The organism is Streptomyces sp. NPDC096013, from assembly GCF_044763565.1.
In the GTDB taxonomy this organism is placed as follows: domain Bacteria; phylum Actinomycetota; class Actinomycetes; order Streptomycetales; family Streptomycetaceae; genus Streptomyces.
Genome location: NZ_JBIWGK010000020.1, coordinates 54,789 through 110,513 on the forward strand (window position 1 = coordinate 54,789; position 55,725 = coordinate 110,513).

The 55,725-nt window shown below is 68.4% G+C and carries 53 protein-coding genes and 4 pseudogenes (2 of these 57 running past the window's edge); 33 read left to right on the forward strand and 24 right to left on the reverse strand.

Annotation, left to right across the window (positions count from 1 at the left end; all coding sequences use genetic code 11):
• Positions 1 to 289 carry the 5' portion of an STAS domain-containing protein gene (locus ACIRB1_RS40885; RefSeq protein WP_403469095.1) on the reverse strand. Its footprint begins 74 nt before the window's first position, so 289 of the gene's 363 nt are visible here — the first part of the coding sequence; its start codon is at positions 287 to 289; the stop codon falls past the left edge of the window.
• A 191-nt stretch (positions 290 to 480) separates the two neighbouring features.
• On the opposite strand from ACIRB1_RS40885, the gene ACIRB1_RS40890 reads away from it, so the two are divergent.
• Positions 481 to 996: an ATP-binding protein gene (locus ACIRB1_RS40890; RefSeq protein ID WP_403469096.1), complete on the forward strand. Its 516-nt coding sequence runs from the start codon at positions 481 to 483 to the stop codon at positions 994 to 996.
• A gap of 40 nt (positions 997 to 1,036) precedes the next feature.
• Here ACIRB1_RS40890 and ACIRB1_RS40895 read toward each other — a convergent pair whose 3' ends face one another.
• Entirely contained in the window at positions 1,037 to 1,366 is a 330-nt protein-coding gene (locus tag ACIRB1_RS40895; protein WP_403469097.1) for an ANTAR domain-containing protein, read from the reverse strand.
• A gap of 39 nt (positions 1,367 to 1,405) precedes the next feature.
• On the opposite strand from ACIRB1_RS40895, the gene ACIRB1_RS40900 reads away from it, so the two are divergent.
• Both ACIRB1_RS40900 and ACIRB1_RS40905 read left to right on the forward strand, forming a co-directional pair.
• Positions 1,406 to 1,822, forward strand: coding sequence for a hypothetical protein (locus ACIRB1_RS40900; RefSeq protein ID WP_403469098.1), 417 nt, complete (start codon positions 1,406 to 1,408; stop codon positions 1,820 to 1,822).
• 13 nt (positions 1,823 to 1,835) lie between these two features.
• A complete protein-coding gene (locus tag ACIRB1_RS40905) occupies positions 1,836 to 3,566 on the forward strand; it encodes a SpoIIE family protein phosphatase (RefSeq protein WP_403469099.1) in 1,731 nt (576 codons plus the stop codon).
• 41 nt (positions 3,567 to 3,607) lie between these two features.
• Here the strand turns inward: ACIRB1_RS40905 and tnpB are convergent, their stop codons facing one another.
• Positions 3,608 to 5,089, reverse strand: coding sequence for an IS607 family element RNA-guided endonuclease TnpB (tnpB, locus tag ACIRB1_RS40910; RefSeq protein ID WP_403469100.1), 1,482 nt, complete (start codon positions 5,087 to 5,089; stop codon positions 3,608 to 3,610).
• Positions 5,086 to 5,670 carry an IS607 family transposase gene (locus ACIRB1_RS40915; RefSeq protein ID WP_403469101.1) on the reverse strand — a complete coding sequence of 195 codons (585 nt, stop codon included), beginning with the start codon at positions 5,668 to 5,670 and terminating at the stop codon, positions 5,086 to 5,088. The genes tnpB and ACIRB1_RS40915 overlap by 4 nt, the downstream gene beginning before the upstream one ends.
• Before the next feature lie 39 nt (positions 5,671 to 5,709).
• Between ACIRB1_RS40915 and ACIRB1_RS40920 the strand changes: the two genes are divergently transcribed.
• Positions 5,710 to 6,045 carry an alpha/beta fold hydrolase gene (locus ACIRB1_RS40920; RefSeq protein WP_403469102.1) on the forward strand — a complete coding sequence of 112 codons (336 nt, stop codon included), beginning with the start codon at positions 5,710 to 5,712 and terminating at the stop codon, positions 6,043 to 6,045.
• Positions 6,046 to 6,193: 148 nt separating this feature from the next.
• Here the strand turns inward: ACIRB1_RS40920 and ACIRB1_RS40925 are convergent, their stop codons facing one another.
• From ACIRB1_RS40925 to ACIRB1_RS40940, 4 genes and pseudogenes are all read right to left on the reverse strand, one after another.
• The gene (locus ACIRB1_RS40925) at positions 6,194 to 6,790 is read right to left on the reverse strand and encodes a substrate-binding domain-containing protein (protein WP_403469103.1); all 597 of its coding nucleotides are present in this window, start codon (positions 6,788 to 6,790) and stop codon (positions 6,194 to 6,196) included.
• A 50-nt stretch (positions 6,791 to 6,840) separates the two neighbouring features.
• Positions 6,841 to 8,263 (reverse strand): annotated as a pseudogene (locus ACIRB1_RS40930) (RICIN domain-containing protein).
• Between the two features lie 113 nt (positions 8,264 to 8,376).
• Positions 8,377 to 9,363: an IS481 family transposase gene (locus ACIRB1_RS40935; protein ID WP_403469104.1), complete on the reverse strand. Its 987-nt coding sequence runs from the start codon at positions 9,361 to 9,363 to the stop codon at positions 8,377 to 8,379.
• Positions 9,360 to 10,838, reverse strand: a complete 1,479-nt coding sequence (locus ACIRB1_RS40940; RefSeq protein WP_403469105.1) for an MFS transporter — start codon at positions 10,836 to 10,838, stop codon at positions 9,360 to 9,362. The genes ACIRB1_RS40935 and ACIRB1_RS40940 overlap by 4 nt, the downstream gene beginning before the upstream one ends.
• 129 nt (positions 10,839 to 10,967) lie before the next feature.
• On the opposite strand from ACIRB1_RS40940, the gene ACIRB1_RS40945 reads away from it, so the two are divergent.
• Both ACIRB1_RS40945 and ACIRB1_RS40950 read left to right on the forward strand, forming a co-directional pair.
• Positions 10,968 to 11,858, forward strand: a complete 891-nt coding sequence (locus tag ACIRB1_RS40945; protein WP_403469106.1) for a sigma-70 family RNA polymerase sigma factor — start codon at positions 10,968 to 10,970, stop codon at positions 11,856 to 11,858.
• Between the two features lie 997 nt (positions 11,859 to 12,855).
• Positions 12,856 to 13,614: a DUF4142 domain-containing protein gene (locus ACIRB1_RS40950; RefSeq protein WP_403469107.1), complete on the forward strand. Its 759-nt coding sequence runs from the start codon at positions 12,856 to 12,858 to the stop codon at positions 13,612 to 13,614.
• Between the two features lie 311 nt (positions 13,615 to 13,925).
• Here ACIRB1_RS40950 and ACIRB1_RS40955 read toward each other — a convergent pair.
• A pseudogene (locus ACIRB1_RS40955) lies at positions 13,926 to 14,036 on the reverse strand (IS5/IS1182 family transposase); the annotation flags it as partial.
• Positions 14,037 to 14,122: 86 nt separating this feature from the next.
• On the reverse strand, positions 14,123 to 14,293 hold the full coding sequence (locus tag ACIRB1_RS40960; protein ID WP_403469108.1) for a hypothetical protein: 171 nt from the start codon (positions 14,291 to 14,293) through the stop codon (positions 14,123 to 14,125).
• 147 nt (positions 14,294 to 14,440) lie between these two features.
• On the opposite strand from ACIRB1_RS40960, the gene ACIRB1_RS40965 reads away from it, so the two are divergent.
• From ACIRB1_RS40965 to ACIRB1_RS40975, 3 genes are all read left to right on the forward strand, one after another.
• Complete coding sequence (locus tag ACIRB1_RS40965; RefSeq protein WP_403469109.1) at positions 14,441 to 14,710, forward strand: hypothetical protein; 270 nt, start codon at positions 14,441 to 14,443, stop codon at positions 14,708 to 14,710.
• Positions 14,711 to 14,915: 205 nt separating this feature from the next.
• Positions 14,916 to 16,814, forward strand: coding sequence for a hypothetical protein (locus ACIRB1_RS40970; RefSeq protein WP_403469110.1), 1,899 nt, complete (start codon positions 14,916 to 14,918; stop codon positions 16,812 to 16,814).
• 853 nt (positions 16,815 to 17,667) lie between these two features.
• Positions 17,668 to 19,311 (forward strand): beta-1,3-glucanase family protein, encoded by a 1,644-nt coding sequence (locus ACIRB1_RS40975; RefSeq protein WP_403469111.1) that lies wholly within the window; start codon positions 17,668 to 17,670, stop codon positions 19,309 to 19,311.
• Here the strand turns inward: ACIRB1_RS40975 and ACIRB1_RS40980 are convergent.
• From ACIRB1_RS40980 to ACIRB1_RS40990, 3 genes are all read right to left on the reverse strand, one after another.
• Positions 19,301 to 19,573, reverse strand: a complete 273-nt coding sequence (locus ACIRB1_RS40980; RefSeq protein ID WP_403469112.1) for a hypothetical protein — start codon at positions 19,571 to 19,573, stop codon at positions 19,301 to 19,303. The genes ACIRB1_RS40975 and ACIRB1_RS40980 overlap by 11 nt on opposite strands.
• Positions 19,574 to 19,642: 69 nt before the next feature.
• Complete coding sequence (locus tag ACIRB1_RS40985; protein WP_403469113.1) at positions 19,643 to 20,182, reverse strand: hypothetical protein; 540 nt, start codon at positions 20,180 to 20,182, stop codon at positions 19,643 to 19,645.
• 112 nt (positions 20,183 to 20,294) lie between these two features.
• A complete protein-coding gene (locus ACIRB1_RS40990) occupies positions 20,295 to 21,248 on the reverse strand; it encodes a Ppx/GppA phosphatase family protein (protein WP_403469114.1) in 954 nt (317 codons plus the stop codon).
• Between the two features lie 444 nt (positions 21,249 to 21,692).
• Here ACIRB1_RS40990 and ACIRB1_RS40995 point away from each other — a divergent pair, with 444 nt between their 5' ends.
• Both ACIRB1_RS40995 and ACIRB1_RS41000 read left to right on the forward strand, forming a co-directional pair.
• The gene (locus ACIRB1_RS40995) at positions 21,693 to 22,067 is read left to right on the forward strand and encodes a hypothetical protein (RefSeq protein ID WP_352178909.1); all 375 of its coding nucleotides are present in this window, start codon (positions 21,693 to 21,695) and stop codon (positions 22,065 to 22,067) included.
• A 207-nt stretch (positions 22,068 to 22,274) separates the two neighbouring features.
• Positions 22,275 to 22,634: a metalloregulator ArsR/SmtB family transcription factor gene (locus ACIRB1_RS41000; RefSeq protein ID WP_352178910.1), complete on the forward strand. Its 360-nt coding sequence runs from the start codon at positions 22,275 to 22,277 to the stop codon at positions 22,632 to 22,634.
• Positions 22,635 to 22,721: 87 nt separating this feature from the next.
• On the opposite strand, the gene ACIRB1_RS41005 is transcribed toward ACIRB1_RS41000, so the two are convergent.
• Positions 22,722 to 23,759, reverse strand: a complete 1,038-nt coding sequence (locus tag ACIRB1_RS41005) for a LacI family DNA-binding transcriptional regulator (RefSeq protein WP_352178911.1) — start codon at positions 23,757 to 23,759, stop codon at positions 22,722 to 22,724.
• An 814-nt stretch (positions 23,760 to 24,573) separates the two neighbouring features.
• Between ACIRB1_RS41005 and ACIRB1_RS41010 the strand changes: the two genes are divergently transcribed.
• From ACIRB1_RS41010 to ACIRB1_RS41025, 4 genes are all read left to right on the forward strand, one after another.
• A complete protein-coding gene (locus ACIRB1_RS41010) occupies positions 24,574 to 25,881 on the forward strand; it encodes an extracellular solute-binding protein (protein WP_403469115.1) in 1,308 nt (435 codons plus the stop codon).
• Positions 25,878 to 26,780: a sugar ABC transporter permease gene (locus ACIRB1_RS41015; protein WP_352178914.1), complete on the forward strand. Its 903-nt coding sequence runs from the start codon at positions 25,878 to 25,880 to the stop codon at positions 26,778 to 26,780. Before ACIRB1_RS41010 ends, ACIRB1_RS41015 begins: the two co-directional genes overlap by 4 nt.
• Position 26,781: 1 nt before the next feature.
• The gene (locus ACIRB1_RS41020) at positions 26,782 to 27,678 is read left to right on the forward strand and encodes a carbohydrate ABC transporter permease (RefSeq protein ID WP_403469116.1); all 897 of its coding nucleotides are present in this window, start codon (positions 26,782 to 26,784) and stop codon (positions 27,676 to 27,678) included.
• Between the two features lie 327 nt (positions 27,679 to 28,005).
• Complete coding sequence (locus tag ACIRB1_RS41025) at positions 28,006 to 30,387, forward strand: glycoside hydrolase family 3 N-terminal domain-containing protein (RefSeq protein WP_403469117.1); 2,382 nt, start codon at positions 28,006 to 28,008, stop codon at positions 30,385 to 30,387.
• Positions 30,388 to 30,475: 88 nt separating this feature from the next.
• Here the strand turns inward: ACIRB1_RS41025 and ACIRB1_RS41030 are convergent, their stop codons facing one another.
• Together ACIRB1_RS41030 and ACIRB1_RS41035 are read right to left on the reverse strand one after the other, a co-directional pair.
• Positions 30,476 to 31,663 (reverse strand): fumarylacetoacetate hydrolase family protein, encoded by a 1,188-nt coding sequence (locus ACIRB1_RS41030; RefSeq protein WP_403469118.1) that lies wholly within the window; start codon positions 31,661 to 31,663, stop codon positions 30,476 to 30,478.
• A 46-nt stretch (positions 31,664 to 31,709) separates the two neighbouring features.
• Positions 31,710 to 33,446 carry an IlvD/Edd family dehydratase gene (locus tag ACIRB1_RS41035; RefSeq protein ID WP_403469119.1) on the reverse strand — a complete coding sequence of 579 codons (1,737 nt, stop codon included), beginning with the start codon at positions 33,444 to 33,446 and terminating at the stop codon, positions 31,710 to 31,712.
• A gap of 128 nt (positions 33,447 to 33,574) precedes the next feature.
• Here ACIRB1_RS41035 and ACIRB1_RS41040 point away from each other — a divergent pair, with 128 nt between their 5' ends.
• Positions 33,575 to 34,318, forward strand: coding sequence for a FadR/GntR family transcriptional regulator (locus ACIRB1_RS41040; RefSeq protein WP_403469120.1), 744 nt, complete (start codon positions 33,575 to 33,577; stop codon positions 34,316 to 34,318).
• 4 nt (positions 34,319 to 34,322) lie between these two features.
• Here the strand turns inward: ACIRB1_RS41040 and ACIRB1_RS41045 are convergent.
• From ACIRB1_RS41045 to ACIRB1_RS41055, 3 genes and pseudogenes are all read right to left on the reverse strand, one after another.
• Positions 34,323 to 34,791: pseudogene (locus ACIRB1_RS41045) on the reverse strand (amino acid permease); the annotation flags it as partial.
• A 429-nt stretch (positions 34,792 to 35,220) separates the two neighbouring features.
• Positions 35,221 to 35,379 (reverse strand): hypothetical protein, encoded by a 159-nt coding sequence (locus tag ACIRB1_RS41050; protein WP_403469121.1) that lies wholly within the window; start codon positions 35,377 to 35,379, stop codon positions 35,221 to 35,223.
• A 70-nt stretch (positions 35,380 to 35,449) separates the two neighbouring features.
• Positions 35,450 to 35,842 (reverse strand): STAS domain-containing protein, encoded by a 393-nt coding sequence (locus ACIRB1_RS41055; RefSeq protein WP_403469122.1) that lies wholly within the window; start codon positions 35,840 to 35,842, stop codon positions 35,450 to 35,452.
• 213 nt (positions 35,843 to 36,055) lie between these two features.
• Here ACIRB1_RS41055 and ACIRB1_RS41060 point away from each other — a divergent pair, with 213 nt between their 5' ends.
• The 11 genes and pseudogenes from ACIRB1_RS41060 to ACIRB1_RS41110 all read left to right on the forward strand — a co-directional run bounded on the left by ACIRB1_RS41060 (position 36,056) and on the right by ACIRB1_RS41110 (position 46,424).
• On the forward strand, positions 36,056 to 36,949 hold the full coding sequence (locus tag ACIRB1_RS41060) for an alcohol dehydrogenase catalytic domain-containing protein (RefSeq protein WP_403469123.1): 894 nt from the start codon (positions 36,056 to 36,058) through the stop codon (positions 36,947 to 36,949).
• Positions 36,942 to 37,691 carry a helix-turn-helix domain-containing protein gene (locus ACIRB1_RS41065; protein ID WP_403469124.1) on the forward strand — a complete coding sequence of 250 codons (750 nt, stop codon included), beginning with the start codon at positions 36,942 to 36,944 and terminating at the stop codon, positions 37,689 to 37,691. The genes ACIRB1_RS41060 and ACIRB1_RS41065 overlap by 8 nt, the downstream gene beginning before the upstream one ends.
• Positions 37,692 to 37,728: 37 nt before the next feature.
• Positions 37,729 to 38,175 (forward strand): pyridoxamine 5'-phosphate oxidase family protein, encoded by a 447-nt coding sequence (locus ACIRB1_RS41070; RefSeq protein ID WP_403469125.1) that lies wholly within the window; start codon positions 37,729 to 37,731, stop codon positions 38,173 to 38,175.
• Between the two features lie 447 nt (positions 38,176 to 38,622).
• Positions 38,623 to 39,456 carry a universal stress protein gene (locus ACIRB1_RS41075; RefSeq protein ID WP_403469126.1) on the forward strand — a complete coding sequence of 278 codons (834 nt, stop codon included), beginning with the start codon at positions 38,623 to 38,625 and terminating at the stop codon, positions 39,454 to 39,456.
• A gap of 137 nt (positions 39,457 to 39,593) precedes the next feature.
• Positions 39,594 to 40,205 carry a hypothetical protein gene (locus ACIRB1_RS41080; protein ID WP_403469180.1) on the forward strand — a complete coding sequence of 204 codons (612 nt, stop codon included), beginning with the start codon at positions 39,594 to 39,596 and terminating at the stop codon, positions 40,203 to 40,205.
• Between the two features lie 146 nt (positions 40,206 to 40,351).
• A complete protein-coding gene (locus ACIRB1_RS41085; protein WP_403469127.1) occupies positions 40,352 to 41,245 on the forward strand; it encodes a universal stress protein in 894 nt (297 codons plus the stop codon).
• 31 nt (positions 41,246 to 41,276) lie between these two features.
• Positions 41,277 to 42,302: a zinc-dependent alcohol dehydrogenase gene (locus ACIRB1_RS41090; RefSeq protein ID WP_403469129.1), complete on the forward strand. Its 1,026-nt coding sequence runs from the start codon at positions 41,277 to 41,279 to the stop codon at positions 42,300 to 42,302.
• A 5-nt stretch (positions 42,303 to 42,307) separates the two neighbouring features.
• Positions 42,308 to 43,180 carry a universal stress protein gene (locus tag ACIRB1_RS41095; protein ID WP_403469130.1) on the forward strand — a complete coding sequence of 291 codons (873 nt, stop codon included), beginning with the start codon at positions 42,308 to 42,310 and terminating at the stop codon, positions 43,178 to 43,180.
• Positions 43,181 to 43,265: 85 nt separating this feature from the next.
• The gene (locus ACIRB1_RS41100; RefSeq protein ID WP_403469131.1) at positions 43,266 to 45,656 is read left to right on the forward strand and encodes a phosphoketolase; all 2,391 of its coding nucleotides are present in this window, start codon (positions 43,266 to 43,268) and stop codon (positions 45,654 to 45,656) included.
• 43 nt (positions 45,657 to 45,699) lie between these two features.
• Positions 45,700 to 46,065, forward strand: a pseudogene (locus ACIRB1_RS41105) (glyceraldehyde 3-phosphate dehydrogenase NAD-binding domain-containing protein); the annotation flags it as partial.
• 5 nt (positions 46,066 to 46,070) lie between these two features.
• Positions 46,071 to 46,424 (forward strand): hypothetical protein, encoded by a 354-nt coding sequence (locus ACIRB1_RS41110; RefSeq protein ID WP_403469132.1) that lies wholly within the window; start codon positions 46,071 to 46,073, stop codon positions 46,422 to 46,424.
• Positions 46,425 to 46,610: 186 nt separating this feature from the next.
• Here the strand turns inward: ACIRB1_RS41110 and ACIRB1_RS41115 are convergent, their stop codons facing one another.
• From ACIRB1_RS41115 to ACIRB1_RS41125, 3 genes are read right to left on the reverse strand one after another with little or no spacing between them, the layout of a single operon-like run.
• Entirely contained in the window at positions 46,611 to 47,390 is a 780-nt protein-coding gene (locus ACIRB1_RS41115; RefSeq protein ID WP_403469133.1) for an ATP-binding cassette domain-containing protein, read from the reverse strand.
• Positions 47,387 to 48,436, reverse strand: coding sequence for an ABC transporter permease (locus ACIRB1_RS41120; RefSeq protein WP_403469134.1), 1,050 nt, complete (start codon positions 48,434 to 48,436; stop codon positions 47,387 to 47,389). The genes ACIRB1_RS41115 and ACIRB1_RS41120 overlap by 4 nt, the downstream gene beginning before the upstream one ends.
• On the reverse strand, positions 48,433 to 49,344 hold the full coding sequence (locus ACIRB1_RS41125) for a sugar ABC transporter substrate-binding protein (protein WP_403469135.1): 912 nt from the start codon (positions 49,342 to 49,344) through the stop codon (positions 48,433 to 48,435). Before ACIRB1_RS41125 ends, ACIRB1_RS41120 begins: the two co-directional genes overlap by 4 nt.
• Between ACIRB1_RS41125 and ACIRB1_RS41130 the strand changes: the two genes are divergently transcribed.
• On the forward strand, positions 49,322 to 49,663 hold the full coding sequence (locus tag ACIRB1_RS41130; protein WP_403469136.1) for a hypothetical protein: 342 nt from the start codon (positions 49,322 to 49,324) through the stop codon (positions 49,661 to 49,663). The two genes, ACIRB1_RS41125 and ACIRB1_RS41130, sit on opposite strands and share 23 nt — an antisense overlap.
• A gap of 11 nt (positions 49,664 to 49,674) precedes the next feature.
• On the opposite strand, the gene ACIRB1_RS41135 is transcribed toward ACIRB1_RS41130, so the two are convergent.
• Both ACIRB1_RS41135 and ACIRB1_RS41140 read right to left on the reverse strand, forming a co-directional pair.
• Complete coding sequence (locus tag ACIRB1_RS41135; RefSeq protein ID WP_403469137.1) at positions 49,675 to 50,085, reverse strand: hypothetical protein; 411 nt, start codon at positions 50,083 to 50,085, stop codon at positions 49,675 to 49,677.
• 207 nt (positions 50,086 to 50,292) lie between these two features.
• Complete coding sequence (locus ACIRB1_RS41140) at positions 50,293 to 50,490, reverse strand: hypothetical protein (RefSeq protein ID WP_403469138.1); 198 nt, start codon at positions 50,488 to 50,490, stop codon at positions 50,293 to 50,295.
• 558 nt (positions 50,491 to 51,048) lie between these two features.
• On the opposite strand from ACIRB1_RS41140, the gene ACIRB1_RS41145 reads away from it, so the two are divergent.
• The 5 genes from ACIRB1_RS41145 to ACIRB1_RS41165 form a co-directional block, all read left to right on the forward strand.
• Positions 51,049 to 52,062 carry a LacI family DNA-binding transcriptional regulator gene (locus ACIRB1_RS41145; RefSeq protein WP_352178925.1) on the forward strand — a complete coding sequence of 338 codons (1,014 nt, stop codon included), beginning with the start codon at positions 51,049 to 51,051 and terminating at the stop codon, positions 52,060 to 52,062.
• Between the two features lie 139 nt (positions 52,063 to 52,201).
• Positions 52,202 to 53,449 carry an extracellular solute-binding protein gene (locus tag ACIRB1_RS41150; protein ID WP_403469139.1) on the forward strand — a complete coding sequence of 416 codons (1,248 nt, stop codon included), beginning with the start codon at positions 52,202 to 52,204 and terminating at the stop codon, positions 53,447 to 53,449.
• Positions 53,450 to 53,459: 10 nt separating this feature from the next.
• A complete protein-coding gene (locus ACIRB1_RS41155) occupies positions 53,460 to 54,443 on the forward strand; it encodes a carbohydrate ABC transporter permease (RefSeq protein ID WP_403469140.1) in 984 nt (327 codons plus the stop codon).
• Entirely contained in the window at positions 54,440 to 55,249 is an 810-nt protein-coding gene (locus ACIRB1_RS41160; protein WP_403469141.1) for a carbohydrate ABC transporter permease, read from the forward strand. Before ACIRB1_RS41155 ends, ACIRB1_RS41160 begins: the two co-directional genes overlap by 4 nt.
• Positions 55,250 to 55,332: 83 nt before the next feature.
• On the forward strand, positions 55,333 to 55,725 hold the 5' portion of the coding sequence (locus ACIRB1_RS41165) for an amylo-alpha-1,6-glucosidase (RefSeq protein WP_403469142.1). 1,344 nt of this gene lie beyond the right edge of the window; only the first 393 of its 1,737 coding nucleotides appear in the window; the start codon lies at positions 55,333 to 55,335; its stop codon lies off the right edge, out of view.

Genomic DNA, 55,725 nt, shown 5'->3' on the forward strand with positions numbered 1-55,725 from the left:
ACATGACCGGGTCGGTGGTGCCGGCCAGGCGTAGCCATCCGCCGGCCGCGGTCAGGGCTTGGTAGGCGTTGATGAGGGTGTTGATGCCGGAGGAGTCCAGGAACGTCACGCCCCGCATGTCGAGCACGACGCGGGGTCCGGGCGCGGCCTGGACGTTGAGGGCCTGGTGCAGGGCGGGGGCGGTTTCGGCGTCGATCTCTCCGGCGAGGGTGATGACGCGGATGCCGTCGCTTGCGGTGGTGGTGACCGTCAACTGGCCGCGGGATGGGCCGTGTCCGCTGTTCGCCATGTCTCCTCTGGGCACGTCGGTGATACTGGCGCGGGAACGGTTCTTGCGTCCTCGTCAACGTCTGCCGGCACACATCGTACGGGTGATCAACGGCCTGCACGGCGGGTCGTCTCGTGTATAGGGCATCGGCTGTGCCCGCCGGGGTACCCGCCCGGCAGGAGGAGACGCGAACGGGAGGCGAAAGCTAGCAGATGACGGACGCGGAGCCCAGCGGTGCACCCCATCTGCCCCCTACGTCAGGCCAGGTCCCGCTTGAGCCGGCCGGGCCGGGCTGGCGGAGCACGGTGGCCCTGGAGGGCGACGGCACGGACATAGCCCGGGCCCGTCATCTGACCGCCGCGTTCCTGGAGCGCGTGCGCACCGAGCACCAGCTGCATGCCAGCCGGCGCTGTATCGACCTGGCCCAGCTGGTCGTCAGCGAACTGGTCACCAACGCCCGCAAATACGCCCCGGGCCCGATCCTGATGGACCTCCTCGTCGACGACGGGAGGCTGGTGGTGACGGTGTGGGATTCCGATCCGGTGCTGCCGCTGGCGCGGGCCGCGGATTCGGAGCGGGTGGGCCAGCATGGCCTGGAGATCGTGATGGCCGTCGCCCAGGACTTCCAGGCCTGCACGGAACCGGTCGGCAAACGCATTACCGTACGGATCCCGCTCGCCGACGGCTCCGCTGGCTGCGGCGGTGTCGCCACCGCCGCAGTGCGATAGCCCGCAGAACTCCTGCCGGCTGGACCGGGCCGGGACCGGTCTACGCAACGGGGGGTGTGGCGGTGGGGCGGTGGCGGGCGAGGGCGGCTTTGAGTTCCGTGTCCAGGTCTGCGGGCAGCTCGGCGCCCTGCCCGTGGGCGAGGATCTGTTCGGCGACGTGGTGGAGTTTGGTGTTGGTGTGCTGGGAGATCTCCCGCAGCACGGTGAAGCCGTCGGCCGGGGCGATGGGCCCCAGCACGCTCAGTACACCGATGGCCTGATCAACCACGGCGGGCGCGTCCAGTGCCTGCGACAGCTGCTCGTTCGCGGCCCGCAGCTGCTCCACCTCGGCACGCAGCTGTTGGGCCGCCACGGCGCCCACGACGTCCACGACGGAGCTCCCGCCCGTGCGGCTCTGCTCGGTCTGGTCGTGCGGCTCGGTGTCGAACTGAGCTGCCGCGGGCAGGCCGCCCGCCCCCTCACGCTGTCGTTCGCCGGCGGACCGAAGCGGGAGAAGACGCGACGCCTGAGCGAGCCGTCCGCGCACGCGGATGATCTGCGTCTGCTTGCCTACCAGGTGATGGACGCAGCGGGTCTGCAGCGGGGCCGGCTGACCGGGCTCGCGCTGCGCGGCGAGGATCTCGTTGACGCCGTCCTGGTCGCCGAACAGCTCACGGGCGGGTCACGTTGGGCCCGGCCGGTTGTCCCGTCAGGCCTCGGCCCAGCCGCGGAGGGTGTCGCTGGTGGCCTGCGCCGCCAGGATGTACTCGAAGCAGTCACAGCAGGAAGACGAGCCCGCGACGCGTACCGGAATCCGATCGGGGTACCCGATGCAATTCAGGCCTGAACAGAGGAGAGACATGGACGACGTCGCCGCTCCGGGCAGGGACGGTGGTCTCCTGCCCGGGCACCAGGCGTGTCCTGGCGCCCTGCTCGACGGAACGCTGCACAACCTGCGGGCGTCCGCCGTCGCGGTCGATGAGGATGGCCTCATCGTCGCGGTCAACAGCGCAGCCCTCAGCCTGCTGGGCAGGGACGCCTCCGAACTCGTCGGCCAGGACTTCCACGACCTGCTGCACCGGGACAGACACGGGCACCCGATGCCGCGCACACGTTGCCGGATAAGGAAGGCGCTCCTCACGGGAGACACCAGGCACGGCGACGCCGAGTGGTTCGCCCACGGCGACGGAACTCTCCTCCAGCTGTCCTGGCTGGTCACCCCCTACACACCCGGTTCGGTCGCAACAGGCGCATTGGCGCTGCTGTACGAGCCGCAGCCCGACGTGAGCCACAGCGACGGCGGACACTGCGCGCCACTGACGGAACTGGACCGCCTGGCCCTGCTGGCCGAGACCACCACGCAGCTCACCTCCACCCTGGACGTGGACGAGGCGCTGCACCGACTGGCGGCCCTGACCGTGCCCCGGCTCGCGGACTGGGCCGTGTTCGACGTGCTCACCGAACGGGACGAGGTGCGACGTGTCCTCGTGATGGAACACAAGGACGGCGTTCTCATCGAACGGGACGACCTGCAAGGCCCGATGCCCCCGGTGCCAGCGGAGTCACCGATGCCTCTGTCACGAGCTTTGCGCGGGGCCTCCTCCTCCCTCGCCGGCCCCGCCACCTACCAGGGCCCGCCCGATTCGGGCATCGCGGTCGAGCAGCAGCGCCTGTTCACCGCGACAGGTATGCATTCCGCCGTCATCGCCCCCATTCGCGGTCTGCGCGACGTTCTCGGCGCCCTGACCCTGGGCCGCGCCCAGCGTCACGACGCCTTCACCCCCGCTGACCTGCCGCTGCTGGAAGACCTCACCCGCCGGGCGGGCCTGGCGCTGGACAACGCGCGCCTGTACCAGCGTCAGCGCAAAGTCGCCGAAACCATGCAGCGCTACCTGCTGCCCCAACTGCCCGTCCTGCCGGGGCTGGAGATGACCGCACGGTACGTACCCGCTCCGGACGCCTCATCAGTGGGCGGTGACTGGTACGACGCCTTCGCTCTGGCCGGCCCTGCCCACGCCCTGGCCATCGGCGACGTCGTAGGACACGATCTCGACGCCGCAGCAGGTATGGCGCAGATCCGCAACATGCTGCGCGCCTTCGCCTGGTCCCACCCCGAAGCCGCGCCCAGCGCCGTCGTCACACAACTCGACGACGCAGTGATACACATAGCCGAGGCACCCATGGCCACCATGATCCTTGCCACGCTCACACGCGATGACGACGCACTGTGGCACCTGCGCTGGACGAACGCCGGCCACCCTCCACCCCTGCTCATCACTCATGACGGTCAGACCCGCTACCTCGACGAGGCTCACGGCATACTCCTGGGCACCGGCGCCAACAGAACTCGCTCGGACGCCGTCACCGTCCTGCCACCCCGAGCCACCCTTCTGCTCTACACCGACGGGCTGGTCGAATCCCCGCACCACTCCATCGATCATGGACTTGACCGGCTGAGCCGACACGCGGCCTCCCTTGCCCACCGCCCCCTCGACTCATTCTGTGACCAGCTGCTGGACCATGTCCGCCCCCACGACAACGATGACGACGTCGCCATGATCGCGCTGCGCACACCGTTGCCGAGGCCGTAGTCAGGTCTCAGCATTCCGGGCATTGCGGCCCGGAAGGTCCGTCACATCACCAGAGCGTGAGGGCTTCGGCTTGAGGACGGTCTCTCGTTTCTGTCTGCCGCTGGTGCGGCAGGGTTGCGCCACCTGCCCGCCCCGCCTCCGCCTTGCGGCGGGGGCGGGTGGCGCGGGTCTTGTGGTCGGCTCCACGAGGCTTCGACACCACCTCGGTGGTGTCCTGGCTCTCCGGCCACTCCGGTACCAGTTGCTGCGGGTGCGGCTGCGGCTGCGGCTGTCGCGAGGGCGGCGAGGTTGAGTGCGGCGTTGTCGTCCCGGTCGATGACCAGACCGCAGGCGTCGCATTCGTAGGTCCGGACGTGCAGCGGCAGCTTGGCTTTCACTGTGCCGCACCCGGAACAGGTCTTGGAGGAGGGGTACCAGCGGTCGGCGACCACAAGGCGGGTGGCGTGGCGCCGGCGGGTCTTGTAGTCGAGCCGGCGGCGGATCTCGCCGAATCCGGCGTCGGCGATCCTGCGCGCGAGGCGCCGGTTGCGGAGCATGCCGGCGACGTTGAGGTCTTCGACCACGACGGTGCCGTACTCGGCGGCCACGGCGGTGGTGAGCTTGTGCAGGGCGTCCTCGCGGAGGTTCGCCACCCGGTGGTGAACTTTGTTCCGCTGGGCGTTGGCCTTCTCCCACCGGCGGGACGGCTTCTGCCCGGTGCGCCGGTCGGGGCCCTGGCGCCGGGACACGGTTCGGGAGGCGCGGCGCAGCTGCTTGCGCGCGGCGTCGTAGTGGCCCGGGTTGGGGATCTGCCTGATCTCGCCGGTGCTGTCGGCCATGACCGCGAGGGTCTTCACCCCGAGGTCGATCCCGACAGCGACGTCGGGGCGCGCCACGTGTTCGAGGTCGCGCTTGACCTCGGCCTGGAAGGAGACGAACCAGCGTCCGCGTTCGTGCCGCACGGTCGCGGACAGGATCCGCGCGGTCCCGGCCTGGATGCGGTCGAGGAACTTCACCGTGGGTTCGTGGCTGCGGATCGTGCCGAGGCGGGGCAGCGTGACATGCCGGCCGTCGGCGTCCACGCGGATCGTGCCGGTCGTGAACCGGCAGGCGAGACGCGCCTTCCGCTTCGACTTGAAACGCGGCGCGCCCGTCTTCCGGCCACGCCGCTTGCCCTGCTTGGACTTCGTGTAGTTGTCGAACGCGGCGGTGGCGTTCGCCAGGCCGGTGGAGTACGCCTCTTTGGAGTTGTCCTGCCACCAGGCGGCGAACCTGGGGTCGGTGTGCTTGCCTTCGTTGAACGCCTTCCGCAGCGCGGGCAGCGACCACGGCCGCCACCGCGTCAGCTGCTCCTCGGCGATGCCGTACGACGCTTCGGCCTTGCGCTGCCACCACGACGCGGTCACCCAGCCGACAGCCCAGTTGTAGGCGGCACGGGCGGCGCCGCAGTGCGAACGCAGCGCGGCCTCCTGGGCGGCGTTCGGGTCCAGAGCGAACCGGAACGCCTGCACCACAAAACCGGGCTGCGGCTGGAACTTCTTCACTCGCCAGCCTCGCCAGCCTCGCCGGTCGCCACGGCCACAGCGCGGGCGGCCCGGTTCTTCGCCGCCCGCCGCCCGTACAAGCGGGCGCACATCGACGTCAGCACCTCGGTGATGTCGCGCACCAGGTCATCGGCGGTCTCGGTGGGATCGAGGACAACCAGGCGCCGCCCGGACGCCGACAGCACGGCTTCGAGATGCTCGACGCCGAACCGGGCCAGCCGGTCACGATGCTCGACCACGATCACCGTCGCCTGCGGGTCGGACAGCACGCGGTGCAGTGTGCGGCGCCTGCCGTCCAGCCCCGACCCGACCTCGGTCACGACCTCCGCAACCGGCAGGCCCAGACCCGTGGCCGCCTGCACCACGCGGGCCACCTGACGGTCAAGATCCGGCTTCTGGTCCGCCGACGAGACCCGGCAGTACACCACCACCCGGCCGGACGTCTCCGAAGCGGGCTCGTCGACCAGCCATGTACCGGACGGCGTCTGGCGCACGGGGACCGGCATACGGCCCTCCTTCGCCCACGTCCACGCGGTCTGGTAGTGCACGCCGTTGCGCGACGCCCACTCGGAAAGCTTCACACGATCAAAATAACAGATCAGAAAAGCTGAGATTCACTGATGAATTACGCAACAGTTGAAAGCCCCGGCACCTTCAGCCCGGAGGGCCTTGCCGCGTACGCCGAGGCATACACCGGCCGCGAGCGACTGCGGGGCGGCTTCGAGCACTACCGCACGCTGCTGGAAGACGGCCGCGAGAACCGTGCCCTGCTCGCCGAGCGGAAGCTGTCCATGCCCATTCTGGCCGTCGGCACCGCCCACAGCGGCACCGCCACCGCAAAAGCTCTGAGCCCGCACGCAGACAGCGTTCAGAGCGCCGTCGCGCCGACCGGGCACTTTGTCCAGGAGGAAGACCCTGACTGGTTCACCAGGACCATCAGTGCCTTCATCGCCTGACCTTGCCTTCACGCCTGCCAGTTCCCACTCCACCGGTCACGGACCTCATCCGATGGGGAATCGTGAATTTCACTCGACCGAGGGCGAATGTTCCTGGTGTCGTGGGTGCCGCCCCGGCGTTCGAAGAGGGTCTGAAACGCCTTGCGGCTCAGGCGCTGGAGGACTCTGGTAAGGGCTGAGCTGGTGGGCAGGCCTCGGCGACCCCGTCCTCCAGGCCGAGAGTGCGCAGCGCGCGGACGGCTCCGATGATGATCAGGTTTTGCCTGGTGAACAGTTCCGTGGGCGGGTCCGGAAGCGACAGGACCTGCTCGGTCGCGGCGATGGCGGCGACTTCGCTGGGCCCCGGGTGGTGGACGAGTTCGTTGGCGTACTCGATGTGCGCGAGTCCCAGGGCGTGCCGGCAACCGTCGAAGCGCTGGGGGGCGGTGGAGACCGTCGTCCGGTCGCCGAGATAGGCGATGCGGCGGTGGTCGATCTTGAGCATGTGGTTGACGGCGGTGACGCCGGCCTGGCGGTGGTCGGAGAAGATGCTGTCCGTGTCGAGCAGGCTGGGCTCGCGGTCGACGAGGATCAGGCGGGCGCCCGAACGCTGCTCGCTGACCAGGTAAGTGTGGTCATGGCCGGCCGGGACGATCTGAAGCCTCGCCGTGCACTCCTGTAGTGCGGTGGGGGCGAGGACATCGTCGCTCATGGTCTCGGCGAAGTGCTCGATGTCCTTGATGTAGAGGCTGCAGAACTGACGCACCAGCAGCAGAAGTCACGCATCTGCCAAAGACCAACTACAGGCGCAGGACATCAGTCGCCCGACGGGTGGATGATCTGCCACTCCTGGTCGTCGGTGTTGGAGCAGTAGAACAGGGTGAGGTTGGTGTCGTTGCCGCCGGTGCTGTAACCGGCCACGTCCAGGCAGAGGTTGTCGCTGGCAAGGTTGCGGATCCAGTAGGCGCCACTGGGCTGTTTGTCGATCCACCAGAGCTGGTTGTCTGCCTTCGTCCCGTCGCACGTGTATTCGGTGATCGGCGAGGACAGCTTGGCCGAACCGCGGTCGGGCAGGTCCATGCAGAGCTGGTCCTTGACGTTGCGGATCTGGAAGAGCGCGGCCGAGCCGGGGCCGTCCTTCTGGTAGCGCACCTCCAGGTTCCACAGTTGGTTGTCGCTGGTGGTCTCGTTGCAGGTGTACTCCCGCACCGGGCCGTTGCTTGTCCCGGCGTCGTAGCCGGGAAGGTCCGCGCACTTCTTCGTCGTCGTGTTGCGCAGCAGGATGTCCGAGGCCGGTACGACCGGTTTCGCAGTCTTCTTCGGCTGGGGGGCCGCCTTGTCGTGACCACCGCCGCCCGACTGGGTGTCCGCAGGGGTGGGGGCGTCGTTCTCCGGTTTCTGCGTGACAGCCGGCTGCGTGGGTGGCGGGGCGGCGGCCAGCGAGGGGCTGGGGGCGATGCTGCTTACGCCCGCTTCCTGGACCTGTTCCTGGGCGCGGCTTGTGACCGGGGGTTTGTAGTTGAACCAGATCAGGGCGAAGGTGATGGCGAGGGCCATCAGGGTGCCGAAGAGGGTGGCCAGCCAACGGGGCAGGAAACCGCGCTGGATGTAGGTGCCGTCGACCGGCTCCGGCTTCGCCCGAGCGCTGCACGGTCAGCCGGTACGGCCGCTGCTCCTTCGACCCGAACCAGATGATCTTCCGGGGTCTGAGGGTGGCGTCGACGAAGGCGGCCCGGCCCGGTTCGATCTGCACGTTGCTCGGGCGGATGTCGTACGACAGGTGGTCGCCGTTGTCGCTGCCGCCGACGGAGGCAGTCAGCTTGGTGTTGCCGAGGTTGTCGATGGCGAGCTTGGGGCGACCCCGGAAACGGCCCTTGACCGTCGGCGGGACCAGTTCCGCGCGCAGTTCAGTGAAGGGGGTGATGGTGAGGGTGCCCTCGGGGACGGTGACGGCCTCCGGATGCTCGGTGGGCGTGATCCGGATGGCGTAGGGGTTGGGCCCGGCCGTCGCGTCGGGCGTTCGCGGCGGGGCGAAGGTCAGCTCGACGGTGCCTGTCGTACCAGGGTAGAGCCGGAGCGTCTGAGGCTCGACGGTCGTCCACGGGGCGATAGGTCCGACCGGTTCGAAGCGGTACTCGTCGACGACGTCGCCGGTGTTACGCAGCCGCAGTCGGACGCGTGCGCTGCCGCCCGGATCGACGGTTGCGGAGGCGGGTTCCAGGGAGGTCCACAGGCTCACGCACGGATGCTAGTAAGGCGGTCCAGGGCTGGTCAGGGATCTTTCGGGCACGAGTCCCGAGCGGAAGAGGCACAGGTCGTTCCCTTACGGGCAAAGGTGTGTCAATTCAACGGCTAGTTGTACTGACCCGGGAGGTTGATCAAGCGGGTGATGGGTGGCTTGTTCCCGATGGCGGTGTGTGGCCGGTGATGGTTGTAGGTGTGGAGCCAGGCGGAGAGGGCGGCCCTGCGTTCGGCTTCTGAGACGTAGCAGCGGGCGTATCCCCACCCGTCAGCGAGGGTGCGGTGGAATCTCTCGATCTTCCCGTTGGTCTGCGGGCGGCGGGGTCGCGTGCGTGAATGCTTGATCCGAAGTTCGGCGCAGGTGTCGCGCCAGAGGTGTGACACGTAGGCGGCGCCATTGTCGGAAAGCACCCGCTCGACGGTGACGCCTCGGTCGGCGAACCAAATCACGGATCGGCGAAGTACAGTGACGGCCGTGGCCGCGGTCTCGTCGTCGTGTATCTCTGCGTAGGCGACACGGGAGTGGTCGTCGATGACGGAATGAACGAATGCGTAGCCCATCTTTGGGTTGTGGTGCCGATTCTTCGGTTTCCCTTTTGTCCGCGCGCGGTTGCGTATGCCTTGCGCGCGACCGACGAATCGCCATCCGCCTCCGTCGGGAATGTTGCCGAGCTTCTTGACGTCGACGTGGATCATCGCCCCTGGGCGAGGGTGTTCGTAGCTGCGTACGGGGTCGCCCGTAGCACGATCGAGGTAGCTCAGACGGCTGATGTGGCAGCGCCGAAGCACCCGGTGCTCGGTCGATGGCGCGACCCCGGTCAAGGCAGCGAGCTGGACAGGGCCGATGCGCTTGCGCAGGCGCAGCGAGACGATTCGTTTCGTCGTTGCTGCTGGCGTCTTCGCAGGGCTGGTGTGTGGTCGGGAGGATCGGTCGGTCGGGGGCTGCCCGGCTGCGTATCGGCTTGCCCATCGCTTGACGGTTGGCCATGAGCATTGGAATCGGGCGGCGACTTCGCGGATCGGGACTCCCTGGTCGACGACCAGTTGGGCGACCTTGAGCCGCGCTCGTGGGGTCAGGGCGGCGTTGGCGTGACTCACAGGCTCAGCTCCTTTACCTGGGCTGCCTCAGGACATGCTGTCGGCTGCTTGAACGCGTGCAGTGACAGCCACACGGCGAAAAGGAGGCTCGCGACACAGATTCCGAGTGCGACGTGGTAGCCAGTTTCGAATGCGCGACGGGCCGTGCCCTGCAACTGAGCGGGGATTGCATGGAGGTTTCCGGTGGCGATGGTGCCGGGGGCGGAGTGCGCGTGCCCGTATCGCGATGCGACCCAGGTGTGGTGGGTCACCCCCGCGCCGATGGCGCCGACGAGAGCAAGGCCTACGGCGGTGCCGAGCTGGCGTGAAGAGTTCAGTACCGCCGAGGCGGCACCCGCTACGGGCGCGGAGACGTCGCGCATGGCCGCGTGGGTGATCCCAGGAACCAGCAGTCCGAAACCGACTCCGGCGACCAGGTATCCGATACCTGCCACGGCGAATGGGGTGGTTGGCGTCAAGGTGCTCAGTGCCGCCACACCGAGCGCTCCGGCCGTGCAGCCAGTGGTCACGATGGCACGTGGCGTGAAGCGTTGGCTGAGTTTGCCGGCCATCTGCGCGGCCACGAGGAAGGGGGCGTTCATCAGCAGCCACGACAGGCCGGTGTGAAGTGCGGACCAGCCGAGGAGGTTCTGGAACATCAAGGTGACGTAGTAGAGCGTGCCGCTGAAGGCCAGATAGCTGGTGAAGTAGATGAAGCAGGCACCGATGAACGCCGAGTTGCTGCGCACCGCTTTCGGTACCAGGGGATCGGTGGCGCGGCGTTGCCACTGCACGAACGCAATGAGAATGAGCCCGCCACCGATAAGCGGCAACAGGGTTCGGGACGGATTCCAGGGCACGTCCGTCGCGGTGATCAGCCCGAAAGTCACTGAGGCCAGGCCCACCGACGCGAGCACGACACCCGGCACGTCAAGCGGCCGTGACTCGGATGTCGTAGCGGCCCGCGGGACGGTCAGCAGGATCAAGGTACCCGTGACGACAATGATCGGGAGATTGACCCAGAAGATCGTTGACCAGCCGAAGGCCGACAGCAGCAGGCCGCCGACGATCGGGCCCGCGCCGAAGCCGATGCCGCCGATCGCTGCCCACCAGCCGATCGCGTGACCGCGCTGTTCCGGCGGGTGGGTATCGGTCAGTACGGCGAGGGTGAGCGCCAAGATGTCGGCGCCGCCAACTCCCTGACCGATCCGCGCGCCCACAAGCGTCGCGGGGCTTGACGCCAGCGCTGCTCCGGCAGAGCAGAGGCCGAAGACGACCAGACCGGCCAGCAAGACCGGCCGGTGGCCAAGCCGATCACCGAGCGCACCCATCAACGGGATCAGTGCGGCAAGCCCGAGTGCGTAGCCGCTGATGATCCACTCCAACGAGCCTGGCGCCACCTGCAGCTCATGCTGAATCGTCGGGAGGGCGACATTGACGATCGTGACGTCGAGCTGGATCACGAAGCCGGCCAGACACAGCGCCAGCAGCGCCATCCGGCGTCGTCGTCGGGGATCTAGGGTTGGCGCTGATTGGTTCGGGGTCATCACATCGTGCTCCTGTCACGTTCTCGCCCGTGGGCGTGTCACAGGCACTGACACCCCGCAACACGAGGACGTGACTGGATGGACTCTGCTGAACAGCTCAGCCGACACTTCGAAGAGAGCCGTCAACGGCTGACCGCACTGGCCTACCGGATCCTCGGCAACAGCGCGGACGCAGAAGACGCCGTCCAAGATGCCTGGGTTCGCCTCAGCCGCCCCGGCGCAACAGACGTCGCCGCCGTCACCAACCTTGAGGGATGGATGACGACCGTCGTCTCACGCACTTGTCTCAACAAACTCAGAGCACGAACCGCGCGGCCCGAGAATCCAGCGGACGCAGCCGGGCCCGAACTCCACGTGCGCCCCGATCAGGCACTGAGCCCAGAAGAGCAGGCTCTTCTCGCCGAGCAGGTCAGCCTGGCGCTCCACATCGTTCTACAAAGCCTGACACCACCCGAGCGCCTCACGTTCGTGCTGCACGACTCCTTCGGAATGCCGTTCAACGAGATCGCCAACGTCCTCGGCAAGTCGACCGAAGCTACCCGCAAACTCGCCAGCCGAGCGCGTCAACGAGTACACGCCGTAGATCCCGCCGAGATCGAGACCAACCCCGCCAGTCAACGCAGCGTGGTCAACGCCTTCTTCGCAGCATCCCGCAACGGTGACATCGACGCGCTTCTCACTCTGCTGCACCCCGAGATCACCTTCCACGCCGACGGCGGAGCTACCCGGCCCGCCGCGTCCGCCACGATCCGCGGCCCAGAGAACGTGACACAACGCGCAGCGGCATTCGCCATCCCGGACGCCACGTTCCAGCCCATCACGCTCAACGGCAGCGCAGCCGTTATCGTCCGCAGCAACCGCCAACCCATCTCGATCATGGCCTTCGTGATCGCACACGGCCGAATCGCCCAGATCTACTCACTGCTCGACCGACCACGTATCGAGCAACTGATCAACGGCATCGGGTAGGCCCACCAGCCCAGCGACAACGGAACTGCCCAGAGCCCTCCTCGCTGAGCCACTCAACCAATGTCCCGGGTCAGTACAGCTAGTCGAGCCGTTGCTGCCAGATCCGGGTCCGAAGCTGGTGGGGGCCGGCCAAGGGCGCCGGACTGCGAGGCGCTGCGCGGGATCCTGATCGTGCGGCACACCGGCATCCAACGGACGTACATGCCCAGGAGCTAGGCTCCCCTTCCGGCACGACGTGCTGGCGCCGTCTGGCCGCATGCAATGAGGTCGGCGCACGGGACGAGTAGCACCTGGTGCTGCGGACGAAGCTGAAGCCGCGAAAAGCTGGACCGGTCGCGGGTGGTTATCGTCTCCTCTCATGCGCAGGCTGCCGCAGGGCCCGAAAGCGGTCCCGGCCCGGCCGACCGTGCATGTCCGGGCACCAAGCGACCACGTCCTGACCGACTGCTGAGGCATCCCCCCTCGCGGTGTCACTGACCGGATGAAGCCGCAACGATGCCACCCAGTTGCCCCGTGCTCGACGAGGTCCCGGCCGTGGCCGGTGTGAACGGTCGGCCCCCACAGCGGCCGACGCGCGCCAGGCGGACCGCTGCTACGACCACGACACTTATCGGCACCTGCTCCGGGCCCACGGCATTCGTCGGGAACGACGCGACGACATCCATGAAGGTTTTCTCGGCCTCGTCGTCTGCCTCGTCACCCGACGGCACGTGCAGCGCCTTCGTTAGACCTTTGAAGGAAGTTGTCTGCCGCCCTTGGTAGAGCGGGTCAAAGCGGACTGCCGAGCGTATCGCCGTTCGCGGTGCCGGGGTAGCTCGGCAACTGAATCTGGGCACCAGGCGCGGGACGACAGGGCGCGGCGCCAACTTCAGCCAGAATCCGCCAATTCTTTACCGAAGCCGTCGAGTCGCTTGCGTGCAGCGTGCGTACCGCTGATTACACCCGTCGTTGGACGGATCTACGACTTGCAGGAGGTATGGTGCGGTTCTCTTGGAGTATGACGGGAGCTTTCATTATCGGCGGCGCCGTGAGTCTCACGGTCGCGGCCCTCGTCTACCCGGGCGCTGCGGGTGTCAGTGCTGCTCCCGCCTCGCACGACAGCATCATTGCCCAGACGCCATGGGGTCCTCTGACCGAGTCGGACCGGGACTTTGTTGTGAAGGTCCGTGCGGCCGGGCTATGGGAATACCCTGTCGGCCAGCTCGGCCTACAGAAAGGCGCAACAGAGGCTGTTGTGACCGCGAGTCGGCACCTCATCGACGGGCATGCCGCACTGGACACCACCTGCCGGAAGATAGCACCGATGTTGAACATCATGCTACCCAATTCCGCGAGCCCTCAGCAGCAAGGCTTTGTTTCCACGCTGACGCAAGATACTCGCGAACAGTTTGATTCTGACTTTGCCAACATTCTGCGAATGACGCACGGATCGATCTTCAACACGGTGGCGAAAATCCGCTCTACCACGAAAAATACACTCGTTCGCGCCTTGGCCGACCAGGCCAACGACACCGTACTTGATCACATTGCGGTGATGGAAAGAACGGGCCTGGTTAACTTCGACCAGACCCTGTCGCGGCAGACCACTCCGCCTGATCTCCCTTCGTACGACCTCACCCCACCACCTCCGTCCCTTGGGCAGTCGACCGTGGTCCTCACTCCGCCGCCGACCGCCACTGCCACTCCGGCTGACATCGATGCAATCATCGGAGTCGGGGCTGGGGCAGCTCCCAGTTCGAACTCGCCGAGTAGCTAGAGCCTGCAACAGCGTCGTGACCGGCTTTTGTTGAGGTATTCACAACCGATAGATGCAGGTGAGGGCGACGTGCAAGCCGGGTCTGTCCTTGATTCCCTCAACGGCTATGGCTACGGCTACGCCTACGGCAACCCCGCCAATGTCTCCGACCTCGTGCGTATTGGCAATTGGTGGGGGCGCCCCCACCGTGAACAAGTCCGTCGTCAAGGGTGCCCGGCCTATCTTGCGGAAGCTTGTCCTTGAACAAGACTTCAGCAACGACTGAGATGCGAGGAACTACTCCGACTGCAACCTGAAACCAAGACGGCATTTCAGTTGCTGAGTCGACGATGACATATAAGCGTCGGAGTCATGTCGGTGAAGGCGAGGAAAGGTTCGGGTTTGCGCTCGTGGCGGTGGGGGAGCCGGCGGTAGTCGGACAGTCAGGGCGCGGAGGTGCTGCGGCCGGTGACGGCAGGGCGGCTCGGCGGCGCCAGTTCACGCCTCCCGCGGAGCGGAACATGGCCACTCAGGTGAGTGGCTGTTCGGTGAGGTTCCTGAGCGTCAATGCGCCGGGAACCTGGATGAGGCGTCCGCCTTCGTCGATCCTGCCGAGTTCCACCGCCGACAGGCCGAGCGTGCGGGTGAGTTCGGCGATCTGGGAGCTGGCCTCCCCGGAGTTGCTGGAGACGAAGACCAAGGTGGCCAGGATCCCGGGAACGGTACGGCCGCACCAGCCGGTTCTGCACCGATCCGGTGACGCCGCATCCGGGAGCACCTCCGCACCCGAAACCAGGACATACAACCTCGAAGTGCTACAGCGCGACACCTGACGAGAGGACACACCATGATCGTGAGGAAGCTGCACGAGGCCGGGGTCCAGAGTGAGCACGCCTACCTCGCGGCGTTCGGCTCCATCGGCTTGTCGCTCGCCTCCTGGCTGGCATCCAACAAGCAGGAGAACCTGGAGCGGGCCGACCGGTGGGGCATCTTCGTGGGGGAGTGGGCGCCGACCTTCTTCGCCCTCGGACTGGCTTTGGCCAACTACGAAAAGAGTGGCCTCTCCCTCGACACCCTCTACACGAGCGGAGACACCCGTGGCCCCGTGACCGCGTGAGGAGAGCCCGCTGAGCCGGTGGCCACCGAACAGCGTGGGACACACGCTCCACACCGTTCGGTGGCGTCGTGTTCGCTCCCAGGGCAAGAGCGTGACGCGTGACGCCGTAACAGATCTGTCAGCCGAGTACCGTGCCGACCTTGCGCCCCCCGGGGCTCATCGGCGTCGGCACGGTCAGTTCGTAAGGGGAAGCAGTCTCCAGGAGTTGTCAGAGGCGGATTGTAGGGTCCCGCGTATGACTTCGATCACCGGCGGCGGAAGCCCGGACGAACGCGTGACGACCTACGCCGACATGCTCGCAAAGGCGAAGCCGGTTCAGGCTCGCAAGGCGGTGCGAGAGTTGGTGCAGGTCACTGACGACGGCGCCGCGCTGCAGCTGGCGGCACGTTTCGCGCCGGTCGCGGACCTCGCCGTGGAGACGCTGGTGCGGCTGTGGCCGACGGCCGGCGACCCGGACGGCTTCGCCGCGGCGCTTCTGGCGCCGGCCTTTCGTCGGGAGGGTCGTACGGAGCTGACGTTGAAGCGCGTCACTTCGCTGTCGGGTCTGCGGCACCTCACCATGCTGCGCGCGCTGACGTTGGATCGCTGCAAGGAGATAACCGACCTCGCGGAGCTCAGCGCGCTCACCGAGTTGCGTCACCTCGACCTGAACGGCTGTGCGGGAGTCGAGGACCTCAGCCCGCTCAGCGGCCTCACCCAGCTGACGTGGCTGAGCCTGCACCGCTGCCGACCGGTGTCCGATGTCAAGCCGCTGCTGTCCCTGAACCGCCTGCGCCACCTCGACCTGAGCATGACCCGGGTCGCCTCGGTGACCGATTCCGCAGCCGCTTTCCCCCTTCTTGAGTACTTGAACCTGCGCGGCTGTCGGTCCTTCAGGTCACCGGCGCAGCTGTCGGGCCTCACTCGCCTCACCCACCTGGATCTCGGTTGGACGGCCGTCCGTGACCTGAGCGGCCTGACGAATGTGCCCGCGCTGGCCGTTCTGCGCCTCGTCAGCTGCAAGCAGCTTCGTGACCTGACCGGCATCACTGCGGCGGGGAACCTCTCCGAACTGGTCATCGAGGATTGCCCCCGGTTCGGGTCCGTTCGCGGTTTGGGCCACCACCCCCGTCTGACGAGGCTGGAGATCACGGGCTGTCCGGATCTCTCCGACCTGCGCGGACTTTCCACGCTGACGCATGTGACGGAGTTGCGGATCGTAGGAAGCGAACGACTGGCCTCTCTCGCGGGAGTGGGGGCTCTGCCCTCCCTCGAAAAGGTCACCTTCGAGAACTGCCCCACGCTTGTGGACTTCGCGCACCTGGCCGACCTCACTACCGCGTTCCAGCTTCATCTGGACGAACTGGGCCTGATCCGGGACCTCACCCCGTTCGCGTCCCTCCGCGGTCTCCGTGGACTCAGCCTCGACAAATGCCAAGGTCTGTTGGACCTCACCGGCCTCGACTCCCATCAGGCGCTGGAGGAACTGTCCGTCAGCCGTACGGACAGCCTTTGCGGCCCCGGTGACCTGGGCGATCTGCCGGCCCTGCGTGAACTGGCCTTCAATAGCCTTCCCTCGCTGACCGACCTCGGCCGACTCGACGGCCTGACCACGCTCACCAAAGTGGGTGTGTGGGACTGCCCTGCGCTCACGGACATCAGCGGACTGGCCGCCACCCCGGTCGTCGATCTGACACTCGAAAGGGTCACGAGCCTCGACTCGCTCGGCATCCTGGAAAGCTGCTCCGAACTGCGCTCACTGAGCGTGGAACGGGCCCCGCAGCTGACCGAACTCCCCGCTCTTCGCTTCCTGACCCGGCTCTACCTCTCCCGCCTGTCCTGGAGGGACCTTTCGCCCCTGGCCGGCCTGACGTCGCTCCAGTCCCTGCGCATGGGTTACATGGACGAAGTGACGGACATCAGCACGCTGGCCGACCTGCCCGACCTCTCCGAACTCCTCTTCGGAGGCCACCACTCCCTCACCGAGCTCGGGCCCCTGCTCGACATGAAGTCGTTGCGACGTCTCAACAAGTCACTTCAGATGAACGGACAGATACTGCAAGGCAGACGCGATCCCGTCCTGGCCGAACTCGCGGCACGCGGGGTTGCGATCGACCAGCGGTGACCGTCACCGACACCGGCAACTGCTGACGAGCTGACGCTCGGAGGGAGCAGCTTCCCGGTGTATGCGCGGGCGGTCGATCGGGTGGCGCACCACGGGAGAGTGGTGGCCTGTCGCCTTGGCGAGCAAGTCGGAGAGAGTCCTTGTGGTCTTGGAAGCACGGGTGCGAACGCAGGGGATACGCGGTATCACCAACACCGGTCGCAGCGCCACCGCAGACCTGCGGCACCCGCTCGACCTGCTCAACCTCGACCACACCGCTGTGCCCGGGCCACCCATCGCCGACGGACTCCGCACGCTGGTGGAGCAGACACGCCGGGACTCGCCCTGCCGCTGTCAACCGGCGAGCCCGCTCTTCTCGTGGCTCCACTGCACGCGGCCTTCCCCAGGTGATGATCCCCGAAGTCGAGACCTCGCCCTGCGCCCATCGCGGAGCAGTGCTCTCGCTGCCTGCCTGCCTGGCGCCCGCCTGCGCACGGGAGGCGAGGCGCAGGCTGACGATTACCAACCGGACCGCCCCTACCGGGCAACTCGCCCTCACCCTGCCCGGCTTCGGGCGCTGAGTTCACTCATCCGCACGCTGCTGTCGGGCTCGGGCGCAGCGATCGATGTCGTAGGAGACCTCAACTCCCCCTTCCCAGAGGGGCTTCTACGCCACGACGTTTCGTGGCCGCGTGAGTGGCTGTTCGCGTCGGCTTCCTGAAATCGGGCGTGGCTCGGGCGGATTCCAGGCCTCCAGAACCCTTGACCGTATTGGTCCAGTCCAATAGCGTCACCCCCGCACAGAACCTCACACGACCCAACACCCCCACAACCGTCGCGCCGCTGACGGACGGTCAAGTCCCTGGGAGGACCTGTGGTTTCCCGACGCTCCCTGCTGACCGCGGCCGGTGCCGCCACCGCCGCGGCTGTGCTCAGCCCGTTCTCGCCTGCCGCCGCGGCGGCGGTCTCCCTCCCCGTGAAACTGGCCAACAACTCGGGCCACGACAACGTCTACGCCTACATCTCCGGCTCCGACAGCAGCGGCTGGCCTGTCTTCGTCTCGGCGAACGGCGCCCTGAACAGGCTGCCGAACCCGTCGTCTCCCGTGACTCCCATCGCCGACTACTCCATCCCGCTCGGCGCCTCCGGTTCGGTGGGGACCACGGTCAACCTGAACGACTACGTCATAGGCGGCCGGGTCTGGTTCTCGGTCGGCCAGAAGCTCCAGTTCTTCGTCAACCCGGGCTCCGTACCGGGCCTGGTGCAGCCCGCCCTGGTCAGCTCGGACCCCAACTGGGCCACCAACTGGACGTTCTGCGAGTTCACCTTCAACAGCGCCAACCTCTACGCCAACATCTCCTACGTCGACATGGTCGCGCTGCCTGTCTCGATGGCCAGCACCGGGAGCGGGGGCAGCCAGTCGGTCAGCCCGCTGCCCTCCGGAGCCCTCGCCTCCATCGCCTCCGGCCTCCAGGCCCAGCATGCCTCCGACGGAGCCCCCTGGGACAGGCTGGTGGTCACCGACTCCTCGGGCGCCGTCCTGCGCGTCATGGCTCCCTCGCACTCGCCGGTCGACTTCGGAGGCTACTGGGACGACTACCTCAACCGGGTCTGGAGCCACTACGCCTCCACCGCGTTGACCGTCAACGGACAGGGCAGCATCGGCTCCTACACCGGAACCGTCTCCGGCGGCGCCATCGTCTTCTCCGGCCTCAACACCAACGGCGTACCGTTCACCAAGCCGAGCGCGGTCGACATCTTCGGCTGCGCGTCCGGCCCGCTCTACAACTCCGGCTCGGACGCCCGCGGCGCGATCGCCGCGCGGCTCGCCGCCGCGCTCAACCGAAGCTCACTGCTGGTCTCCGGCGGGAACAACCAGCCGGACGGCGTGACACCGTCCCAGTACTACCAGGACGCGATCACCAACCACTACGCACGACTCGTCCACAAGTACGCCAGCGTCGGCTACGCATTCCCCTACGACGACGTCGGCGCCACCGGCTCCGCCCCCGTGGACGGGCACATCCAGGACGGTGCGCCCACCTCGTGGACCGTCACCCTGGGAGCCGGTTCCGGCAGCGGACCGGGGGGTCCGGGCTCAGGCACCGTCAGCGCGTACGGCACCATTCAGGCCGAGTCCTACTCGGCGCAGAGCGGGACCACCACGGAGAGCTGCTCCGACACCGGCGGCGGCAGCGACGTGGGGTACATCTCGAACGGCGACTGGCTCAAGTTCTCGTCCGTGGACTTCGGTTCGGCCTCACCCGGCCAGTTCAAGGCCCGGCTGGCGTCGGGCGCGGCCTCCGGGATCAGCGGCGCCATCCAGGTACGTCTGGACAGCACCGGCGGCACGAAGATCGCCGAGATCGACTTCGGCAACAACGGCGGCTGGCAGAGCTGGCAGACGGTGCCCGCGAACGTCGTCGCTTCCGCCACCGGCGTCCACGACGTCTACCTGGTCTTCGCGGGCAGCACCTCCGACTTCACCAACATCAACTGGTTCACCTTCACCAGCTGATCCCGGGCCTCCCGGCGTACCGAGATCGCGGGCGAAGTGCAATGCGCGGCTGTGCAGTTCCACGGTCGGCGGTGTGGAACTGCACATGGCCGTTGCCGAGGTCCCAGTCCAGCAGCGCCTTGTCGGCAGCGAAGAGCGTGAAGAAGTCATCCCTGCTCTTGTCCGACGCCAGCTTCCGGTGCTGGTCCTCCAGGATGCGGTCGAGTATCTGGGACCAGTCCCCATGGGTCTCAGGAGCCGTTCTGCGAGGGTGCCGCGCCATGGCTCGGCACCCTCTCGGTTCGAGCGGATCAGAGTTGCTGTCCTGCCCAGCAGTTGTCGTCTACAGGGTTCATCCGTTGCTGTGGCAGTTGAGCTGTGCGTCGATCTGCGCGGCGGTTTTGGGACCGTCGTCGGTCCAGTACTGTCCGGCTTTCAGTTTCGCCGCGGATATCGTGCGCAGCGTGAAGACGCCGTCGCGGCCCTCGCCTGACGGATCCAGGTACCCGACCGCGAGGTTGCGGGGGATGGTGGATGGGGCCGCTTCCGGGGCGTGGTGCTCGAATCCGTCACCGGACCAGAGTGTGGCGACGCCTTTCCTGGCTGATGGTGTCGTGGGGTTGGAGGCCCACCACAGGACGTCCGGATTCGCGCTGGTGTCGTCGTCGAAGTCCGTTACCTCTACGCGCCGGATGACGTCAGTGGGGCAGACGGGGAATTTGACGATGATCGTCTGTCCTTCGACGCGTGCGCCCACGACGGGGGGCACGGGGTCCGACATGCTGTAGGCGCCGTACACGAATGTGCCGACGGCTGTGAGGACGGCCAGTACGAATACTGAGCCTCCCACCACGGCGGGCCACACGGGTCTTTGCCGGGGTTGCTTCAGCATGGATAGTCGGCATCCTTCCAATTGGCGCGACGCTCCCACCTGGGATGGCGCACAGCACTGGTCGCCGGCTGTCGCTTCCTCTCTCGCATGCGGAAGTCGGCGGCCGCGCCGTTCAGCCGGCGTGGCGGGAGCGCCCGGATGCGTTGTGGGGCGGTGCGCCGAGGTGTTCCAGCAGGAGGCCCTCGCGGGTGGACCAGGGGCAGATCTCGACGGTCTTCACCCCGCAGGCCTCCATGAGGGTCTGTGCGATCAGGGCTCCGGCCAGGGACTGCTCGGCCCGGTGGCGCGAGATGCCCGGCAGCTTGCCGCGGCGGGACGGCTTCGCCTCGGCCAGCAGGGCGACCGATGTGCGCAGGTGCGGCAGGGCCAGCTTCCGCCCCGCTCGGGGCGCCTTGCCCCGCGCGGCGGCGAGCCGGGCGAGCTGTTCGAAGGTCTTGGAGCAGGCCAGCACCCGCATGCCCGGTTCGGCGAGCGGCAGGCCGGGAACGGCCTCCAGGGACCGGCGCAGGTGCTCGCGGATCTCGGTCAGCCGGTGCGGGGGCGGTGTGGTGTTGCCGGGCAGCCAGTCCCGGGTGATCCTGCGCGCGCCCAGCGGCAGCGAGTGCACCGTGCGCGGTTGGTCTCCGGTGCCGGAGGCGATTTCCAGGGTGCCGCCGCCGATGTCCAGTACGAGCAGTGGGCCGGACTCCTCCGCCCACTGACGGGCGGCCACGTAGGCCAGCCGCGCCTCCTCCTCGCCGGTCAGCACGCGTAGTCGGGTGCCTGTGGTGCGCGCCACGCTCGCGATGATCGCGTCACGGTTGGGGGCGTCCCGGATGACGGACGTGGCGAACGCGAAGACCTCCGGTCCGCGCGGACGCGGGTTCGCGGCGACTGCCTCGGCCACCGCCTGCTCGATACTCTTCACGCCGGCCCGGTCCAGCCGTCCTTTGCTGTCGAGGGTCTCCTGCAGTCTCAACCGCACCTTTCGGGAGAAGACGGGCTCGAGGATCGAGTCCGGGCGCCGCCGCACGATCGTCAGCAGAGCACTGTGGCACCCGACATCGAGCACGCTCGCCTGCCGCACTCCGTGCCTCCTTTGCTCTCGCGTTCGATCCGACCGGTTGCTTCTCCTCTGTCCTCCGACAGCCCGCACAACGGCGTGCGAGTTTCCGGCTCAAAGGGTGATTGTATCTTCACTGCTTGTGCACCCTCCGAGGTGCCCGCGGAACAGCGATGCGACGGTGTGGCTCCGCGTCGGCGGAGAGAGGTGCGCATCGGAGTCGGTCCGCGCTTCCGGGCCTCGCCATGAGCGGCGGGCTGACTGCGCCGGTGCGGTGTCAACTTGCGTACCAGGATCGGCAGTTCCTGTGATTCAACAGGTCTTATGGCGTCGTTGTCCGATCGTCCTGGGCCAGTCTCAAAGAGAGTCTCCGTGGGGGAGCGTCGCGTGCCTACGGTCCGGACGTCGAGGTGGGTCGGCAGCACGGGCCCGCCGCAGTCAACGGAACGCAACGCAAGGGGAGGCATCGTGGCGAGTGTCGAAGTGTCGCTGAAGGAGATGATGGCCGGCATCGAGGGGGCGCTGGGGGCAGCGGTCGTCGACTACACCAGCGGCATGGCGCTGGGCACGTTGGGCGGCGACAAGAGTCTCGACCTGACGGTCGCGGCGGCCGGCAACACGGATGTGATCCGGGCCAAGGTGCGCACCATGGAGCAGCTGGGCCTCAAGGGCCAGATCGAGGACATCCTGATCACGCTGGACAGCCAGTATCACCTCATCCGGCTGGTCACCGGTCGTGACGGCAACGGCCTGTTCCTGTACCTCGTACTCGACAAGGCCCGCTCGAACCTGGCCATGGCCCGGCACCAACTCAAACGCGTCGAGGGGGCGATCGAGATCTAGCCCGTGATCGCGTGCGGGAACCACGTCTGCCCCTGATGTGAAGACTTCTTCAACTTGCGATATCTGCATGGTCACAAGGTGTGGTCGTGCAGGCACCGAGACGTGAAGGATCGGCTTTCGAGGGCGGCCTGCGATGTGGCGGCACTCTCGGGTGCCGCCGCATTCCGGCGGCCGCAGTCCGAACAATCCGGCAAGGAGCGAGCATCCATGCAGGTCCCCCTCTATCAGGTCAAGGCAGAGTTCTTCCGCATGCTCGGCCATCCCGTGCGCATCAGGGTCCTGGAACTCCTCCAGCATGGTCCGGTGTCCGTACGGGATTTGCTCGCCGACATCGAGATCGAGCCCTCCAGCCTGTCGCAGCAACTGGCCGTCCTACGACGCTCCGGGATCGTCGTGTCCACCCGGGAGGGCTCCACCGTCCGTTACGAACTCGCCGGCGGAGACGTTGCCGACCTCCTGCGCGCCGCACGACGTATCCTCACCGAACTCCTCACCGGCCAGAACCAGATCCTCGCCGAACTCCAGCAGGCGGACGCCCCTCCGCAGCCGCTGCCCACCCCTCGGTGACCTCCGGGGCGAGGACGGTATGGGTGGGCTGGGCTGTTCGACACCTGGACGCCTCCGACCGGTTCGTCAACTCTGCCCGTAGGCAACTCACTTGAGTGGCCCACGCGCCGAAACCTGTTCGCGGGGCGGCGCTGTCGAGGCCCGAATCACGAGATCGGTGGCGAGTTCGATGTGGTGGGACTCGACCTTCTCTCCGTTGGCCAGTTGGAGGGCGATGCGGAGGGCCGCACCGCCCATCTCGCGTAGCGGCTGGCGCACAGTGGTCAGCGGCGGTGATGCCATCTGGGCGAGGCTCGTGTCGTCGAAGCCGACCACGCTCAGGTCTTCGGGGATGCGCAGGCCTCGGACACGGGCGGTCTCGAGGACACCTAGGGCGATCTCATCGTTGCCCGCGAAGATCGCGGTCGGTGGCTCTTCCAGGCCCAGGAGCTCCATGGCGCCGAGCAACCCGGACTCGTACGTGAACTCCCCGGGCCGCACATAGGTGTTGGGTACGTGCACTCCTTCCGCCTCCATGGCGGCGCGGAAGCCGTGCGTGCGTGCCTGGTTGCATACGGCCATCGCCGGTCCGCCGAGGTAGGCGACGCGGCGGTGGCCCAGGGAAAGCAGGTGCCGGGTCGCGGCCAGGCCACCGGCGAAGTTGGTCGCCCCGACGCTGTTGACCCGGCTGTCCGGCAGGTGGAGTGGGTCCAGCACGACCAACGGCAGCCCGGCGCGGGCCAGTTCGTTCAGGTGCCCCGCGGTGTACACGCTGGTGACCGCGATGACGGCGCGGCGCCCGGCTGAGACGAGGTCCCGGGCCCAGTGCGGGGCACGGGACGCCTTGCTGACCACCACCGAAGCCCCCAGTTCCGCGGCTGAGTCGATGATGCCTTCCAGGGTCTCGGCCACGTACGACTTGAGTCCGCCGTGGAACTGGACCTCGATGGTGGGGATTTCGACGGCCTCGGTGTGACGGAACACCGGCGCGAGGTAGTCGTGCTGATGCAGCAACTCCTGGACTCGGGTGCGGGTGTGCGGTGCCACGTCACCGCGGCCGTTGACCACTTTGGACACGGTCGCGACGGAAACCCCGGCCGCTTGGGCGATGTCCGCCAAGGTGGTGCGCCTGGAGTTCGGTCGCATCGGTTCCTCCCAGCTGTTCGTACCAGTGTGGTGAGCCGCCGGTCGGACCGGCAACGCGGGTGGAACCGGTCAACCGTACGGCAGTTCGGCATCGAGATCGTCCGGGAAACCGCCGACTGCCTCCTCGACCTGGTCACGTCCGACGGTCTGCGGGAGTCCGCGTCCGGCGAACGCCGTCCGATCGGCATGCCCCCGACCCGTCCGCGTGAGGCTACGTCCGTTCCCAGCTGCGTCCGACTCCAGCCGCACTTGGGCGCGGCGCACAGATTCCCGCACTCTGCGGGACGACTTCCGGTGGACCTGCATCCGCAGGTCGGTGGGCTGGATGCCGCGGCCCGGGTGATCGCCGCCGCGCGCTCGTGGCCGGGTATGAACTCCCGCGCGAGGCACACGACTTGGCGGTCTTCGTCGACGGAACACCTCGGTCGCCAGGCCCAACTGCTGCCGCGCTGCGCGATGTTGTCCACGACCTTCTCCTCGACCTGGAGGGCGACGACCCGGTCCCGTACCGGCCGCACCGATCCCTGCCGGCCCGCCTGGCATGACCTGCACCGACGGTGAGTCAGCCACCGCATCCCCCTGCTCTCAACCAGCTGCTTTCGAAACAGTTTCGGTCCCTGCGAAAGCCTCGCGAAGGTTGCTCCACCCGATGTTACGCGGCTGAAGGCGGCCCGATTTTGCGTGCGTGCACGCGTCTTGACAGCGCATCAGATCGAAACCTAGCTTGCACGAACAGAGCTCGAAGAAGGTTGTTTCGAAAACCTTTCACCATGACTCACGAGAAGCCTGTGGCTCTCGAGTGCGGAGTAACGACATGGCGCTCTCCCGACGTACCCTCCTCGGCCTGGCCGTCGGCGTGCCGGCCTCCGCGGCGCTGGCGGCCTGCGGCTCGTCCGGTCCCGGCAAGAGCGGCGGGGCCACGTACTGGTACCTGAACGGTCAGCCGCAGGAAGGCGTCAGGGCCGGCGCGGTGGACGCGTTCAACAAGGCCCACCCCAAGGAGCAGATCAAGGACACCACCTTCCAGAACGACGCGTACAAGACGAAGATCAAGACCTCCATCGGCGCCGGAAAGGCCCCCACCATCATCTGGGGCTGGGGCGGCGGGACGCTGCGCACCTATGTGGAGGCCGGCCAGGTCGAGGACCTCACCTCGTGGTTCGGAGAGCACTCCGAGGTCAAGAAGAGCCTGTTCCCGTCCTCGTTCGGCGCGGCGACCGTGAACGGCAAGATCTACGCGATGCCGGTCGAGACCGTGCAGCCGATCATCCTCTACTACAACAGGAAGGTCTTCGACCAGGTCGGTGTGGAACCACCGAAGTCCTGGGGCGACATCATGGCGCTGGTGCCCAGATTCAACGCGAAGGGCATAGCGCCCTTCTCCCTCGGCGGCCAGTCCCGGTGGACGAACATGATGTGGCTGGAGTTCCTGTTCGACCGCATCGGCGGTTCTCAGCTGTTCCAGGCCATCATCGAAGGAGAGAAGAACGCCTGGTCCAACCCGGACGCCATCGCCGCGCTCACCAAGGTGCAGGAGCTCGTCAAGGCACACGGGTTCGTCAAGGGCTTCTCCTCCATCACCGCGGACTCCAACGCGGACCAGGCACTGCTGTACACCGGCAGGGCCGCGATGATGCTGCACGGGGCCTGGTCGTACGGCATCCAGAAGGCGGACGGCGGGGACTTCGTCTCCAGCGGCTCTCTGGGCTACATGACCTTCCCGCCCGTGGAAGGCGGCAAGGGCGATCCGAGCGACACCGTCGGCAACCCCGCCCAGTACCTGTCCATCTCCTCGAAGGCCAGCGCCGACCAGAAGAAGGTCGCCAAGGACTTCTTCGCCACCGGCGTCCTCCAGGACGAGGAGGTGAAGCAGTGGATCGACAACGGGTCGGTCCCGATCCGGCTGGGCACGGAGAAGCTGCTGGCCGCCTCCAAGAACGCCGATTTCCTTCAGTTCACCTACGACATCGCCAGCAAGGCCAAGGTCTTCGGCCAGTCCTGGGACCAGGCGCTCAGCCCGACGGCCGCCGAGACCCTGCTGGACAACATCGTCAAGTTGTTCCAACTGTCCGTCTCGCCCCAGCAGTTCGCCGACAACCTCAACGCGGTCACCAGCAAATGAGTTCACTCACCGACCGGCGGCCGCATCGCGAACCGCGCAGCATCCTGCCGTGGCTGGCGGCACCGGCGCTGGTGGTCTTCGTCGGCTTCGCCGTGGTTCCGCTCGTCGGGGTCTTCGCGCTGAGCTTCACCACGTGGGACGGGATCGGCGCCATCCACCCCTCGGGACTGACCAGTTGGCGTGCGGTGCTCACCGATCCCGGGCTGCCGCACGCCCTGTGGGTGACGTTTCTGGTGATGGCGGTGTCCTGGGCCGTTCAGACGCCGCTGAGTATTCTGCTCGGCACGTTCATGGCAGGCCGCCAGCGCTACCGCGCGGTGCTGGGCGTGGTGTACTTCGTCCCGCTGATGCTCAGCTCCGCGGCCATCGCGATCGCGTACAAGGCCCTGCTGGACCCCAACTTCGGGCTCGGTGCCGGACTGAAGATCCAGGCGCTGAGCAAGGACTGGCTGGGGCGGCCCGGGCTCGCGTTCGGAGTCGTCATCTTCGTCGTCTCATGGCAGTTCATCCCGTTCCACTCCCTGATCTACCAGGGGGGCGTCCAGCAGATCCCCAAGTCCCTGTACGAGGCGGCGCAGTTGGACGGAGCCGGACGGATCCGGCAGTTCTTCAGCATCACGCTGCCCCAGCTGAAGTACACGATCATCACCTCGTCCACGCTGATGGTGGTCGGGTCCCTGACCTTCTTCGACCTCATCTTCGTCCTCACCGAGGGCGGACCCGCCGACGCCACCCGGGTTCTCGCACTGGACATGTACAAGCGCGGGTTCCAGGCCAGTCTGATGGGGCCGGCCAGCGTCATCGCGGTCATCCTGGTCCTGGTGGGCCTGGCCCTTGCCCTGTTGCTCCGCCGGCTCGGCGGCCGGGACGCCGGCGCGAGCCAACTCGAGGGGGCCTGACGTGACCACCACCCTGACCGAGCCGCGACAACCCCAGGAGGTCACCCACCGCGAGCGGCAGCGCCGCCCGCGTGGGACGGCCCGACGCCGCAACTGGGCCGGCGGCCTGGCCGGATGGCTGTGGCTCGTCGTCGTCGCCGTGCCCCTCTACTGGACCCTCATCACCAGCTTCAAGGCCAAGAGCGGCTACTACGCGACCAATCCGCTGGTGCCTCCGAGCGATCCGACGTTGGCCAACTACCGGTTCGTCATCGAGTCCGACTTCCTCCGCTACTTCCTCAACAGCGTCGTCGTCACCGCCGGTGCCGTGGTGCCGGCGGTCGTGGTCTCCTTCATGGCCGCCTACGCGATCGTTCGCGGCTGGCGCATGCGTGTCCTTCGCGCGATGAACGGACTGTTTCTCATGGGCCTGGCCATCCCGCTACAGGCGACGGTGATCCCGGTCTACCTGATCATCATCAAGATGCACCTCTACGACAATCTCCTGGCACTGATCCTCCCGTCGATCGCCTTCGCGATCCCGCTGTCCGTGCTGGTGCTCACCAACTTCATCCGCGACGTCCCCAAAGAGCTGTTCGACTCGATGAAGGTCGACGGTGCCACCGAGTGGACGACGCTGTGGCGGCTGGCGGCACCGCTGACCCGTCCGGCCATCCTCACCGTGACCATCTTCAACTCGCTGACCATCTGGAACGGATTCCTGCTGCCGCTGATCCTCACCCAGAGCCCTGACCGCCGGACGCTGCCGCTCGCGCTGTGGACCTTCCAGGGCCAGTACGGGGTCAACGTCCCTGCCGTTCTCGCCGCCGTCGTCCTCACCACCCTGCCCGTCCTGGTGCTGTACGCGTTCGGCCGCCGCCAGCTGCTGAGCGGACTGAGCGCGGGATTCAGCCGTTGACCGGCGCGGACGCCCTCTCGGGCGGCCGGCCTGTGGTCCGGGACACCCGGTGAACTCCGGGACCGGATACCGGCAGGACGAAGTGAGACGCGGCAAGCCGGCCTCCGCGGCGCTCGTTCGCACCTCCCGGTCCCGGCCGGCACCGCGTCCACCAGCTCGCGCGGATCACACCAACCCTGGAAACAGCGGCAGTTCCGTCCCGCGATCGGCGGGCCATGTGGACCCGGGGCCCATGCCGGAGCCCGGACGCGACCTGCCCCGCTCTGAGTCCTGTCTACCCGTTCGCCCGTCACGCCCGTCCAAGGGTCTGACGTACGTGGGAGGAAAGTGAACGCCAACGTGGCTGTAGACAACATCCCCGGAATCTCACTCTGGAACGACCCCACCGTCCCCGTCGCCGCACGAGTCGACGCCCTGATCGCCGCGATGACCCTCCAGGAGAAGACCGCCCAGCTGTACGGAGTGTGGGTGGGCGCCTCGGACCAGGGCGGTGAAGTCGCCCCCCATCAGCACGACATGGAGGAGGCCGTCGACCTCGACGCACTCCTGCCCGCCGGACTGGGCCAGCTGACCCGGCCCTTCGGCACCGGCCCGGTCGACCCCGCCCTGGGCGCGCTCTCCCTGGCCCGCACCCAGGCCCGTATCGCCGCCACCAACCGATTCGGCATCCCTGCTCTCGCCCATGACGAATGCCTGGCGGGATTCGCGGCCTGGGGGGCGACGGCCTACCCCGTTCCGCTGTCCTGGGGGGCCACCTTCGACCCGGACACGGTACGGCTCATGGCCGCCGCCATCGGTCGGGACATGCGCGCCGTCGGCGTCCACCAAGGACTCGCGCCCGTCCTGGACGTGGTGCGCGACACCCGCTGGGGCCGGGTCGAGGAGACCATCGGCGAGGACCCGTACCTCGTCGGCACCATCGCAACCGCATACGTGCAGGGCCTGGAGTCAGCCGGGATCGTCGCCACCCTCAAACACTTCGTCGGATACTCCGCCTCGCGCGCCGGCCGTAACCTCGCCCCCACCTCCATGGGGCCGCGTGAGCGCGCCGACGTGCTGCTGCCTCCCTTCGAGATGGCGATCCGTGAAGGCGGCGTCCGGTCGGTGATGACCGCCTACACCGACACCGACGGCATGCCCTCCGCGGCCGACGAGGAACTGCTCACCGGACTGCTGCGCGACACATGGGGCTTCGACGGCACTGTGGTCGCCGACTACTTCGCCATCGCCTTCCTCAAGACCCTGCACGGCATCGCGGCCGACTGGGCCGACGCCGCCGGAACAGCGCTGCGTTCGGGCGTCGACGTCGAACTGCCCAACGTCAAGACATACGGCGCGCCCCTTTCCGAGGCCCTCGCCGAAGGCCGCGTCCCGGAGGAACTGATCGATCGCGCCCTGCGTCGGACACTCACCCAGAAGGTGATGCTCGGCCTGCTCGACCCGGACTGGAACCCCATGCCGACCGCCCTCGATGGGGCGGACCTGGCCGATCCGGCCGCCTTGCGCGGACGCATCGACCTGGACGGCCCGGAGAACCGCGCGCTGGCCCGCACCATCGCCGAGAAAGCGGTCGTGCTGCTGAGCAACGACGGCACCCTGCCGCTGGGAAGGCCGCGCCGCATTGCGCTGCTCGGCCCCAACGCCGACGAGCCCGTCGCCGTCCTGGGCTGCTACTCCTTCCCCCAGCACATCGGTGTCCGCCACCCCGCCACCCCACTCGGCATCGAACTGCCCACGCTGCGCGACACCCTCGCCGCCGAGTTCCCCGATGCCGAGATCACGGTCGTCCGCGGCACCGGGATCGACGACGGAGATCTCTCCGGCATCGGCGAGGCCGTCGAGGCGGCACGGGAGGCGGACATTGCCCTCGTGGTGCTCGGTGACCGTGCCGGGCTCTTCGGGCGGGGCACCAGTGGCGAAGGCTGCGATGTGGAGACGCTGGAGCTGCCCGGCGTGCAACAGCAACTGCTCGACAGCCTGCTGGACGTGGAGACCCCCGTGGTCACCGTCCTGCTCGCGGGACGGCCGTACGCCCTCGGTCGTGCCGTGGAGGAGTCCGCTGCGATCGTGCAGTCCTTCTTCCCGGGAGAGGAGGGGACGCACGCGATCGCGGGGGTGCTCAGCGGCCGTACCAATCCCTCCGGACGCCTCCCCGTCAGCGTGCCGCGCGGGGCCGGCTCCCAGCCGGCCACGTACCTCGGAGCGCGGCTCGCTCACGCCAACGAGGTCTCCAGCATCGACCCGACGCCCGCGTTCGCCTTCGGGCACGGCCTGTCGTATACACGGTTCGAGTGGACTGACCTGACCGTGGACTCCCAAGAGGCCCCGACGGACGGGGAGTTCGGCCTCGCCTTCACTGTCCGCAACACGGGGGAGCGGTCCGGGACCGAGGTCGTCCAGCTCTATCTGCACGACCCGGTGGCCTCCGTCGTCCAGCCCGTGCAGCGTCTCGTCGGCTACACCCGCGTCGAACTGGAGCCGGCCGAGGCCCGCCGCATCCACGTCACGGTCCCGGCCGATCTCGCCTCCTTCACCGGACGCGACGGGCGGCGCGTCGTCGAACCGGGAGAACTGGAACTGCGGCTGGCCGCCTCCAGCGCGGACCCGCGCCTGACGGCCAGAGTCACGCTGACCGGAGCCGAACGCCACGTGGACCACACACGGCGCCTGCACAGCACGGTAGGACAGGAGCCGCTCGCCCCGGCATGAACGAGTGTGCGCAGCGCATGCCGCAGGACCGGCGGCGCTGCGCACACGGCCCCAGGACGCGCTGACGGCCGTAGAAGCCCTCGCCCGGTCAGAGCACGCCGCGCCGTGCGAGGTTGCGCATCAGCGCTCCTACGCCGGACGTCCACGGGGCGGCCTGCTCGCTCGGGACGACCGTGTTGACCAGAGCCCCGAGCCGTGGGCTGGAGATCCGCACGACGTCGCCGTACTCGTGGGTGAAGCCCGTGCCGGACGCCCCTCGGTCCTCGGTGGGAGCGAACAGCGTTCCGGTGAACAGCACGAAGCCGTCCGGGTATTGGTGATGCGGACCGTGTGTCGCGGCCACCAGGTCCAGGACGTCGCGGCTGATCGCCCGCATGGAACTGCTGCCGTGCAGTACGTAGCCGTCCGTGCCGTCGATCCGCAGGTCGATGTCGAGCCCGCGTACGGTGTCGAGGTCGAACCCCTCGTCGAGCAGGCGCACGAACGGGCCGATCGCGCACGAGGCGTTGTTGTCCTTCGCACGCGACAACAACAGGGCGCTGCGTCCCTCGATGTCGCGGAGGTTGACGTCGTTGCCCAGCGTCGCGCCGCGTATCCGGCCGCGAGAGTCCACGACCAGGACGACCTCGGGCTCGGGGTTGTTCCACACCGAGGCGCCGAGCACTCCGACGTCGGAGCCGGTACCGACCGCGGACAGCACCGGGGCCTTGGTGAACACCTCCGGGTCAGGCCCGATCCCGACCTCCAGGTACTGCGACCACAGTCCCTCCGCGACGAGCAGTTCCTTGGCCCTGTCCGCTTCGGGCGATCCGGGACGGATGCCGGCGAGCGTGCCACCCACCACCTGCCCGACGCGCGCCCGCACCCGCGCGGCCTGCGCCGGATCGCCGCCCGTGCGCTCCTCGATGACGCGTTCCAGCAGACTGCGGGCGAAGGTGACCCCCGCGGCCTTGATGACCTGAAGATCGATGGGGGCGAGCAGATGCGGAACGTCACGGCGGCCGGGCGGAGCCTGAAGCAGTTGGTCCAGGCTCCACACGTGTCCGCCGTCGGCCTCGCGGACGACTGCCGCCGCGTCGTCGCGCTCCATGAGATCGGAGACGGTGGGTGTCACGGCTGTCAGGTCGACGACCTGCTCGCCGCGGACCGCGGCCACACACGGTCCGTCGCATTCCGGGTCGTGGACGCGAGCGACGAGCACGGCCCGGTCGGCGTCCTCCGGCAGGACGGAGCCGGATGTGAGGACCGGACGAGGATGCACGGCTGCCGATTCCACGATCGATGCTCTCCTGGATCAAAGGGGTACGGTCGCCCGGGCGGGCTCAGTGGGAGTCGCGAGGGACCTCATGGCCACGGCTTCCGCGCAGGAAACCGAAGTCGGCGCCCCGGTCGGCCTGTTCGACGTTCTGGGTGTAGAGCCAGGAGTAGCCGCTGGTGTGCCGCTCGGCGGGTGCTTTCCAGGCGTGCCGACGGCGCGCGAGCTCGGCGTCGTCGACGTCCAGGCGCAGGGTCCGGTTGGGGACGTCGAGGACGACGAGGTCCCCGTCGCGCACCAGGGCGAGAGGTCCGCCTACGGCGGCCTCGGGCGCCACATGCAGAACCACCGTCCCGTAGCCGGTGCCGCTCATCCGGCCGTCGCAGACACGCACCATGTCCTTGACGCCGGCCTTCAACAGCTTGCCGGGCAGCGGGACGTTGGCGACCTCGGGCATGCCGGGGTAGCCCTTGGGGCCCGCGTTGCGGATGACGATGACGGTGTTCTCGTCGACGTCGAGATCCGGGTCGTCGGCCACCTCGTGATAGGCCTCGGGGGAGTCGAAGACGCGCGCGGGGCCGCGGTGGGTGAGGAGGTGCGGTGAGGCGGCGGACTGCTTGAGCACAGCGCCGTCGGGACACAGGTTGCCGTGCAGTACGGCGATTCCGGTGCCGGCCGGCTGGAAGGGGGCGTCGAGGCGGGTGATGACGTCGGAGTCGACGCGTTCGGCGGTGGCGGCGTTCTCGGCGATAGTGCCCCCGGTGACCGTGATCTGGCCGCCGTGCAGCAGCTCGCCGCCGAGCAGCTCGGCCATGACGGCGGGCAGGCCGCCCGCGTAGCAGAAGTCCTCCATAAGATAGGTGCCGCTCGGCATCAGGTTGACCAGGGTCGGCACCGAGCGGACCAGCTCGTCGAAGTCCCGCAGGTTCAGCTCGACACCGACGCGTCCGGCGAGAGCGATGAGATGGATCACGGCGTTCGTGGAGCCGCCGATCGCCGCGTTGACCCGGACGGCGTTCTCGAACGCCTCCCGGGTCAGGATCTGCGAGGGGCGCAGCTCCTCCTCCACCATCCGGACGATGCGCTGCCCCGCCGCCTGCGCGACCTCCATCCGCCGGGAGTCGACCGCGGGCCAGGCCGCCGATCCCGGCAGCTGCATACCGAGCGCCTCGGCCAGGCAGGCCATCGTCGAGGCAGTCCCCATCGTCATGCAGTGCCCGTTGGAACGGGCCATGCACCCCTCCGCGAAGAAGCACTCCTCCTCGGTCATCCGGCCGGTCTTCAGGTCCTCCTCGAACTTCCACACCTGCGTACCGGATCCCACGTCCTGGCCGCGGTACTTGCCGTTGAGCATCGGCCCGCCGGTGACCATGACGGCGGGCAGGTCGACGCTGGCGGCCCCCATGAGCATGGCGGGGGTCGTCTTGTCGCAGCCGGACAGCAGCACCACGCCGTCGAGCGGATTGGCCCGGATCAGCTCCTCGACCTCCATGGCCATCAGGTTGCGGTACAGCATCGCCGTGGGGCGCATCAGGGTCTCGCCGGTGGCCATGGTGGGGAACTGGAGCGGCAGGCCGCCCGCCTGCCACACGCCGCGCTTGACGGCTTCCGCGACGCGCGTCAGATGCGCGTTGCACGGGGCGAGTTCGGAGGCACTGGTCGCGATGCCGATGACGGGACGCCCGTCGAACACCTCGTGTCCGAATCCCTGGCTGCGCATCCAGGAGCGGTACACCATCCCGCTGCGGCCCCGCGCGCCGAACCAGGCCTGGCTGCGGCGGCTCGTCTTCTGACCATCGGTCATGTACGTACTCCCGTGGCTCTCGCGTCGTCCGCTTCGCGGTAGGGGTAGAGGTAATGGGGGGTAGGAGCGGTGTCGGATGAGGACCCGCAGGCCCTACCCTGGAACTCAATCATTAGATGATTCGATGAATGGCGTCCAGGGGGCGAGCGGAGATCGTGGCGCACTTCCCGACCGCGCACCAGCGCGTGGTCGACGAACTCGGGCGGCGCATCGTGGGCGGGGCGTGGGACCCGGGGGATCCGCTGCCGGTGGAGGACGCGCTCGCGGCCGAGATCGGCGTCAGCCGCGGCCTGTTGCGAGAGGCGGTCAAGGCGCTGGTCGCCAAGGGGATGCTGCACGTACGCCCCCGCACCGGCACACGCGTGCGGCCCCCGGAGCACTGGAACCACCTCGACCCCGACGTACTGCGCTGGAAACAGGCCGAGGACGCCACGGCGCTGCTGCGTGACACAAGCGAACTACGCCGGATCGTCGAGCCCGAGGCGGCCCGGCTCGCCGCCGAACGGGCCGGCCCCGACGAGGTACGAGCCCTCTACGAAGCCCTGGCAGCCATGGAGGCCGCGGCGGCGAATCCTGCCCGCAGCGGATACATCGAGGCCGACATCGCCTTCCACCGGGCCCTGCTCGACGCAGGCGGCAACCGTCTCCTCGGATCACTGGGCCGCGCCGTCGGCATCGCGCTGGAACACAGTTTCCTTCTCAGCACGCAGACCCCTGGTGCGGTGGAAGCCTCGTTGCCGGCTCACCAAGCCGTCGTGGACGCCGTAGCGGCCCGTGATCCCGCAACGGCAGCCGCCGCCGTCATGGCGATCATCGAAGCCGCCGAACAAGAGATCGCCCAGTCGCCCGGGCTGCCGAGCGACGCTTCATGACCGGCACAGTGACGACGGCGCGGGTGAGCAGGGCGGACTTCTGCACCCCGGCGCAGTTCACAGCGGTCAGTGCCACTACGGCGGCCACGGCCACCGCGTGAGACTGGCTGGGCCACAGGTAGGCGCCCACCGTGAGGGCCATGGCCGCGCAGGAGGCCGTCTTGCCGACGACGAACGCCCAGCCCGCCAGGTAGGCCCAGAAGTCGCCCAGGCGTTCACGACCGTAGACGTAGATGCCGCCGGACTGCGGGTAGCGGGCGGCGAGACGTGTTGAGGACGTCGCGTTGCAGTAGGCCACGGCGGCGGCCAGGGCCAGCGCGAGCAGCAGTCCGGAACCGGCGGTGGGCCGCAGGGCCGAGCGCCGCGAAGATCCCGGCTCCGATCATCGATCCCAGACCGATCACCGCGGCGTCGGACAGGTCCAGACGCCGTTTCATCCCACCCGTGCCCGCTGCGTCTCTCGCCGCGTTCATCGCGCGCTCCTCCTTGTACTCGGCGCACGGTAACCGAGAAGGAGGGGGGTGCCGCCGAAGAGTGGGTGCCGACCGATCCGTATGCGTGTGACACGTACGCGGAGACGCCGTCGGGAATCAGCTGGTCCTGTGGTCCCGACTCGGCCCCACAAGCTGCCACTCCGTGGCCCCAGAAGTCGCTGCGGCGCCGGTCCGGCCGGTACCGGGCGGCTGCCCCCGTGCCGACGCCATACGTGCCAATGCGAGTGCGGCGATCAGTCCCAGGACGGCCGATGCGAGAGTGGCACTTCTTCGAACTCGCAGGCTCGATGGTGAAGTTGCCAGTACGGCCTGCACGGCATGGCCTGCGGTGCGCTGCGCGGCGAACACATCGGCGACGGCGTGGCAGGTCACCAGGCTGGCCAGTGCGCCGCCCACCAGGACCGACACTCAGACGACCAGGACGATCCAGGCCTCGACGATGTCGTCGCGCCGACGCAACCGGTTGCTCCGCAGCCGCCACAGCCGTTCTTTCATCTGTCTGTTGCTGCCCAGGAGGCCGCACCTCCTCGTCGTGATCGTCCCTTCGAAGGTGTCAGTCGGGAACACGGCATCGCTGGGACCGAACAGGGACTGTGAAGGGCCCCATCAGGACTCAATCCGGCACCGGGTGGGCCGTTCAGCCCGCTGTGGCGGAGGTGTCGCCTGACTCCGGCTTGGCGGCCAGGGCGTTCGGCAGCTGGGCGTGGATCTCGAAGACCCCGCAGAGTTGGACGAGCCGCAGGATCTGCAGGAAACGGGTGCTCCGGGTGACGATCCGGAGTCGTCCGCCACGGTCCGCCGTCCGGGTCCGTGCCCGGCACAGCACACTCAGCCCGGAACAGTCGAGGAACGAGACGGAGCGCAGGTCGAGTACGAGATCGGGGCAGGGGACGGCGGTCAGTATGTCCAGGCGGCCCGACAGCGGCCGCGCCGTGAGGAGGTCGATCTCGCCGGACAGTGCCACGACGGTCGTCCCGGCGATCACACGTTCCGAGGAGTGCAGGGCGGCGGTGGTGTGAATCTCGGTCATGGTGCGAGCCAACTGGCCAAACGGTCCCGCTCGGAAGGGCCGACCAGCCCCGCCCAACTGTTCGACCCGGGGCCGTTCGGCCCACCTTCCGGGCGCCAGGACGCACCGACCCCGTCCGGTCGGCCGATGAGGGCCGACCGGCCCAAGCCAGGACCGACGGACCCGGACACTCTGGACACACGGGGGTAGTCGACCGAATGGGGAAGGTACGTCATGAAGGGCTTCGTCTTCCACGGCCCCGGACAGTTCTGCTGGGACACCGTCCCTGATCCCGGCATCGAGGACGCCACCGACGTGATCGTGCGCGTCGACGCCGTCACCATCTGCGGAACCGACCTGCACATCCTCAAGGGCGACGTGCCTGAGGTGCGCCCCGGCACCGTTCTCGGCCACGAGGCTGTCGGCGAGGTTGTGGAAGCGGGCTCCGACATGCGCGCCGTACGGCCAGGGGACCGGGTCCTGGTCGCGTGCCGCACCACCTGCGGGCGCTGCGTCTACTGCCGCAAGGCCATATACGGGCAGTGCAGGGGCGGCGGGGGCTGGATCCTCGGCCACCTCACCGACGGCACGCAGGCCGAGTACGCGCGGGTCCCGCACGCCGACCCCTCGGTCCACCCATTGCCCAGCGCACTGGAGGCCAAAGACGCCGTTCTGCCGGCCGACATCTTCCCCACCGCGTACGAGGTGGGCGTGCTCAACGGGCAGCCGCGTCCCGGAGACACCGTCGCGGTCGTCGGAGCGGGCCCGGTCGGACTGGCCGCGCTCGCCACCGCCCGGCTGTTCTCACCCGAGCGCGTCGTCGCCATGGACCTCGCCCCCGCTCGACTGGAGGCGGCGAAGCGGTTCGGGGCCGACGCGGTCGTGGACGCCCTCGAGACACCCGAGCAACTGATCGCCGACCTCACCGACAGACTCGGCGCCGATGTCGTCATCGAGGCGGTCGGCGTGCCCGAGACCTTCGAACCGTGCACCCGCCTGGTGCGGCCCGGCGGCCACGTCGCCAAAGCCGCCGACACCGGCGCCCTCAAGGTGGTGCTCGGCGGGGTCCGCCACGAGGAAGTAGCCGTCCGAGCGACGGGACGAAAGGAAGTGACCAGCCATGTCTGACCCGTTCCCGAAGAGCGTGACAGAGGGCTCACCCACCGGTGACCTCGGACGTCGGATCGCCGTACGGCGTACGGCACTTGGTCTGTCCCGGGAGGAGACTGCCGACCGGGCGGCCGTAGCGGGGAGTTACCTCCAGTACCTGGAGGAGTTTCCCGGTGCCGCTCCCGGCCGCAGTGTTCTGCTCAGGCTCGCCGAGGTCCTGCAGACCACCGTGACCGGTCTCGCCGGAGGCACCGGCGACCAGACGCCCGGTGCGGGGCGGGCAGGCGCCGAGCCGGTGTTCACCGAGCTGACCGTCCAGGAGTGCCGCGAGCTGCTGTCGACGCACGGGGTGGGCAGGGTCGCGGTAACCACCGATTCGGGGCCCGTCATCGTCCCCGTCAACTACAGCGTGGTCGACGGTGCGATCGTCTACCGGACTGCTCCCGGCGCGATGCCGTCCCGGGCGGCTGGCTGCCAGGTGACCTTCGAGATCGACCGAATCGACGACGCCTTCGCGGAAGGCTGGAGTGTGCTGGCACTCGGCCGGGCGCGGACCGTGACCGACGTGGACGACGTGCGACGGCTGACGGAACAGGCGTTCAGCACGCCGTGGGCCGGTGGCGGGCGCGAGGAATGGGTCCGCATCGACGCGCTGAGCCTCACCGGACGCCGTATCACCACGCGACAGGGGACGTTCTCCGACGCGAGCGGGTCAGATGGCCCCTCGCCCGCTGACCCTCCAGCGCGAAACATGGAGTGACAGCCATACACAGACCTGGCGGGAGGCGGACTGGCTGATGTATTCGAACGACGGATTTCGCGAACTGGAACGACACGAGTGCCTGCGCCGCCTGGGCCAGGCACCCGTGGGCCGCATCGTGCACACCCGTCAGGCCCTGCCCGCCGTGCTGCCCGTGAACTTCTCGCTGGACCGTGACGGCGCGGTGCTCCTGTGCACCTCCGCTGCCTCGGAGCTGGTGCGCGCGATCGACGGCTCGGTGGTCGCCTTCGAGGCCGACGAGGTCGATGCCCTCGCGCACTCCGGCTGGAGCGTCGTCGTCACCGGGTCGGCCACCGTGGTGACCGACCCGGCCGAGCACGAACGCCTGACCCGAACCGGCCCGTCCTCGTGGGTGCCCTCGCCCCAGGAGGTCTTCGTCCGCGTAGAGCCCGAGTGGGTGACGGGACGTGAACTCGTCCGTGGGCGTTCGATGTACGGGGTGGATCTCACTGGATCAGCCTGATGGCCGGCGCTCGATCCTCCGGAGGCTTACCCACGAGCCCTTTGCCCCGGTGACGGGCACTTGGGGCAATCCGACGCTCAAGACGCGGTGTGCCTAGGGCCCGACGCTGCCTCCGAAGATGCGGTCGTCTCCTGTGACACGGGTAGGTCGCCATGGGCGTTCGGGCTGGGCCACATTCCGGGCGGCGCTTCTGCCCTCGCCGGTATCGGTTTCCCCGTCGGTGAGCCCACGTGCGTCAGATCTCCCCCTCTCTTCGTCCGCGAGAGGACGACACCTGGACCGTACGGCCCCACGCGAAGGGGCCGTACGGCGTGTCGGCAGGTTCCCGTGGCCCCTGAACCGGTCCGTCCGCGCAGGACGAGCATCGCTGGCGGAGCCGTTGTGCGCATGGGCGGCCCCTTCCCGCCGAACACGGTGAGCATCCAACAGCCAGAAGGGAAAAGGGACATGACCTTCCATCATGTGGTCGTCGGAGTGGACGGTTCTTTGATCTCGGTCAGGGCGCTGGACTGGGCCGCGGACGAAGCCGCGCGCCGGGGCGTCGAACTGCGTGTCGTGTATGCCGTGCCCGACACCGATAAATCCGGGCCGGTCCTGGCGTCGGCGGTCACTCGTCTCACCGCACGTCACCCCGAACTGTCGGTGGTGACCAAGGGTGCGGTCGGTGGCCCGGTGCGTACCCTCGTGCGGGAGAGCGAGGGCGCGGACCTCACCGTCGTGGGGACCCGGGGCATGGGCGGTATCGCCGGCCTGCTGTTCGGCTCGGTGAGCCTGCGCCTGGCCGCGCAGGTGCGCGGTCCGGTGCTTGTCGTCCGCGGCGACCACCGGTGCGACGACGGCGGGCCCGTGCTGCTCGGCCTGGAGGGCGATGACGACGAGGACGCGGCCCTCTACGCCTTCCAGGAGGCCGAGCGCCGTGGTGTTCCGCTGTCCGTCCTGCACTCCTGGACTCACCGGCACGTCACCCCCGAACTGCCCTCACTGCTCCCGGCGATGAGCCCGGGCCAGGAGCAACTCGCCCAGCAGGGACGGGCAGAGGACTCCGTCACGCGCTTCAGCCTGGCCCGGCTGAGCGAGCGACACCCCGTCGTCCGGGTCGAGAACCGTACCGTCCGCACCGGGCCCGCGCACGCCCTGCTGGAGGCCACGCGCGACTGCGCCCTCGTGGTCGTCGGCGCGCACCACCGCACCCATCGGTTCGGTCCGCGGCTGGGTCCGGTGGCGAACACCCTGTTGCACCGCTCCCACTGCCCCGTCGCGGTGGTGCCCACCGCCAAGTGACCCGGCAGACAGGGCCGTTCGGGCCTTCGACCAAGGACCTGCAGCCCCTCCGGCGACGCTGCCCACCGCGAGACATTGAGGGCGCAAACGGGAGTCGGCGAATCCCAAGCATCGTTCCCTCGAAAGGGATGAGCATCATGGCAGTCCAAAACCACCCCCAACACCACCTGCGATTCCGCTTCCCGTCCCTCCACAGGACCGGAACGGAACAGGCGGCTGCTACGACGACGACCACGGGGCGTGCTTATGTGTTCGCGTCTCTGCGTCTGGCCATTGGGTTCGTCTTCCTGTGGGCATTTCTGGACAAGACGTTCGGTTTCGGTTATGCGACTCCGTCCGGTAAGGGCTGGGTTGATGGTGGTTCGCCCACGAAGGGTTTTTTGAGTTCGGTGGCGGCTGGTCCGATGGAGTCGACGTTCCATGGCTGGGCCGGTGCGGGCTGGGCGGACTGGCTGTTCATGCTGGGTCTGCTGGGTGTGGGTGTTGCGCTGCTTGCCGGTGTCGCGCTGCGGCTGGCTGCGGTCGCGGGTACGGCGATGATGGGGTTGATGTGGGTGGCCGAGTGGCCGCCTGCGAAGCATCTGTCCGACGGGACGCTGAGTATGTCGTCCAACCCGTTCGCGGACTACCACCTGATCTACGCGGTCGTTCTGATCGCTCTCGCGGTGGCGGGTGCCGGTGTCACCTGGGGTCTCGGCAAGCTCTGGGCCACACTGCCCGTCGTCCGCGACCACACCTGGCTGCGCTGACCACGGGGAGACGGCGGGCTCTCGCGAGGGGGCCTGCCCTCCGGCGCCCATTGGGCCGATCGGTCCCTATCGGGGACCTGCGGCCCCTGCTGCGGGAACCCCTACGCCACGAAGCTGGAACCACATTCTGTTGAGGAGGACGAACCATGGTCCGCAGTGTTGTCGCAGGTCTCGATGGTTCACCAGAGAGCCGCGCCGCCGCCGAGTGGGCGGCCCGCGAGGCGGAACTGCGTGGTCTGCCGCTGAAGATCGTCCATGTCTGGGTGCCCGCCCCGGACCCGTTGGCGCAGGCCCCGCTGATGGGCGCCGAGACGCAGCAGCAGTGGAGCGAGCGGATTCCGCGTGAGGCGGGCGAGGATCTGCGCCGGCGTCACCCCGGCGTGGACGTGACCGTGGAACGAGTGTCCGGAGCGCCCTCGGACGCCCTGGTGAAGGCCGCGAAGGACGCCGAACTCCTGGTCCTCGGCTCCCGCGGCCTGAGCGGTGTCGGCGGCTTCCTCGTCGGTTCCGTCGGTCTCTCCGTCGTAGCGCGTGCCGAACTGCCCGTGGTCCTGGTCCGGGCCGACGAACGGGCTCCCGACGAGGATCAGGCTCCCCCCGCGTCCGCCGCCCCGAACCGGCCCGTGGTCCTCGGCCTCGACGCCGACGCACCTGCCGACAGGGTGATCGAGTTCGCCTTCACCGAGGCCGCCAGGCGCGGCACCGGCCTGCGAGTCGTCTACGGCTGGAACCTTCCGCCGTACTACGGCTACGGCTTCGCGCTGGACGCGGGCCTGCACGACGAACTCTCCCGCGAGGAGACCGACTCCCTCACCGAGGCCCTGCGCCCCTGGCGGCAGAAGCACCCCGACACCGAGGTCGTCCTGGAGCCGCGTGTCGGCAGCGCCGCCGACCACCTGGTGGACGCCTCCCGGGAGGCGTCTCTCGTCGTCATCGGCCGCCGAATCCGCCGCGGTGCGCTCGGTGCCCACATCGGCCCCGTCGCACACGGCGTCCTGCACCACTCCACCGCCCCCGTGGCCGTCGTCGCACACGACTGACCCACCCCCGTCCGCCTGAGGAGCAGTAGTCATGAAGGCAGCCGTTGTACGAGCGTTCGGTGAGCCACTCTTGATAGAGGAGCGTCCCGACCCCGAGCCCGGCCCCGGGCAGGTGCGCGTTCGAGTCGAGGCGTCCGGGCTGTGCCACACCGACATCCACGCCGCGCACGGCGACTGGCACGTCAGGCCGAACCCGCCGTTCGTGCCCGGCCACGAGGGCGTCGGCCTCGTGGAGAAGCTCGGCGACGGCGTCACCCACTTGAGCATCGGCCAGCGCGTCGCCGTGCCGTGGCTCGGCAAGGCCTGTGGCCGGTGCGAGCACTGCCTGTCGGGCTGGGAGACGCTGTGCGAGCAGCAGATCAACACCGGCTACGGCTGCGACGGCGGCTACGCCGAGAAGATGCTGGCCTGGGCCGACTTCGCCCAGCCGGTGCCCGACGGCGTCAGCGCGATCGACGCGGCTCCGCTGACCTGCGCGGGCGTCACGACCTACAAGGCCCTCAAGGTGGCCGGCGTGCGGCCCTCCCAGCTCGTCGCGATCTCCGGGGTCGGCGGGCTCGGACACCTGGCGGTGCAGTACGCGAAGATCGCGGGGGCGACGGTCGCGGCGATCGACGTCACCGACGAGAAGCTGGAACTCGCCACCGCGCTCGGCGCCGACCTCGTCATCGACGCCCGCAAGGACGACGTAGGAGAGGTTCTCAAGCGGCACGGCGGCGCACACGCGGCGATCGCCCTGGCCGTGAACGAGACCGCGTTCGCCGCCGTCAACTCCGGTCTGCGACGTGGCGGCAAGCTCGTCATGGTCGCCCTGCCCGCGCACGGCACGATCCAGGTCCCGATATTCGACACCGTCCTGAACGGCACCTCGGTGATCGGCTCGATCGTCGGCACCCGGCAGGACCTCGCCGAGGTCTTCCAGCTGCACGCCGCAGGACAGACCAAGGTCATCTCCGAGACCCGCCCGCTGGACTCCGTCAACGAGTCCATCGAGGATGTGCTGCGCGGCGACGTCAAGGCCCGCATCGTGTTCGACCTTCTCGGTACCGGACGGTGAGCGCGATGACACTCCCGATCGTCGTGGGCGTCGACGGCTCCGAGCCCAGCCTGCGTGCCGTCGACTGGGCGTCCGACGAGGCCACCCTGCGCGGGATGCCGCTGCGGCTGGTGTACGCCTCGCTGTGGGAGCGCTACGAGGGCACCTCGATCGCCGAGGACCTCGCCAAGCCCGACGAGCAGGTGATGGCCGAGGACGTCGTCGACAATGCCGCCCGCCGGGCACGTCGGCGCCACCCCCAACTCGACGTGCGTGTCGAGGTGTTGGCGGAGGAACCCGAGTACGCGTTGGTGCGGGAGAGCCGCAGCGCCTCGATGCTGGTGACCGGCACCCGTGGCCGCAGCGGCCTCGCCGAGGCGCTGCTCGGTTCCGTGAGCCTGATCGTCGCCGGGCACGCGCAGTGCCCGATGGTCGTCGTGCGCGGCAACCACGACAACCAGGCTCAGGCCGGCACGCACGGTCGTGTCGTCGTGGGCGTCGGGGACAAGCCGGCGGGCTCGGCTGCGGTGCGCTTTGCTTTCGAGGAGGCACGACGGCGTGGGGTGCGGCTGGAGGCCGTACGGGCCTGGCGCTGGCCCGCGCACGAGACCACCGACCATCCGCTGATGGCAGGCGAACCCGCCCGGCTGCACCAGCAGCAGGCGGTGGATGCGCTGGACGCGGCGCTTCGGGACGCCCCCGACGATGTCGAAGCGAGCCGCCGCACCGTCGAGGGCCACACCCGGACCGTCCTCGTGGACGCGTCCCGGGATGCCGACCTCCTGGTCGTCGGAGCGAAGCGCCGCCCCGGCCACTTCGGGCTCCAACTGGGCCGGGTGGCACACGGAGTGCTGCACCACTCCACCTGCCCGGTCGCCGTCGTGCCCGAAAAGGGATGAGCGCGATCGTGTCCGGCTCCAGCTGTTGACGCAGTAGTTCCGCCTCCACCGCCCGTTGACCCGTAGATGACTTCCGGAGCCTCCGATGTCCAAGGCGAAACACCACGACTCGACCGTGCGTTCCGACCTCTCCGACGAAGAGGTGCGCACGCTGGACGCCCACTGGCGGGCCGCCAACTACCTTGCCGCAGGCCAGATCTACCTGATGACGAACGCCCTGCTTACCGAGCCCCTCCGCCCCGAACACATCAAGCCGCGACTGCTGGGCCACTGGGGTACCTCGCCCGGTCTCAACCTCGTGTACACCCACCTCAACCGGGTGATCAAGGCACGTGACCTGGACGCGCTGTGCGTGTGGGGCCCCGGGCACGGCGGGCCGTCCGTGCTCGCCAACTCCTGGCTGGAAGGCAGCTACAGCGAGACCTACCCGGACGTGTCCCGCGACGGGGCGGGTATGGAGCGGCTCTTCAAGCAGTTCTCCTTCCCCGGCGGGGTGCCCAGCCATGTGGCGCCGGAGACACCCGGATCGATCCACGAGGGCGGTGAACTCGGCTACTCCCTCGCGCACGCCTACGGCGCCGCCTTCGACAATCCAAACCTCCTTGTCGCCTGCGTCATCGGTGACGGCGAGGCCGAGACCGGCCCGCTCGCCGCCGCCTGGCACTCCAACAAGTTCCTCGACCCGCTCCAGGACGGCGCCGTCCTGCCGATCCTGCACCTCAACGGCTACAAGATCGCCAACCCGACCGTCCTGTCCCGCCTCCCCGAGGCCGAACTCGACGAACTGCTGCGCGGCTACGGCCACGAGCCGATCCATGTCACCGGCGACGACCCGCTCACGGTGCACCGTGCCATGGCCGCCGCGTTCGACGACGCCCTGGACCGCATCGCCCTGATGCAGCGCACTGCCCGGGAGGACGGCGTCACCGAGCGCGTGCACTGGCCGATGATCGTGCTCCGTACGCCCAAGGGCTGGACCGGACCCGCCGAGGTCGACGGTGTCCCGGTCGAGGGCACCTGGCGCGCCCACCAGGTCCCGCTGGCCGAGGTGCGCGAAAACCCAGAGCATCTACGGCAGTTGGAGGCATGGCTGCGGTCGTACCAGCCGGAGAAGCTGTTCGACGCCCAAGGTCGGCCCGTCGCGGACGTCCTCGCCTGTCTGCCCGAAGGCACCAAGCGCCTCGGCTCCAGCCCGTACGCCAACGGCGGTCTCCTCGTCCGGGACCTGCCGATCCCGTCCCTTGACCGGTTCGCGGTCCCCGTCGACAAGCCGGGGACGACCCTGCACGAGCCCACCCGCGTCCTCGGCGACCTCCTCGAACAGGTCATGGAGGACACCTCGACGAGCCGCGACTTCCGCCTCGTCGGCCCCGACGAGACCGCCTCCAACCGACTACAGGCCGTCTTCGGCGCCAGCGGCAAGGCATGGCAGGCCGAACTCCTGCCGGTCGACGAGCACTTGGAACGGCACGGCCGCGTGATGGAGATCCTCTCCGAACACACCTGCCAGGGCTGGCTGGAGGGCTACCTCCTCACCGGCCGGCACGGACTGTTCTCCTGCTACGAGGCGTTCGTGCACATCGTCGACTCGATGGTCAACCAGCACATCAAGTGGCTCAAGACATCGCGGGAGTTGGCGTGGCGGGCACCCATCGCCTCCCTCAACTACCTTCTGACGTCGCACGTCTGGCGCCAGGACCACAACGGCTTCTCGCACCAGGACCCCGGCTTCGTCGACCACGTCCTCAACAAGAGCCCCGAGGTCGTCCGCGTCTACCTCCCGCCGGACGCCAACACCCTTCTCTCCGTGGCCGATCACGTCCTGCGCAGCCGCGACTACGTCAACGTCGTCGTCGCCGGCAAGCAGCCCTGCTTCGACTGGCTCTCCTTGGACCAGGCCCGCGCCCACTGCGCACGCGGCGCCGGGATCTGGGAGTGGGCCGGCACCGAGAACGGAGGCGAACCCGACGTCGTGCTGGCCTGCGCCGGTGACGTCCCCACCCAGGAGGTCCTGGCCGCGGCCCAGTTGCTGCGCAGGCACCTGCCCGACCTCGCCGTCCGTGTCGTCAACGTCGTCGACATGACGAGGCTCCTGCCCCGCGACGAACACCCGCACGGGATGCCCGACTTCGAGTACGACGGGCTGTTCACCGCCGGCAGGCCGGTCATCTTCGCCTACCACGGCTACCCGTGGCTCATCCACCGTCTCGCGTACCGCCGTTCCGGTCACGCCAACCTGCACGTGCGCGGCTACAAGGAGTCCGGTACCACGACCACACCGTTCGACATGGTCGTCCGCAACGACCTTGACCGCTACCGCCTGGTCATGGACGTCATCGACCGTGTCCCCGGCCTCGCCGTGCGCGCCGCCGCCGTACGCCAGACCATGGCCGACGCCCGCACCCGCCACCACGCCTGGATCCGCGAACACGGCACCGACCTGCCCGAGGTCGCCGACTGGACCTGGGACGCCTGACCCGCCCCTGCAAATCCCCAGCGCCGCAGAGGAGTTCATCGCCATGACCGTACGCGTCGGCATCAACGGCTTCGGCCGGACAGGCCGCACCTATCTGCGCGCGGCCCTCGACCGCGCCGAGGCGGGCACCCAGGACGTCGAGGTGGTCGCGATCAACGACATCACCTCGCCCGCCACCCTCGCCCATCTCCTGGAGTACGACTCGACGTTCGGCCGCATCGGACGCGAGGTCAGCCACGACGACAGCTCGATCACCGTCGACGGCACGCGGATCGCCGTCAGCGGCGAACGCGACCCGGCCGCCCTGCACTGGTCCGATTACGGCGCCGACATCGTCGTCGAGTCCACGGGCCGCTTCCGCGACCGCGACTCCGCCGCCCTGCACCTGAAGGCGGGCGCCCACGCAGTGCGTGCGTGACCGGTCCGGTATGTGCGCCGAGCCTGGCTGGACGGGTCTTCCGGTCGACGACCAGCAGTCCGACGTCCTTTGTCCTGCACACCAGTGCCGGGCGGGACGCCCGGTTTCCACCACCTCCGCACCAGGACCGTCGTCCGCTCGTCCTCGCCGTCTCTGGCGCCCTACGAGATGCCCTGTGCACTGCCGTCGAGCACCGGCTCGCTGAAGTCGGCCGGCTGTGGGTGGCCGAGCGGGCGGCGGAGGGCGAGGTCTTCGACCCCGAGATCGTCGTGTGGATCCTGAGCGGCTTGGCCGACCTGGCCCGTGCCGTCCGCGAGGGAGACGAGAACCTGTACCGCTGGGTGGCGTGAAAAGGGCACGGCCACCGTAGATCATCTTCCGTTGTGTGGGCAGACGAAGATCAGCCTCGGGACAGGCCGAGCCTCCCTTTGTCCTGGAGCGGTTCACGGGCGAAGGGTGCCGGGTTGGGTGCCCAGTGGCCGCCGGCTCCCGGTCCTTCGGCGCATTGGCAGCCCCGCCGATCCGCCAGAGAATGCCTATTTGGTACGCGACCTCCGGTACTCCTCGACCACCAGGTCGGTCAGCTCGGCCACCGACGTGTCCGACGTGCGCTTGTCGAAGGTGATCTCGCCGTGCTGAAGCAGGTTGACCCGGTCGCAGACCTCGAAGACCTGGGCATAGTTGTGGGCAATGATGATGACGGAGACCTCGCCGCGGGCTTTGAGATCGTTGATCAGGTCGAGAATGAGTGCGCCCTCTTTGGCGCCCATCGCGGCCAGGGGTTCGTCGAGAAGGAGGACCCTGGCCTCGGAATAGACCGAGCGGGCCACGGCGATGGCTTGGCGCTGGCCGCCGGAGAGCTTGGCGACCTCGACATCGACCGAGGGGATGTTCACCCCCATCTCGTTCAGGTGCTCCTGAGCGATCTTGCGCATCGCGCGGTTGTTCAGCAGCCGAGTGGGGCGGATCTTCTCCCGGTTCAGGAACATGTTCTGGTAGACCGTCAGCTCGTTCACCAGCGCCAGGTCCTGGTACACCGCGTCGATACCGAGCGACCGGGCATGGTCGACCGACTTGAGCGTCACCTCCTCGCCGTCCAGGAGAATGCGGCCGGCATCGGCCCGATGGAAGCCGCAGAGGATCTTCAGCAGGGTCGACTTTCCAGCGCCGTTGTCACCGACAAGGGCGAGTACCTCACCCTTGTTCACGCGCAGGTTCACGTCCTGTAGCGCCGTGACCGCGCCGAAGCCCTTGGCCAGGCGCTCCACGGACAGCGCCGGCGTCGGTGTCGAGGTCGGCCCGGTCGTCCCGCTCATCGGCGGCCTGCCCTTCGCAGCCCGGCCAGGTGCACGTTGAGGACCATGGAGAGGATGATCGCCGCACCGAGGATGATGTTGAATGGGTTGGCGTTGACGCCGATGAAGTTCAATCCGTTGCGAAGCTCCGCGAGGACGAGCGCGCCGAGCAGCGCTCCGACGACCGTCCCCGAGCCGCCGGCCAGTGCCGTGCCGCCGATGACCGCGGCGGAGACGGCGGTGAACATCGGGGAAGCGCCGTCCGCACCCGCGGAGGTCGGGTCGATCGAGTCGACGCGGAAGGCTTCGAGGATGCCGGCAAAGGCGCCGAGGGAACTGGTGGCCATGAAGTTGCCGAACTTGATACGGCCGGTCCGGATGCCGGCCTCGCTCGCGCCCAGCGGGTTGCCGCCCGTGGCGATGGTGTACAGGCCCCAGCGGGAACGGGTGAGTACCACGTGGAAGTACGCGACGATGATCAGACACCAGATCAGTTCCGACCAGTCCGACTGCCCGAACCAGCCGCGCACCCCGTGCGCCGCCTCGGGGATCTGCGCCGGATAGGCGTGCGACGTGGTCAGCATGATGCCGAGGATGAAGAAGAGCATGCCCAGCGTGGCGACGAACGACGGTACCTTGAGCACGACCACCACGAAGCCGTTGGTGAGTCCGATGACGGCGCCGGCCAGGATCGAGCCGATGATGGCGACGATCGGGTACGCGCCGTAGTAGTCGATCATGTAGTGCATCAGAAATGGCGACAGCGCGAAGACGGCGCCCACCGACAGATCGATCTCCCCGCTGACCAGCAGCAGCACCATGCCCGCCGCGATGATCGCGTACGGCGCCGTCTGCTGGGAGAGGTTGACCAGGTTGCTGCGGGCCAGGAAGTCCGAGTTGTTGGACCAGAAGTACAGCAGCAGGGCCACCGCGATGATCAAGATGGTGGCCTCGCGGCGGACGACGAACGTCTCGAAGGCGAGGCGCAGTGGACCGTGCCGCCTCACCTGTGGGGTCCCGGCGGTGGTCTTCCCGCCGGTCGCGTCCTGGACGGCCGGCTCGCTCATGCGTGTCCAATGGCGCCGGAGCGCTTGATCAGCTGCTGCTTGGTGCTGGAGCCCTCGTACCGGGTCTTCGTCTGCAGATACGGATCGACGTTGTCCTTGGTCACGAAGAGCAGGCCTGTGTCGGTCACGCTGGGGATCACCAAGCCGCCGGACAGTTTGTACATCCACAGGTACAGCACGGTCAGGAAGCCCTGCAGATAGGGCTGTTGGTCGATGGTGAAGTCGAGGTCGCCCGCTTTGATCGCGGTGAGGGTGTTCGGGTTCAGGTCGAAGCCGCCCGCGACCACGCCCTTCTTCTTGAGGCCGTACTTCTTCACGACCTTCCCGACGCTCTCCGTCGAGCCCGCGTCGACCGCGAAGAGGCCCTTGAGGTCCTTGTGTCCGCTGGCGTACGCGTCGATGGCCGACAGTTCCTGAGGAAGCTCCGCGCCGCTGGCGACCGACTTGAAGTTGATCGACTTGCCGGATGCCTTGATCGCGTCAGTGGCCCCGTCGATGCGAGGCTGGATGTTGAGGGCGCCCGGGGTGGCGATGAACCCGACCGCGTCCCCGCCGGAAGGCATCACCGAGGCGATACGGCGGCCCAGCTCGACCCCGGACTGGTAGAGGTCCTGGCCGATGTAACAGAGTCGGCTCGTCCCCGGATCCCCCTTCGCGCCGTCCGCGTTGTACGAGACGGTCGGGATTCCCGCGTCGAGGGCTTTGGCGACGGGGGATTCGAAGGCGTTCTTGTCGACGACCGCCACGGCGATGCCGTCGGCCTTCGCGGAGACGGCCGAGGACATGGTGCTGACCATTTCCGGGACGCTCGAGTCCTTCGAGCCGGTCCATTGGAACGAGGCGCCCAGGAGCGCGCAGGCGTCCGCCGCGCCGTACTGCGTCGGAGTGAAGAACGGGTTCGTCGTCACGTGGTTGATGAACACGAACCGCCACTTCGGTGTCTTCGGGAAATCGCCGACACCGCCGCCAGGTTTGTTGTCGTTGCTCTTGTTGTCGGCTGAGCAGGCGGACAGTAATGCAGCTGCGGCGGCCGAGGCGCTCACCATTCCGGCACCGCTCAACAGTCGCCGCCTGGCCAGCCCGTTCAGACTGAGCGTGTCGACGGCTTCTTCCACTTGCGGATCGATCTTCTTCATGATCACTCCGGCGCGTTCGGTCGATGTCGCTCGATATTTCGAACGGCGTTCGGCGCGTTTGGTGGGGGTGAACGTAGAACTGGCCTGTTAGGTCGTCAAGGCTCAGAGCTGACTACGGTTTTGCCGACACTCGTACGTGGGTTGCCCGCCCACCCGGCCGCAGTACCGGACACGGTGCATGTGCCCGGCTGGGTGTAGTCGTCCGCTCGTACGGCGTCCCCGGCGATCGGCGTGTCGCGGTCGTAGCCGTCGGAGAAGGAGGAGCGGAAGGCCGTGGGGCAGGCGCGGAGCGGTCCCGGGCGTGGTGTGGGCATCGAAGCCCGCCTGCGAGAGTTGCTGAAGGGCGGGCACATTCGCGACCGTGCCCGTCACCTGCTCGGGACTGAGCGCCGCGCGCCGGACCGTGAAGGTGTCGATCGCGCCCTTCGGGAGCGGATCCTGGTAGAAGGACTGGCCGATGTAGCCGGCGCTGGTTGCCGAATCGCCGAACAGGCCCTCGGTGTTGATGGCCATCGCGGCGGAGGAGACAGCCACGTTGCGGAGGTCGGTGGTGCCCCGCTGGGCGCTGGTGCGCGGAGGGTGAGGGGTCCCCGCCAGTCGTCGGCGGCCGGGGCGCGTAGCCGGAGACCCGGGCCTCGGCGCCTCCTCCGCCGGTCACTGCAGCGCACAGGACGCCGCCGTTGGACTGAGTGGTGAAGCGGTACGTCGTGGTGTCACCGCCTAGGTCGAAGATCCGTTGCCAAGAGACTTGTCGCCGCTCCACCGCACCCGGGCGGAGACCGTCAAGTCGGCGGCCCCGTGCAGCAGTTCGCGTAGCAGGCCGACGTACGCGCCGTCGGAGGCGGGTGCACCGCCGGGCAGGGCGAGTGCCCTGGCGGCGTCGGAGTCGGTGACGGGCCGCGCGGAGGAGCTGTTCACCAGGGTTGCCGTCAGTCCGTTGCCGGAGCTTGTCGGTGGTCAGGCCGGAGGCGGGGTCGTCCTGGCCGTAGAGGTAGTGAGCGGCGGCCGGCGGCAGGCCGACTGCCTGAGCGGGTGCGGCTGGGTAGGGCGAGCGCGCCCGCGCCGGGCCCAGCACCACCGCGAGCGCGGCTCGGCGGGGGTGGATCGGTCTGTGGATGACATGGATCGCGTCCTCAATCCTCGATGTCGAAGGGCGTGGGCATGCATTGAACCGATTCGATCACTGGGCCGGAGTGGCGAGCGGCCCATCAGCGGGCAGGGGAGTGGTTCCTTGCTTTCCGGGGACGAGCTCACGGCTGTCGGCGGGACCAAATCATCGAACCGGTTCGCGAAGCTAGCATCGCAGGGCCTGACCAGCAATCCTTCCAACACAGGCTTCTCCTGGGCCCATTTCTGCGTCGAAGAGGTCTCTCGCGAGGTGTTGACAGGCGTACGAGCAGTTCCTACCTTCGCTTCACGCGAACCGGTTCGACGATCGGGTCGCCGCCCTCGAACCGGTTCGATTCAGGAGGCCTCATGAACATCGGTGAGATCGCCCGCCGGGCCGGTGTCTCGCGCAGCACCGTGTCCTACGCGCTGAGCGGCAAACGGCCGGTCTCGGACGACACGCGCCGCAGGATCCAGGAGGTCATCGACGAGCTGGGCTACCGCCCCAACGCCAGCGCCCGCGCCCTCGCCAACGGCCGCACCAGCACCATTGGCCTGGTCTTCCCCCCGGCCGGCAACCACTACACCGGGATGCAGCTGGACTTCATCGGCAGCGTGGTGGAGGCCGCCGCAGCCCACGACTACGACGTCCTGCTCTCCCCGAGCGGTGTGGACAGCGACCGGTCCTTCCAGCGGCTGCTGGGGGAGCGGCGGGTCGACGGCGCCATCCTCATGGAGATCAGGCTGGAGGACGACCGGGTCGACCACCTGGCCGACCTCGGCCTCCCCTCCGTCGCCATCGGCCGCACCGCCCACCCGGAGGGCGGCTGGTGGGTGGGCCTGGACCACACCGCGCTCGCGGCGGCCTGCGTCCACCACCTGGCGGACCTCGGCCACCGCCGGATCGCCTTCGTCAACCGTCCCCAGCAACTGCTGCGGGCCGGATACGAGTCCGCCCACCGCGGTCTGGACGGCTTCACCAAAGCCGCCGCCGAACGCGGCCTGACCGTACGCACCTACTGCTGCGGGGACGACGCCGCCTCGGGCCAGGCCTGCCTGGAGCAGATCCTGCACGATGACCCTGCCACCACCGGCCTCGTCACCCTGAACGAGGCCGCCCTCGGGGGCCTGTACCGGGGCCTAGCCCAAGCCGGCCGCCATGTGCCGCGCGACTTCTCCGTCACCGGGGTGGTGGCAGCTCGCTGGGCGGAGACAATGACCCCGCGGCTCACAGCGGCCGACGTACCGGCCGAGGAGATGGGCCGGCGCGCCGTCGACCTGCTCGTGGAACGGCTCGACCACCCCGACGCACCGCCCCGCCATCACCTCCTCGCGCCCCCGATCTCCCTGCGAGCCAGCACCGGACCCGTCACGGCTCCCTGAGCGCCCCTCGCGGCCAACCCCGTATACCCACCTCACCCGCCGATCGCCCGACTGCTCAGCGGTGCTGTTCGGCGTGCCCGACTCCCCTCGCAACCCCATGCCTCGGCACCCGCATGCCCAGAACAAAGGAGCTCCCGCCATGAACAGGTCCTCCAGACACCGCCGGCTGACCGCCACCGTCCTCACCGCGCTCGCCGTCACCGTCACGGCCACCGCCTGCTCCTCCGGCTCCGGCAGCACCGACACCAAGGACGCCGGCAGCGGCACCTACACCATCTGGGACCCCTACCCGCAGTTCGATCAGAGCTCGGCCTGGGTGAAGCTGCTCGACCAGTGCGGCACCAAGGCCGGCGTCAAGGTCAAGCGCACCGGCTTCGACACCAGCGACCTGGGCAACAAGACACTGCTGGCCGCGCAGCAGGGCAACTCGCCGGACGTCCTCATCGTCGACAACCCGGTGGTGTCGACGCTGGCCGAGGCGGGCGTGCTCACCACCACCGACGACAACAAGCTGGACACCTCGAAGGTCGACCCCAACCTGCTCGCGGCCGGCCAGTCCGGCGGCAAGACCTACGGCACGCCGATCGGCGCCAACACCCTGGCCCTCTACTACAACAAGGACGTACTGAAGAAGGCCGGCGTGGACATCGCCTCGGTCAAGGACTGGAACACGCTGACGGCGGCCCTGGCCAAGGTCAAGAAGGCCGGCAAGAAGGGCATCACCTTCTCCGCGATCGGCACCGAGGAGGGCAGCTTCCAGTTCCTGCCGTGGTTCTGGGGCTCAGGCGCGAAACTGACCGCACTCGACTCCGCCCAGGCCGTGTCGGCGCTCTCGCTGTGGAAGGGCTGGCTGAAGCAGGGCTACGCCCCCAACTCGGTCCTCAACAACACCCAGACCACCAGCTGGCAGGAGTTCGCCACCGGCGACTACGCGTTCAGCGAGAACGGCACCTGGCAGCTCGCGAACGCGAAGAAGGCCGGCTTCGACTACGGGGTGCTGCCCATCCCCGGCGCCACCGGCGGCAACGCCGCGGCCCCGACCGGCGGCGAGTTCGTGACCATCCCGGTCCAGAAGGACACCGCCCGCTACGCCACCTCACAGAAGCTGGCCAGCTGCCTGACCAGCACCGCCAACCTCTACACCACCGACACCACCCTGTCCTACGTGGCCCCGACCGGCGAGGTCCAGGACAAGCAGGCGGCCGCGAACGCCGAGCTGAAGCCGTGGGTCGCCGCCGTCAAGGCCGCCAAGGGCCGCACCAGTGACGACCTGGGCACCAAGTACCCCAAGATCTCCGAGCAGATGTGGAAGGCCGTCCAGTCCGCCCTCAGCGGATCCACGTCGCCCAAGGACGCGCTGTCCACGGCGCAGGCCGCGGCCAAGTGACGTGAGTCCGATGAAGCAGACAACCCGTCCGCCGGACCAGCGGTCCCCGGGCGTCCCGAAAGGGGCGGCCATTGCCGCCCCACCCCCGGCCCGCAGCCGCAAGCGCCGCCCGACCGCCTCCACCCAGTGGGCCGCCTGGGGATTCCTCGCCCCAGTGACTGTCTATCTCGGCCTTTTCTACGCCTACCCGCTCTACCGCAACCTCGACCTGAGCCTGCGCAACTACACCGTCCGCTCCTTCGTCCAGGGCGACGCGCCGTTCACGGGACTGGCGAACTACCGCACCGTCTTCGCCAACCCGACCTTCGCCCCCGCCCTGCTGCACACCGCCGTCTTCACCGCCGTCTGCCTGTTCTTCCAGTACGCCATCGGGCTCGCCCTCGCCGTCTTCTTCAACCAGAACTTCCGGCTCTCGGCCACCCTGCGGGCCCTGTTCCTCGTCCCGTGGCTCCTGCCACTGATCGTGTCCGCCTCCACCTGGTCGTGGATGCTCAACAGCGACTCCGGCGTCGTCAACGCCACCCTGCACGTCCTCGGTATCGGCCCTGTGAACTGGCTTACCTCGCCGTCCTGGTCGCTGGCCTCGGTGATCATCGCGAACATCTGGATCGGGGTCCCGTTCAACCTCGTCGTGCTCTACAGCGGACTGCAGTCCATCCCGGCCGGTCTGTACGAGGCCGCCGCCCTCGACGGGGCGGGCACCTGGCGGCGCTTTTGGAGCATCACCTTCCCGCTGCTGCGCCCGGTCTCAGCGATCACCCTGCTCCTCGGCCTGGTCTACACACTCAAGGTCTTCGACATCATCTGGATCATGACCAAGGGCGGCCCGGCGGACTCCTCCACCACCTTCGCCACCTGGTCCTACCAGCTCGGCTTCGGCAACCTGCTGCCGGCCTTCGGCCCGGGCGCGGCCGTCGGCAACCTGCTCGTGGTCGTCGCGCTGGTCTTCGGCCTGGTCTATGTCCGGGTGCAGAGAAAGCAGGCCCTGTCATGAAGACGCGGTGGAAGACGGCCGTCGGCGCCCTGCTGACCGCGATCATGCTCTTCCCGGTCTACTGGATGGTCAACGTCTCCCTCACCCGCGACCAGGACATGCGCAAGAGCCCACCGGATCTGTTGCCCCTGCATGGCACCCTGGCCGGCTACCGCACCGTCCTCGACGAGCAACTGCCCTACCTCGGCACCAGCTTCGTCACCGGCCTTGGCACCGTCGTACTGACGGTGACCCTGTCCGCCCCCGCCGGTTACGCGCTGGCCAAACTGCGCCCCCGCGGCGGCGGCATCCTGAGCTTCGTCCTGCTGGCCGCCCAGATGATCCCCGGCATCATCATGGCGATGGGCTTCTACGCCATCTACCTCCAGCTCGGACTGCTCCGGTCCGTCCCCGGCCTGATCGTCGCAGACTCCACCCTGGCCGTCCCCTTCGCCGTCCTGATCTTCACGGCGTTCATGTCCGGCATCCCGGGCGAACTGCTCCAGGCCGCACAGGTGGACGGAGCACAGGCCCTGCGCACCTTCTGGTCCGTAGTGCTGCCGATGAGCCGCAACGCCGTGGTCACCGTGTCCCTGTTCGCCTTCCTGTGGTCCTGGTCCGATTTCGTCTTCGCCAGCACCCTCGTCAACGGCGGCCCCCACGAACCGATCACCCTCGGCATCTACCACTACATCGGCAACAACAACCAGCAGTGGAACGCCATCATGGCCACCGCCGTCGTGGCCTCGCTGCCCGCCGCGGTGATCCTCGTCCTCGCCCAGCGCTACGTCGCAGCCGGCGTCGCCGCCGGCGCCGTCAAGGACTGATTCCCACAGTTCCGGCACGTCGGCCGACCCCGTCACGCCACGGCCGGCCGACGTTCCCCGCTCCAGAAACGAGTCACGCCACCATGACCGCCGCCCCGTCCGGCCCGGCCTTCTCCGTCCACGACATCCCGTTCAGCACCTACGGATCCTGGTTCGACATCTCGCCCGTAATCGCGGAGAAGACCTACGCCGACGACCTCCACCTCGTCTCGCACCAGAACGGTATGCACGCCGTCCTGCGCCTGATCCCCCTCGACGAGGCGACGGGCGACCGTGTCGAGACCCGCGTCGAGGCGAGTCCGGGCCTGCTCAGCTGGAGCGGCGCGGGCGGCCGGATCGACCTCGCCTACGCGTCGCCGGACACCCTGCGTCTGAGGGGGAGCGGCCTCGGCATCGGTGTCTTCGCCGCCGCACAGACGCTGACCCCGTTCAGCGGCATGTACTTCTTCCACGACCTGGCCGCGGACGCGCACGTG

What these genes read in the sequence shown, in the direction of transcription:
- ACIRB1_RS40890 (WP_403469096.1), top strand. Translation starts at nt 481, where the DNA reads ATGACGGACGCGGAGCCCAGCGGTGCACCCCATCTGCCCCCTACGTCA.
- ACIRB1_RS41075 (WP_403469126.1), top strand. Translation starts at nt 38,623, where the DNA reads ATGACCTTCCATCATGTGGTCGTCGGAGTGGACGGTTCTTTGATCTCG.
- ACIRB1_RS40905 (WP_403469099.1), top strand. Translation starts at nt 1,836, where the DNA reads ATGGACGACGTCGCCGCTCCGGGCAGGGACGGTGGTCTCCTGCCCGGG.
- ACIRB1_RS41010 (WP_403469115.1), top strand. Translation starts at nt 24,574, where the DNA reads ATGGCGCTCTCCCGACGTACCCTCCTCGGCCTGGCCGTCGGCGTGCCG.
- ACIRB1_RS41155 (WP_403469140.1), top strand. Translation starts at nt 53,460, where the DNA reads ATGAAGCAGACAACCCGTCCGCCGGACCAGCGGTCCCCGGGCGTCCCG.
- ACIRB1_RS41065 (WP_403469124.1), top strand. Translation starts at nt 36,942, where the DNA reads ATGTCTGACCCGTTCCCGAAGAGCGTGACAGAGGGCTCACCCACCGGT.
- ACIRB1_RS41090 (WP_403469129.1), top strand. Translation starts at nt 41,277, where the DNA reads ATGAAGGCAGCCGTTGTACGAGCGTTCGGTGAGCCACTCTTGATAGAG.
- ACIRB1_RS41015 (WP_352178914.1), top strand. Translation starts at nt 25,878, where the DNA reads ATGAGTTCACTCACCGACCGGCGGCCGCATCGCGAACCGCGCAGCATC.
- ACIRB1_RS40980 (WP_403469112.1), bottom strand. Translation starts at nt 19,573, where the DNA reads ATGGCGCGGCACCCTCGCAGAACGGCTCCTGAGACCCATGGGGACTGG.
- ACIRB1_RS41000 (WP_352178910.1), top strand. Translation starts at nt 22,275, where the DNA reads ATGCAGGTCCCCCTCTATCAGGTCAAGGCAGAGTTCTTCCGCATGCTC.
- ACIRB1_RS41095 (WP_403469130.1), top strand. Translation starts at nt 42,308, where the DNA reads ATGACACTCCCGATCGTCGTGGGCGTCGACGGCTCCGAGCCCAGCCTG.
- ACIRB1_RS41115 (WP_403469133.1), bottom strand. Translation starts at nt 47,390, where the DNA reads ATGAGCGGGACGACCGGGCCGACCTCGACACCGACGCCGGCGCTGTCC.
- ACIRB1_RS41070 (WP_403469125.1), top strand. Translation starts at nt 37,729, where the DNA reads ATGTATTCGAACGACGGATTTCGCGAACTGGAACGACACGAGTGCCTG.
- ACIRB1_RS40950 (WP_403469107.1), top strand. Translation starts at nt 12,856, where the DNA reads ATGACGGGAGCTTTCATTATCGGCGGCGCCGTGAGTCTCACGGTCGCG.
- ACIRB1_RS41035 (WP_403469119.1), bottom strand. Translation starts at nt 33,446, where the DNA reads ATGACCGATGGTCAGAAGACGAGCCGCCGCAGCCAGGCCTGGTTCGGC.
- ACIRB1_RS41060 (WP_403469123.1), top strand. Translation starts at nt 36,056, where the DNA reads ATGAAGGGCTTCGTCTTCCACGGCCCCGGACAGTTCTGCTGGGACACC.
- ACIRB1_RS41100 (WP_403469131.1), top strand. Translation starts at nt 43,266, where the DNA reads ATGTCCAAGGCGAAACACCACGACTCGACCGTGCGTTCCGACCTCTCC.
- ACIRB1_RS41085 (WP_403469127.1), top strand. Translation starts at nt 40,352, where the DNA reads ATGGTCCGCAGTGTTGTCGCAGGTCTCGATGGTTCACCAGAGAGCCGC.
- ACIRB1_RS41160 (WP_403469141.1), top strand. Translation starts at nt 54,440, where the DNA reads ATGAAGACGCGGTGGAAGACGGCCGTCGGCGCCCTGCTGACCGCGATC.
- ACIRB1_RS40945 (WP_403469106.1), top strand. Translation starts at nt 10,968, where the DNA reads ATGGACTCTGCTGAACAGCTCAGCCGACACTTCGAAGAGAGCCGTCAA.
- ACIRB1_RS40920 (WP_403469102.1), top strand. Translation starts at nt 5,710, where the DNA reads ATGAATTACGCAACAGTTGAAAGCCCCGGCACCTTCAGCCCGGAGGGC.
- ACIRB1_RS40965 (WP_403469109.1), top strand. Translation starts at nt 14,441, where the DNA reads ATGATCGTGAGGAAGCTGCACGAGGCCGGGGTCCAGAGTGAGCACGCC.
- ACIRB1_RS41145 (WP_352178925.1), top strand. Translation starts at nt 51,049, where the DNA reads ATGAACATCGGTGAGATCGCCCGCCGGGCCGGTGTCTCGCGCAGCACC.
- ACIRB1_RS41120 (WP_403469134.1), bottom strand. Translation starts at nt 48,436, where the DNA reads ATGAGCGAGCCGGCCGTCCAGGACGCGACCGGCGGGAAGACCACCGCC.
- ACIRB1_RS41135 (WP_403469137.1), bottom strand. Translation starts at nt 50,085, where the DNA reads ATGGCCATCAACACCGAGGGCCTGTTCGGCGATTCGGCAACCAGCGCC.
- ACIRB1_RS41005 (WP_352178911.1), bottom strand. Translation starts at nt 23,759, where the DNA reads ATGCGACCGAACTCCAGGCGCACCACCTTGGCGGACATCGCCCAAGCG.
- ACIRB1_RS41080 (WP_403469180.1), top strand. Translation starts at nt 39,594, where the DNA reads ATGGCAGTCCAAAACCACCCCCAACACCACCTGCGATTCCGCTTCCCG.
- ACIRB1_RS41040 (WP_403469120.1), top strand. Translation starts at nt 33,575, where the DNA reads ATGGCGTCCAGGGGGCGAGCGGAGATCGTGGCGCACTTCCCGACCGCG.
- ACIRB1_RS41055 (WP_403469122.1), bottom strand. Translation starts at nt 35,842, where the DNA reads ATGACCGAGATTCACACCACCGCCGCCCTGCACTCCTCGGAACGTGTG.
- ACIRB1_RS40940 (WP_403469105.1), bottom strand. Translation starts at nt 10,838, where the DNA reads ATGGCGCTGCTGGCGCTGTGTCTGGCCGGCTTCGTGATCCAGCTCGAC.
- ACIRB1_RS40985 (WP_403469113.1), bottom strand. Translation starts at nt 20,182, where the DNA reads ATGCTGAAGCAACCCCGGCAAAGACCCGTGTGGCCCGCCGTGGTGGGA.
- ACIRB1_RS41150 (WP_403469139.1), top strand. Translation starts at nt 52,202, where the DNA reads ATGAACAGGTCCTCCAGACACCGCCGGCTGACCGCCACCGTCCTCACC.